Here is a 42,804-nt window from a genome sequence, read left to right as displayed (position 1 = left end):
GGGGGGGGGGGGGGGGGGGGGGGGGGGGGGGGGGGGGGGTGGGGGGGGGGGGGGGTGGGGGGGGTGGGGGGGGTTGGGGGGTCAGCGGGATCGGGAGGGTTCGAGAGGTCGGGAGGGTTCGGGGGGTGTGGGGGGTCAGGGGGGTGCGGGGGATATGGGGTGTCCGTCATGGGGTGCGCCGGGCGGTGCGGACGAGGAGGTCGCGGAGTTCGCGGGTGTGGCGGCGGCTGACCGGGAGTTCGGTGCCGCCTACGCGGACGGTGCAGCGGCCGGAGTCCAGGCGGAGTTCCTCGATGTGGCGGAGGGCGACCAGGTGGCTGCGGTGGATGCGGACGAAGCCGGCGGCCCGCCAGCGTTCCTCCAGGGTGGCCAGGGGGATGCGGACCAGGTGGCTGCCGGAGGCGGTGTGCAGGCGGGCGTAGTCGCCCTGGGCCTCCACGTAGCAGACGTCGGCGGCGGCGACGAAGCGGGTCACGCCGGACAGTTCTACGGGGACGGTGTCCGTGTCGTCCGGGGTGGTGGGGGTGGTGGGGTCGTCGGCGACCCGGCGGATCGCCTCGGCCAGGCGTTCGGGGCGGACGGGTTTCAGCAGGTAGTCGGCGGCCTTGATCTCGAACGCGTCGACGGCGTGGCCGTCGTAGGCGGTGACGTAGACGATCCGCGGGGGGCGGGCGAACTGCGCCAGCAGCCGGCCCAGCACCACGCCGTCCAGGCCGGGCATCCGGATGTCGAGGAACACCGCGTCGATCGGGCGGGCCTCACCCAGCGCCCGGTCGACATGGCGGAGCGCGGCGGCGCCGTCCCGGGCGGTCACGATGTCGCCGATCCGGGGGTCGGTGCGCAGCAGGTAGGTCAGGTCGTCGAGGGCGGGCGCCTCGTCGTCCGCCGCGAGCACGCGCAGCAGGCCCGTCATCAGCGCCCTCCCCAGTCGAACGGCCATGGTCTTACCCGGTAAATCAGTCTTTACAGGCTGATCAGCGGACCGGGGGAAGTCAATTACGAAGCGGTCACGCCTGGGCGGTACTTGGGCACCCGCAGCGTCACCTTCGTACCGGCTCCGGGGGCGGTCTCCACGGCCAGCCCGTACTCGTCGCCGTAGACCTGGCGCAGCCGCTCGTCCACGTTGGCCAGGCCGATCCCGGACTCGTCCCCGGGCTCCCCGGCGAAGGCCTGCCGGAGCCGCTCGGGGTCCATGCCGGCGCCGTCGTCCTCCACGCTGATCACGCAGTCGGCCCGGGCGTCCTCGGCCAGGATCGTGATCCGGCCGGGTTCGGGCCGGTCCTGCAACCCGTGCCGGACGGCGTTCTCCACCAGCGGCTGCAGGCACAGGAACGGGACCGCCACCGGCAGCACCTCGGGGGCCACCCGCAGCGTCACCTGCAGCCGGTCGTCGCCGAACCGGGCGCGCTGGAGCAGCAGGTAGCGGTCGACCGAGCGCAGTTCCTCGGCGAGGGTGGTGAAGTCGCCGTGCCGCCGGAAGGAGTACCGGGTGAAGTCGGCGAACTCCAGCAGCAGTTCCCGGGCCCGCTCGGGGTCGGTGCGGATGAACGAGGCGATGGTGGTGAGCGAGTTGTAGATGAAGTGCGGCGAGATCTGCGCGCGCAGCGCCCGGACCTCCGCCTCCATCAGCAGCGTCCGGGAGCGGTCGAGCTCGGCCAGTTCCAGTTGGGCGTCGACCCAGCGGCCGACCTCCTCGGCCGCCCTGATCAGGCCGGCCGAGACGTCGCCGCCGTAGGCCACCAGGGTGCCCACCACCCGGTCGTCGGTGGTCAGCGGCACCACGACGGCGTGCCGGATCGGGCAGTCGAGCCGGTCGCAGTCCACCACGTCCGCCCCCAGCACTTTGGTTCCGCCGCCGGCCAGGGTGCCGCGGGCGTGCTCGGGCACGGCCGCGGCGTGATGCTCACCGGTACCGTCCCAGGCCAGCAGCCGCTCCCCGGCGGTGAGCGCCACCGCCGCCGCGCCCAGCAGCCCCCGCAGGTGCCTGACCGCCTTCTGCGCGCCGGCCTCGGTGAGCCCGGCGCGCAGCGGCGGCGCGGCCAGCGAGGCGGTGTGCAGGGTGTGGAAGGTGGCCCGGTCGGCGGGGCTGCCCAGGTCGCGGCGGTTGCCCCGGACCCACCACGACACGGCGGCCGGGATGCTCGCGAACGCCAGCACGGCGAGCACGGTCAGGGTGACTTCCACGCCCCTCACCGTACGGGTGCCCGGTCACACCTTCCCGTCGACCAGCCTGATCGCGTCCAGCGCCAGCGACAGTTCCACCACGTCGCGCGGCCGGTGCAGCGACCGCGAGGTGAGCTGTTCGAGCCGGCGCAGCCGGTTGAAGACGGTGTTGCGGTGGCAGTAGAGGCGGCCGGCGGTCCGGGTCGCCGAGCCCTCGGAGTCCAGCCAGGTCGCCAGCGTCTCCAGCAGGATCTCCCGGTCGACCGCGTCGAGGTCGTCCAGCGGGCCCAGCACCTCCTCGCCGAGGTGGTGCGCGAGGTCCGGCTGGGCGACCACGAGGGCGGCGGGCAGCCGCCGGTCCAGCCGCACGACCTGGGCCTCGCCGGGTGGGCAGGTGCCCAATGCGACCTCGGCGAACCAGCGCGCCCGGCCGAGCGCGGCCAGCCCCTCCACCTCCGGGCTGATGCCGGCCGAACCGCGCAGCAGCGGCGTGACGATCCGCACCGCGTCATCGAGGTCCATCTCGCCCAGCGAGATCACCGCGACCTCGCTCTCCGCGCGCAGCCGCCAGGCGAACCGCAGCCCGCCCAGCTCCTGCGGGCGGACCAGCGCCGGGTCGCGGTGCGAGCCGCGCAGCACGAGGACGGCGTAGCGGCCCCGCTCGGGCAGGTCCAGCGCGGCGGCGGCCGCACCGGCCAGCCCGCCGTCGGCGCCGCGCCCCTCCAGCAGGGCGTCCAGCAGCGCCTGCACCCGCTCGGTGCTGCGGCGCAGCAGCTCGGACTCGGTGCGGCGGTAGGCCTCGGCAACCACGGTGGACTGCTGCTCGGTGGTGTGCCACACCGTGCTGGCGTAGCGGAGCAGGATGGGCAGCGCGTCGGGGTCGTCCTCGGTGACGACGTCGATCATCGCCTCCCAGAAGATCCGGCCGCCCAGCCGGTAGCAGCGCAGCAGCGACTCCAGCGGCAGCCCCTGCTCGGCGCGGCGCCGGCCGATGCGCTCGGCCAGCGACAGGTCGGGGCGCTCCTTGCGGGGCCGGCCCGTCATCTGGTCGATGGCGGCGGCCAGGCTGTCGTGGACGGACTGCCAGAACTCGTCTTTGGGGACGAAGCCCACATGGCTGGGGTCGTTGGCGAGAACGTCCGCGACCAGCTTGTCGGTGAGCTCCGGCACCTGGTCGCGCAGCCTGCCGGACAGCGCGCGCATCAGCGCTGCGGGCGCCTCGGGCGAGATGTCGATTCCGACGGGCATGGGTGGACCTCCCGGGTGATTTAGGCCACTCTGGCACAGCACGTCCGGGCTAACCAGCGGCGGTACCCGAATTCGACCGCCGACTGTGCTCGTGCACAGCCCGAATAAGGCTCGGTTGGATGTCTGCCACCACTTGACCGGGGGATCTGGACGCTGTTCGCCGGCCCATGCTGTGGTGCCTGCCACACGATATTGGGAGGCGCCCATGGCGAGCGCGATGCTCGCGATCCGTGACCTCACGGTCAACTACGGCAGATCCGTCCAGGCTCTGCGCGGGGTGTCCCTTGAGGTCGCGCCGGGAACGGTCACCGCCGTCCTCGGGGCCAACGGAGCAGGCAAGACGACGCTGCTCCGGGCGATTTCAGGCACCCTGGGCTTCCACCGCGGCACGGTGGACGGCGGCACAATCACCTACGGCGACCAGCAGCTGAGCGGCCTGCAGCCGCCGGCGGTGGTGGCCCGGGGCGTCGTCCAGGTGCCCGAGGGACGCCGGATCTTCGGCCGCCTCACCGTGGACGAGAACCTCCGTGCCGGCGGGCTGGGAGCGGCCAGCCGCTCCGGGGCCGCCGCGACCCGGGAACGGATCCTGGAGCTCTTCCCGGTCCTCGCGGAGCGGCACAAGCAGCGCGCGGGGCTGCTGTCCGGCGGCGAGCAGCAGATGCTGGCCATCGGCCGGGCCCTGATGGCCGCGCCGAAGGTCCTGCTGCTGGACGAGCCCACGCTCGGGCTCGCGCCGATGATGGCCGAGCGCATCGGCGAGACCATCGCCGCGATCAACGAGCAGGGCACGTCGGTGCTGCTGATCGAGCAGAACGCGGCGCTGGCGCTGCGCCTGGCCACCAACGCGTACGTCCTGGAGGTGGGCTCGGTCGCCCTGTCGGGCACGTCCGCCGAGCTGTCCGCCTCCGACGAGGTCAGGCGCCGCTACCTCGGCGTGGGCGAAACCGACGAGGGCGGCCCGCTGCACCGCGAGGACCGACCGAAACTGACGAGGTGGGCCGGATGAGCACCCCGCGGATCCCCGAGCTCGTGGTGTCCGACCTGACGGTCAAGTTCGCGGGCATCACCGCCCTCGACGCGGTCGGCTTCACCGTGGCGCCCGGCACCATCCACGCTGTGATCGGGCCCAACGGGGCCGGCAAATCGACCTGCTTCAACGTGCTGTCCGGGGTCTACCGGGCCACGTCGGGCAGCGTCCGGTTCGGCGAGCACGAGCTGACCAAGCTGCCCCCGCACAAGATCGCCCATCTCGGGATGGCCCGGACCTTCCAGAACATCGCGCTCTCGAAGCTGATGAGCGTCGAGAACAACATCATGATCGGGCGGCACCGGCTGACCAGGAGCGGGTTCCTCACCGCCGGGCTGCGGCTGCCGCTGAACCGGCGGGAAGAGCGGGACCACCGCGCCCGGGTCCGCGAGATCGCCGCGTTCGTCGGCGTGAGCGAGTACCTGGCGGCCCCCACCGGGATGCTGCCGTACGGCGTGCTGAAGCGGATCGAGCTGGCCCGGGCGCTGGCCATGGAGCCGATCCTGCTGATGCTCGACGAGCCGGTGGCCGGCATGAACGGCGGCGAGCGCCGCCGGATGGCCGAGGTGATCAAGGCCGTCCAGGAGGACCTGGGGATCTCCATCCTGCTGGTCGAGCACGACATGGGCATGGTCATGCAGCTCGCCGACCAGGTGACGGTCCTCGACTTCGGCAAGCGCATCGCCTCCGGCCCGCCGGCCGAAGTACAGCAAAACCCCGAGGTCATCCGCGCGTATCTCGGCGTCTCCGACGAGAACGCGACGGGTGTCTCCATGGACAAGGAGCGGGCTTGACTAAGTTCATCGAGCTGGTCGTCAACGGCCTGTCGGTCGGGTCGGTCTACGCGCTGATCGCCCTCGGCTTCGTCATCATCTTCAAGGCGACCGAGGTGGTGAACTTCGCCCACGCCTCGCTGCTGCTGGTGGGCGGCTACATCACCGCCGTGTTCCACGACGACATCGGCTTCCTGCCGGCGCTGGCCGCCGGCATGCTCACGGCCGCCGTGGTCGGGATGCTCGTGGAGTTCCTGGTGCTGCGGCGGGGCCGGACCAGCGACCACGGCGTGCTGGCGATCGTCACCATCGGCGTCGACATCCTGCTGACCACCGAACTGGTCCGGCGCATCGGCACCGACGTGCTCGACCTCGGCGACCCCTGGGGCAGCCAGAGCGTCACCTTCGCGGGGATCACCATCCCGCAGACCCGGATCGCGGCGCTGCTCGTGGCGACCGTGCTGATCACCGCGTTCCTGCTGGCCTTCCGCTACACCACCTGGGGGGTCGCGATGCGGGCCGCCGCGGAGGACTCCGAGACGGCCTCGCTGATGGGCATCAAGCTGTCGCGGGTCTCGCTGGGCGCATGGGCGGTGGCGGGCGCGCTGGCCGCGGTGGCCGCGCTGTTCCTGACGGTCTTCCCCACACCCGGACTCGACCGAAACACCTCGCTGGTGGCGCTGAAGGCGTTCCCGGCGGCCATCCTCGGCGGGCTCGACTCGACCACCGGCGCGCTGGTGGGCGGGCTGATCGTCGGGCTCACCGAGTCGCTGGCCACCGGCTACCAGGACCAGTTGCACTTCCTCGGCCACGGTCTCAGCGGGGTCGCCCCCTACGTGGTCATGGTGCTGATCCTGCTGGCCCGGCCGGCCGGTCTGTTCGGAACGAGGGAGCTGACCCGTGTTTGAGAGTCCTCGCTGGGTGCGGATCAGCGCCCTGGTCGCCGGCGTCGCGCTGATGCTGCTCGTCCCCTTCTACGCCGACACCTTCTGGATGCAGGCCGGGCTGTTCGCCATCGCCGCCGCGATCGGCGCCATCGGCCTGAACCTGCTGACCGGGGCCACCGGCCAGCTCTCCCTGGGCCACGCGTTCTTCCTCGCGGTCGGCGCCTACGGGTACGTCTACTTCGCCTCCGAGTCCGACAACCACTTCGTCGGGCTCGGCCTGCCCACCCCGGTGGCGGCGATCCTCGCGGTGCTGCTCGCCGGCCTGGTCGGCGGGATCTTCAGCCCGATCGCGGGACGGCTGAAGGGCACGTACCTGGGCATCGCCACCCTGGCGCTGATCTTCATCGGGCAGCACATCCTGTCCAATGCCGAATCCGTCACCGGCAGCCACAACGGGCGGCAGGTGCCACCGCTGGACCTGGGTTTCCTGGTCTTCGACGACTCCCCCGAGCTGGTGGTGGCCAACGTGCCGCTCGGGGCGTTCGAGCGGCTGTGGTTCCTCGCCCTGATCCTGCTGGTGATCTCCGCCTGGGTGGCGCGCGGCGTGCTGCGCGGCCGGCCGGGGCGGGCGCTCAACACCATCCGCGACCACGAGATCGCGGCAGGGGTGATGGGCGTGCCGGTGGCCCGCTACCGGGCCGCCGTGTTCGTCCTCTCCTCGATGTACGCGGGGCTGGCGGGAGTGATCCTCGCGCTGGTCTTCCGCCAGACGGTGCCGGACTACTTCGGGATCATCCTGGCCCTGGACTACCTCGCAATGATCGTCATCGGGGGTCTGGGCACGGTGGCCGGAGCCATGATCGGCGCCGTGTTCATCACGCTGTTGCCCCAGGTGCTGACCCGCTACAGCGATGGTCTGCCCCTGGTCGCCGCGCCTGGTTCCGGCGGTTTCTCCCCCGCCGAGGCCGCACGCATCATCTACGGCGCCGCAGTCGTCGCCGTGGTGCTCTTCCTGCCCGGTGGGCTCTTCGGCATGTGGACACGGATCCGTCTGGCCGTGGCCGCACGCCGTCACCGGGCCGTTTGACTCCTGCCCCGACACGAAATCAGAGGAGCACAATCCGCATGAAGCTCAATATCCGCATGAGCGCGGCGGTTCTGGCGGTGCTGCTGGCGGCCGCCACGGGCTGCAGCGACAAGGCCACCGGCGGGTCCGGCGGCACCGGCAAGGACGGCGTGAAGCACGGCCCCGGCGTCACCGACACGACGATCAAGCTCGGCGTCATCACCGACCTCACCGGCCCGTACGCGCCGCTGGGCAAGGGCCTCACCCAGGCCGAGCAGCTCTACGTCGAAGAGATCAACAAGGCCGGCGGCATCTGCGGCCGCAAGCTGGAGCTGGTCGTCCGCGACGCGGGCTACGACGTGCAGAAGTCGATGTCGGCCTACAGCGAGCTGCAGGGCAGCACGCTGGCGATCCCGCAGCTGATCGGCTCCCACGTGGCGTCCGCGCTGAAGACCCGGATCAACAGCGACAAGGTCCTGACCATCCCGATGGCGTGGTCGAACACGCTGCTCGGCAGCGAGTACCTCCAGATCACCGGCCCGACCTACGACGTCGACATGATCAACGGCATCGACTGGCTGGTCAAGACCGGGGCCGTCAAGAAGGGCGGCACGCTCGGCCACATCTACTTCGACAACGACTACGGCGCCAGCGCGCTGCTCGGCACCAAGTACGCCGCCGACAAGCACGGGCTCAAGGTCGTCGAGCAGAAGATCAAGCCGACCGACACCGACCTGACCAACCAGGCCGGCGCCCTGGCCAAGCAGAAGGTCGACGGCATCCTGCTGAGCGTCGGCCCGGCGCAGAGCGCCTCCGCGGCCGGTGTCGCCCGGGTCGCCGGGTTCAAGGGCCCGATCCTGGGCAGCAACTCGGCCTACGCCAAGCAGCTGCTGGCCACCAAGGCCAAGCCCGCGCTGCTCCAGGGCTTCTACATCGCCACGGCCGGCATCCCCATCCAGGAGGACCTGCCCGCGCTGAAGAAGATCCGCGACGGCTACGCGGCCAAGTTCCCGGGCCAGCCGCAGGACTCCGCGGTGGTCACCGGCTACAGCTCCGGCGAGATCATCGGCAACGCGATCAAGAAGGCCTGCGCGAGCAAGGACCTCACCCGGGAAGGCCTGATCAAGGCGCACCGGTCCACCAACGCCTTCGACAACGGCCAGGGCGGGACGCTGGACTTCACCTACTTCGACAAGCCCCCGACCCTGCAGACCTTCATCGTCCAGCCGGACGAGCAGGCCATCAGCGGCACCAAGATCGTCCAGAACCGCACCGAAAGCGAGCTGGTCAAGGGGTACAAGGTTCCCCTCGCCTGATCGCCCACTGACGCGGGAAGCCCTCCTCCCAGTCGGGGCAGGAGGGGGGCTTCCCGTGAACGACCCGGACCCGCGCGAGCGCGCCCTCCGCGGGTCATGACGGAGCCCCGGCCGCCCGGCCGGGGCTCCGCCCGTTCTCGGCCCGGTCAGTGACCCAGCCGGTGGCGGGCGGCGAAGAGGATGCGCGTGCCGCCGTCGAGCGTGCCCGGCTCCTCGCAGGCGGCGACCTCGGCGGCCAGGAACCTGGCCCAGCGGTCGGGGTCGGCCTCGATCTCGGCCAGGGACGCCGGGTCGCCCAGGGACGCCCAGTTGCTCGCGCTGGCGGCGATGATCCGGCCGCCCGCCGCGGGCACCAGGTCCTCGACGTCGCTCCACCGGAACAGCCGGCAGACATGGCACTGGCCGTCGACCGCCGCCAGCCGCAGGTCCCCGGTGCGCAGCGCCTCCTCGTTGGCGTCCTCCCCGACCAGCCGGGCCCGCGCGACGACCGCCGGGAGGGCCGCCCGCCACAGGCCCAGCAGGGACAGCACCGAAGCGACCACGGTGCCGCCCGGCCGGGTGACGCGCAGCAGCCCGCGCAGCGCCTCCTCGTACACGTCGAACGCGTACGACAGCGCGCCGCCGTAGGCCACGACCGCGCTGAACTCCCTGTCGTCGTAGCGGGTGGTGTCGCACACGTCCAGCAGCTCGCGGCGTTCCACCCGGTCCTCGGCGACGGTGCCGCGCAGGTGCTCCTCGTTCAGCCGCAGCTGCACCGGCGAAATGTCGGTGACCACGATCTTCGCCCCGAGTTCCGCCAGTTGCAGGGTGAACCGGCCGGGTCCCGCCCCCACTTCCAGCACCCGGTCCCCCGGGCGCACGAACCGCTGGACGAACCGCCGGTGCACTTCCATCCCCACCCGGTCGCGGGGCGTCTGCGTCAGCCGCGTCCACTCCTGGTCGCCGAGGTCGTCGAAGTACCGCCGGACACGCTCGCTCCAGTCAACGTTCCGCATGCCGTCCACTGTCCTTCCTGCGGGTCCGGCCCGAGCGTCTCTCCTGGTTACTGGTACCCCGCCTCATACAGTTCGGACATATAGGGACAATTTGGTCGAACATTGCCTTTATTTCCCAGAAGGCCACACCCGGCACGTAGGGCGCACCCGGACCGGCCGCCCGGGCACGCCCCCGGGCAGGTACCGTGGCGGCCATGCGGTGGCCTTGGAAAGCGGCCCGGTTGCCGGTCCGCGACGAACTCGACCTGGCCCGAGGGGAGCGGGTACTCGCCCACGCGCCCACCCGCGGCGGCTCCCACGTCGTCGCCACCACGACGGCGCTGCACCTGCCCACGGCAGAGGGCGGCTTCACCCGCCTCCCCTGGGAGGGGATCGACCACGCGCAGTGGGAGAACGGCCGGCTACACGTCCACGAACCCGACGGCGAACACCACGTCGGGCTGACCGACCCCGGCTCCGTGCCCGAGACCGTCCGCGAACGGATCACCGCCACGGTCGTGACCGACCACGAGGCGAAACTACCCGGCGGCGGCAGAGTACGCATCGCCGGCCGGCGGGCAATCGGCGGCGACCGGGTGCAATGGAACATGATCTTCGAGCCCGGCATGGACCCGTCCGACCCCGGACTACGCGCCCAGGCCGAACAAGTACTGGCAGACCTGCGGCGCCGCACCGGCCTGTGAACACACCACGGCCCCGCTCCCACCAGGGACGGGGCCGTCACGCGCGGCGCGGGCTCACATGGGAGTCCCAGTACCGCTCTCCTGCCGGGGCGGCACCGGCTCTCCGGTACCGGACGGCTGCGAGCGGTGCAGGCGGTTCCCGATCCGGCTGTCATGCAACCGGGTGTCCACCTTCTCCTTGGCGGAGCCGGCGATCTCGCCGGCACGGGTCTTCAACGCCTCCGTGGTCTCCTGGACGGTCGGGTTCCCGGCCATGCGCTGCGAAGCCTGCTTGATCTGCTCGTAGCGCTCACGCCCGGCCCGGGTGCCCAGCACATAGCCCACGGCGGCACCGATGACGAACGGCAGTCGACTCTTCATCTCTTCTCTCCCACCCCCGGGGATCTGGCTGACGGACGTCGCCCCTATACCCGGCAGGCAGCGATGCACTCGCACGGGTGCGCAAGCAGGCCCCGAAGTGCGCTAACCTAGTCCGGGCCGGAGCGCATCACGCACCTCCGGGCACACCGATCCCGCGTAGCTCAATTGGCAGAGCAGCCGGCTGTTAACCGGCAGGTTATTGGTTCGAGTCCAATCGCGGGAGCTCGAGGCGGCGTATCCTGCTCGGCGAGCTTTGCTCGCCTTCGCCGGGGCCCGTTGTGTTTGCCCGGGGGGCGACCCCCCGGAGCCCCCCGTGGGGGAGCTTCGCTCCCTGTGTTTGGCTGGGGCTTTTGGTTGGCTCAGGGGTTTCTTTCGGGGGCTTCTTGGAGCTTGCGGTGTTTGTGTATAGGTATGGGTCAGGGCCGTTCCCTTTGGTGGGGACGGCCCTGATGTTTGTGGTGAGTAACAAGGTGAGTAACACGGTGAGTAACACGGTGGGCTTGTTGAGGTTCGGGGAGATCAGGTTTATGGCCTGTGCCGACCGATAGTGCGATCTTGTCCAGTGGCGTCCCCTTGTCCGAGAGCGATGAGTAGCAGGCTGCTCGGTGGAGGGTTGGCTCGGTGGGGGTGGGGTTCGGCTTATAGGTGGAGTTGGGGCCAGGGCTTTGTGTCGCGTAGTAGTTGTCTGTCGTGGGTGGCTAGTACTACTGCGGCGCCTGTTGTGGTCAGGGCTTGGGTTAGGTCCTCTACCAAGGTCATTGATAGGTGGTTGGTTGGTTCGTCTAGTAGTACGACTTGTGGGCGGGCTGCCAGCAGAATGGCCAGGTCCAGGCGGCGTTGCTGGCCGATCGACAACTCGGTGACCGGGCGGTGGGCTGCTTCGGAAGGGAGCAGGCCCAGTTGGGTTAGGCCGATCGTGTCGGGCTCGGCCAGTTCCCCTGAGCTGACCAGTCGGCCTACGGTGGCTTCGTAGACCTCGAAGGCTCTGCGCTGTGAGGGTGGTGGGGACTCCTGGGTCAGCAGCCTGATGCGGGTGCCTCGTTTTCGCTGAACGGTTCCTTCGTCGGGGGGTAGCGTCCCGGCGAGTATGGAGAGCAGGCTCGACTTGCCCGAACCGTTGGGGCCCGTCACCACCAGGCGGTCGCCTGATCGCAGCAGCACCGAGCGGGGGGTGGTGAGCCTGCCGTGCGACGTCACGTCGTCGGCGCGCAGCAGGGTGGCTCCCGGTGGGGCGTCGAGTCTCGGTAGTTGGAACCGCAGCGGTGGCTTGGGTACGTCGACGACGTGTGCCTCCAACTCCTCCTGGCGCCGGTGTACCGCCCGCACCAGGGCCGGTGCACGGGTCGCGCGGGTGTGCTTGCCGGTTCCCTTCTCCGGTCGCCAGCCGGTGGACAGGCGGTTCTGGGCCGCGGAGAGGTCCTGGGCCAGGCGTTGCCGTTCGGTCTGCTGGTCCCGGTAGGCGGTCTCCCAGCGTTCCCGCTCGGCGTGCCGCCCCTCCAGGTAGCCCGCGTACCCGGCCCCGTAGGTACGGGGACGGCCGTCGCTGGTCGGGTCGAGGTCCAGTACCGCGGTGGCCACGTCGGACAGCAACGCCCGGTCGTGGCTGACCAGCACCAACCCGCCCGGATGCTCGCGGAGCCTGGCCGTCAGGTGGTCCAGGCCGTCGGCGTCGAGATGGTTGGTGGGCTCGTCCAGCAGCAGCAGGTCGTGCCCGGCGCCCAGCAGGCAGGCCAGCCGGATCCGGTAACGCTGCCCGACGGACAGGCCGGCCAGCGGCCGGGCCCGGTCGGTCACCGCGCTGAGGGCGGCCAGCGAGATGTCGACGCGGCGGTCGGCGTCCCACGCGTCGATGGACTCCGCCGCCGCGAGTGCGTCGGCGTAGGCGTGCTCGGCGCCGGGCCGTTCCTCGACCAGGGCGAGGGTGGCCGACTCGAACGCGCGGAGCACCGCGCGCACCTGGGCGAGTTCGACGTCGATCAGGTCACCGACCGTGCGGTCCTCGCCGATCGGCATCTCCTGGTCGGCGACGCCCAGCGTGCCGGCCCGGTGCACGGTGCCGGAGTCGGGAACCAGCGTCCCCGCGAGGACCTGCAGCAGCGTGGTCTTCCCACGGCCGTTCTCGCCCACCACCCCCAGCCGGTCACCGGGGGAAACGGTCAGGTCCACACCGGTCAGGACCGGTCGGCCGCCGCGGGCAAGGTACAGGTCGATGGCGTTGAGATGGGCCCGCGCACGAGCCGGCAAAGCAGTGATGGCGGACATGACTTCCTCTGAAGGCAGGCTCCCGCGCGCCGGCGCAGCGGCGTGGAGACGGGGAACCTGAAGGTGAGAGACGACGGCAGACGTGTTCGGCCGCACCCGGAACGGGGGGCCGAGCCGGTCGTCCTCAGAGGAAGTACAGATGCATGCGCCCACTGTACCGGACGGCTTCGCGGCGACCGCCGTGGCTCGCGCCGTCGCCTTCGAACCGGCGATCTCATCGCGGGCACGAACGGCCGGGGCCGGTGTACCGGCCCCGGCTGAACGAACGCTCAGATCACGCGGCCGGCCGAACAGCCTCCTCCGACGTTGTTGTTGTAGAGGGTGTAGATGAGGCATGCCCTGACTTCGACCCCGCCGTAATTCTTCACGTCCTGCACTTTGAACACGGCGGTCTTGAGCTTCCTGAGGTAGCCGTTGGAGGCGTAGGGCACCGAGGCGGGGCTGCCGACGTTGTTCCAGCCGATACCGTTGAAGGGGACGTTCGCCTGGAGCGTGATGGTCACACTCTTGTAGTACCTGGAGTCGTACTCACCCCATGACCAGACGTCGTCGGGCCCGAAGTCGGCGCAGGCGGTGAGCCTGGGGCCACCGAAGACCACGCAGGTGGGCGCCGGCGCCGCCTGGGCCGGTGCGGCCGAGACCAGCGGCAGCGCCGCGGCCACTCCGGCGGCCGCACGAGTTCTGTTCAGCAATTTCTTGCGCGACATTTCGACCTCTTCCTTTCCGGCTCCCGCAGGGCCGGACCCTGACCACCGGCGGGACACACCATGTCGGGTGACCCGAGTGGTGTTCCACACGCTAAGCAGGGCCGGTTGAGCCGAAGTTGAACGTTTCTGTCAACCGTTCTCCGCAAGGCCGCCGCCACTGGCCTGCAAGGAAACACCGGCCTATATCATGATCTTTCGGGCGAGCGGCAAGACCGGCAATCCGGGTGCCGGCCAAGGGGGAGGCGTCGTGGAGGCACGGCCGGAAATGCTCGGGGAGCCGACACCGTGACGGACGGCCCGGAGTCCTTCGGCGAGCTGGTGCGGGCCGGGCGGATCCGCATGCGGCTGACCCAGCGGCAGCTGGCGAGCCGGGCGGGGGTGAGCGTCCGCACGGTGCGCCACATCGAACAGGGACAGGTACGGCGGCCCCGGCCGGAATCCGTTCGGCGGCTCGCGGCGGTGCTCGGGCTCGACGGCGCCGACCCGCTCCCCGCCGCCGACGATCCCCCCACCGGGGGCGGGTCCGGGGCGGCCGGCCTGCTCGTCGCCGTGCTCGGGCCGCTGGCCGTGCACCGGGACGGCGTGCCGGTCGACGTCGGTCCGGCGAAGCAACGTGCCCTGCTCGGCCTGCTGGCGCTCCAGCCGGGGCACGTCGTCGGCCAGGCGGAGATCATCGACGTCCTCTGGGGTGACGACCCGCCGGATTCGTGCCGGAACCTGGTGCACACCTACATCACCCGGCTGCGCAAGGTCCTCGGTTCCCAGGCGATCGTCAGGGACCGGGCCGGGTACACGCTGGCGGGCGCCGCCGGGGATCGGCTCGACCTGGCGCGCTTCGACGGGCTGGTCGCCCGCGCCGACGCTGCCCGCCGGCAGGAGCCCGCGGTGGCGGCGGACCTCTACGGCGACGCCCTGGCCTACTGGCGGGGAGCGGTGCTCGCCGACCTCCCCGTCCGGCTGCACCAGCACCCGGCCGCGGTGGCGGTGGCCAGGCGGCGGGTCGCCGCGGCGCTGGCCCACGCCGATCTCGCCATCGAGCAGGGCGGGCACGACAGGGCCGTCGAGCAGTTGTGGCGGCTGCTGGAACAGGAGCCGCTGCACGAGGGGCTGCACGCGAAGCTCATGACGGCGCTGGCCGGAAGCGGGCAGCAGACGGCGGCCCTGCGCGTGTTCGAGGGGTTGCGCGTGCGGCTGTCCGACGAGCTCGGGGTGAGCCCCGGGGCAGAGGTCCAAGAAGCCCATCTGCGGGTGTTACAGGCTCGCGAGCCGGTGGCCGCGCAACCGCGGGCCCGGTCCGGGCGGCCGGTGCCCGCCCAGTTACCCGCCGACGTCCCGGCGTTCACCGGCCGCAGGTCCCCGCTGGAACGGCTGGACGCCGGTCTCGGGCAGGGCGGGACGGCGATCCTGCTGATCGTCGGCAGCGCGGGGGTGGGCAAGACCGCCCTGGCGGTGCACTGGGCGCATCGCGTCCGTGAACGCTTTCCCGACGGCCAGCTCTACGTCGATCTGCGCGGCTACGACTCCAGCCAGCCGCTGCGTCCCATCCGGGCGCTCACCCTCATCCTCCGTTCGCTGGGGGTGCCCGCGGCCCGCGTACCCACCGGGCTGGACGAGGCCGCCGGCCTCTACCGGTCGTTGCTGGCCGAGCGGCGGGTGCTCATCGTGCTGGACAACTGCAACGGCGTGGACCAGGTCCGTCCCCTGCTGCTCGGCGCCGCCGGCTGCGCGGTCGTGATCACCAGCCGCAACCGCCTCGGCGGGCTCGTCGCCAGGGAGGGCGCCCACCGGATCGTCCTGCACCCCCTTCCGCACGGCGAGGCGGTGGCTCTCCTGACCGCGGCGATGGGACGGAGACCGGTACAGTCGGGCGCCGTGGCGGAGCTCGCCAGGCTGTGCGCCTACCTGCCGCTGGCCATGCGCGTCTCGGCCGCCAACCTCGACAACGATCCGCACCGCAGCGTCGCCGACTACGTCGCTGAGCTCACTGAGGGCAACCGGCTCGCGGCCCTGCAGGTCGACGGTGACAGCCAGAGTTCGGTACGGGTCGCCTTCGACCTGTCCTATGAGGCACTGCCGGCGGAGATCCGCAGGTCGTTCCGGCTGCTCGGCCTGATACCCGGCCCGGACTTCACCGTCGAGACCGTCGCGGCGCTCGCCGCCGTCCCGGCGGCGCGGGCCGAGCGGGCGCTGGCGCACCTCGCCGCCGTGCACCTGCTCCAGCAGCACGCACCGGGACGTTACGCCTTCCACGACCTGCTCCGCCTCTACGCCGGGGAACGTGCCCGGACGGAGGACGGCCCCGAGGAACGGCGTGCGGCGGTGGATCGTCTCCACGGCTGGTACCTGGGCACCGCCGCGAGCGCCGCGGACCTCCTGGATTCGGACAGGCCGAGGTTCGTCCAGGCCGCGGCCGGCCTGCCGCGGGGTGGCCCCAGGCCGGCGACCGCCGCCGAGGCCGTGGCCTGGCTGGAGGCCGAACGCGCCAACCTCATCGCCGCCATCACGGCCTCGGCCGAACAGCGCAGGCACCTGCAGACCTGGCAGCTCGCCCTGGTCCTCGCGCAGTTCTTCTTCACCCGCGGATACGTCCACGACTGGATCGACACCCACGGCCTGGCGCTCGCGGCGGCACGGGAACTGGGCGACCGCCGGGTCGAAGCCGAGATCCTCAGGCAGCTGGGCCTCGCCTACTGGCGGTCCGGGCAGCTCCCCCAGGCGCTGGAGCACCACCGGCGGGCACTGGCCATGGACCGGGCCGGCGCCGACCTCCAGGGCGAGGCCAAGACGTTGAACCACCTCGGTTTCATCTTCGACCGCACCGGGCGAGCCGCCGAAGCCCTCGGCCACCAGCAACGATCCGCGGACCTCTACCGGCAGGTCGATGACCGCTGGGGGGAGGGCCGCGCCCTCATCGGGGTGGGCAACGCCCACCGCCAGCTCGGCAGTCCGCGCGAGAGCCTGCACCACTTCCAGGAAGCGCTCGCCGTCAACCGCGAAGTCCGCGACCGGTGGGGAGAGGGCATGGCACTCGCCGGCATCGGCTACGCCTGCATCCACCTGGACCGGCATCCGGAGGCGCTGACCAGGTTCGACGAGGCGACGGCGCTCACCCGGGAGGTCGGCGACCGGACGGGCGAGAGCCTGGCCCTGGCGGGGCGGGGGCTGGCCCATCTCGTCGCCGGCCGGCCCGCCCGGGCCATGGACGATTTCCAGCACGCGCTGACGCTGACCAGGGACACCGGCGACCGGTGGACCGAGAGCCTCGCGCTCACCGGCAAGGGCATGGCCCAGCTGGCGACGGGCGGGTACGCCGAGGCGATGAGCGACTTCGCGTACCTCCTGGCCCTGACCAGGGACACCGGCGACCGATGGTGCGAAAGCTTCGCGCTGGCCGGCCTCGGCCATGTCAACCGCCACTTCGGCCGGCACGACCAGGCGATCGCCCAGTACCGCAGGGCCCTGGAGTGCGCGCGCGAAGTCGGCAACCAGGGCGTCCAGGCGCAGATCCTGAGCGGTATCGCCGATGCCTACCGAGCCATGGGCGACCGTGACCAGGCCCTTCTCCATTCCCGGTACGCCCGTAGCGCGGCGCACCGGGCCGGCGACCGGCCTGAAACGCTCCGCTTCCAGGCCGGCGCCGACGATATCCGTGCGGACCCGTGACGGCGAAGGCTCTCCTCCTCGTTCACGGGCTCTCCTCGCTCAGGCGGTACGCGTGACCCGAGCCTCCTGGGCCGGGTGGGCTAGCACTGGCCGTCGGCCAGGATCCAGTGGTCGGGCCCGGTCTGCCGGAGCGCGTGGACCGTGAAGGTGTTCCACAGGCCCATGGCGTTGTTGGAGCCCCTGGCGTAGGTGTAGCCGCCGGACTGGTAGGCGCGGCCCTCGACGGTGTGGGCGTAGTTGCTCGCCCGCACGCAGGGGCCCGTTCCGGTGGGGGTGGGGGTGGGCGTAACGGTGGGGGTGGGCTGGGGGCCGGGCCCGCCGTCGAGGCCGAAGAAGCGGACGTCGTGATGGGCCGAGCAGATCGTGTCGAGGAAGTACGCCGCCGCGGTGCCGCACTGGTCGGCGCCGCCACCGGGGTCGATGGGCAGGCCATGGCCCATCCCGGCGATCTCGTAGAGGCGCACGTCGTCGTTACCGTACGTCGTCAGCGTGGTGCCGCCGGTGAGCGACTGCGTCGAAGTGGGGGTCTGCGCGACGCCCCGCACGTTCGTCCACTGGTCGCGCAGTTGCCGTCCGTTGGCGGGGACGACCGTGTAGTCGGACTGGCCCTGCCAGACGGCAACCCGCGGGTACGGCCCGGTGTGGCCGGGGTGGGCGTTGCGCACGAGGTCGCCCCACTGCTGCGGTGTCTTGGAGGTGGCGCCGTACTGGCAGCCGGACGCCTGGGTCAGGCTGGCGGCGCAGCGGTAGGCGAGCCCGGCGCCGATCGACCCGGCGGCGAAAACGTCGGGGTAGGTCGCCAGCATGACGGCGGTCATGGCCCCGCCCGCCGACAGGCCGGAGACGTAGACCCGTGCGGGGTCGGTGCCGTAGCTGGCGACCGCGTGGCCGACCATGGCGCGGATCGAGGCGGCCTCACCCTGCCCCCGGGTCGTGTCACCGGTCTGGAACCAGTTGAAGCAGTTGGAGGAGTTGTTGGCGCTGCCGGTCTGCGGCAGCACGAGGGTGAAGCCCTGCTGGTCGGCGTACTTGCGCCAGCCGGAGTTGGCGAAGTAGCCGCTCGCGTTCTGGGTGCAGCCGTGCAGCAGCACGACCAGGGGACGGCCGCTCGGCAGGCCGTCCGGCCGGTAGCTGTACATCGCCAGGTTGCCGGGGTTGCTGCCGAACGAGCCGACCTGCACCAGGGAGGCGGCCCGGGCGGGCGGTGCGGTGAGGGCCGCGCCCAGCAGGCCGGCCAGGGCAGTGAGCGCGGTCAGGGTGGTCAGGGCGGTCAGCAGCGCGAGGGCGGCGCGTGACCGCCGCGCGGGGTGGGAGACGACCATGGAGGCTCCTAGGGTGACCTGGATCACCGATCCTTTCCGCGCACGCTAGGTCGCTCCCGGTCGCCCTGATATGTCCACCGACCCCACTTTTCGCGGTCGTGGCATGGGGCCCTCGTCCCGGATGCCGATCGCGCCCGGCGTCAGGACGGCACGGGTTCGCAGGTGATCTCGTGGATGCGGGAGACGGCGGCCGCCCAGGTGCCGGGGTCGTGGTGCAGCGGGCCGGTGAGGCTGATCCGGCGGCAGACCGAGCCGTACCGGGCCACCAGCAGGTCGGGGATGTCGCCGGGCGGGCCCTGGACGGCGCAGGCGTCCAGCAGTTCGTCGTCGATCAGGCCCGGCAGTTCGGACCACCGGCCCTGCTCGGCCAGCGCCCGCAGTTCCTCCTGGAGCGCGGCCCTGCCGTGGGCCTTCAGCACCGGATGGTGGGCGAGGGCCACGCCGTGGGCGGCGATGGCGCGGCGCGCCCGGCGGGCGGACCGCTCGCGCTCCTCGGCGGTGTGGCCGGTGACGACGAGGCCGGGGGCGACCACCTCCAGGTCGTCCCAGCCGCGGCCGGAGCGGCGCAGGCCGCGTTCCAGTGCCGGCACCGTCATCTCCTGGAGGAACCGGGTGGTGGTGAAGCCCGGCAGGATCAGCCCGTCGGCGATCTCGCCGGCGAGTTCGGCCGTCCCCGGGCCCACCGCGGCCAGGAACACCTTCGGCCGGTCGCGGGTGTCGCGCCAGGCCGTGTGCAGTGCCGTCACGGCGCGGCGCGTCCGGGCCGGTGCCGACACCGTGCAGCCCGCCGGGCGGGGCGCGAGGGCGAGCACGAAACGGCCGCTGGTGTACTCCTGGAGGTCGCCGGCCCGGTGGGCGAGCGCGGTCGGGCTGCCGGGGACGGGCACCGAGGCGTGCAAGCCGATCCGCCAGGTGCGGTCGGCGGCGCGGGCCAGCCGGGCGAACGGGTCCGCGCCGGGTTCGGGCAGGCAGAGGGCGTCGAAGCCGAGGTCCTCGGCCAGCCGGGCGAGCGAGGAGAGGTACCGCACGTCGGGGCCCGCCACCGCGAGGTCGACCTTCATCCCGCCTCCTCGGTATACGACACCGGGATTACCGGAATTGTTACTGCACATTGCAGTTTTCGCGAGGCCCTGTTTTCGGGGTTTCCCGGCTCGCCGGCTCAGCGCGCGCGCCAGCCCCCCGCGGCCGGCGCGAAACCCGGGTCGAGGGCACGGTCGAGCAGCCAGCGGGCGATCTCCTCGCCCGCGGCGACGCCCGAACCGGCGGTGACGCTCACCTGCGGCGCCTGCCAGCCGGTGTCGGCGAGTTCGCCGTGGGCCGGCCGGATGCCCGCGTCGGCCACCATCAGCAGGTCCTGGTCGAGCAGCGAGTCGCCGGCGGCCAGCATCACCCGGGCACCCGTCCGCCGGGCCACCTCGGCGGCGGCCGCCGCCTTCGTCAGCGACCGGGGCAGGCAGTACACCTTGCGGCCCTGCAGGGACGTGCGCCAGCCACGCTCGGCGCACCAGCCGGTCAGCTCCTCGACCCAGCCCGCCGGCAGCGCCGCCCGGTCCACCACCGCGTAGGAAAACAGCCCGGCGGCCTGCCGCAGGGACGTCACGAACTCGCCCCGGACACCCGTGAGGTACGCGTGCACCTCGGCGAGTTCGGCGGAGCCGGCCAGCCCGGAGCGGACCGCGGCCGACCAGTCGGGGTCGGGCGCCCCGTCGCGCAGGATGTGCCCGCCGTTGGCGCAGATCGCGTACTCCGGCGGCTTGGCGGTCAGGTGCACCCGGGCGTACTGCTCGGGGGTGCGGGTGGTGACGGGCACCAGCGTGGCGGCGGCGGCCAGCGCCGCCACGTCCGCGGCGGCCGGTTCGGTCAGGTACGACAGCGGGCGGCCCTGGTACAGCTCCACGCACAGCAGCCGGGGCGCCGCGGCATCCGGGACGGTCAGCCCCAGCGCCGCCGCCGAGTAGATCAGCGTCCGGTCCAGGTCCGAGCAGACCAGCACGCTCATCGGCCGGCCCCCGGGCGGATCAGGCCGACGCACGCGTACGGCAGGCCGGCGGGATCGACGTCGACCACGGGGACACCGCGCTCGGCGGCCAGCAACCGGATGTGCTCCAGTTCGGCCCCGGCGTCGGCGCGCGCCAACACCTGCCAGGGCACCCGGCGCAGCAGCACCCGGGTGGTCTCCCCCACCCCGGGCTTGATCAGGTTGGGGTCGCCGACCCCGTACTCGGTCCCGATCCGGGTCACCGCGGCCCAGCCCGACCAGTCGGGGGTCCGGTCGGCCGCCAGGTGTCCCGGCAGGTCGGCGGCCACCCGGGCGGCGACGTCACCGAACCGGGCGCAGACGGTGTCCAGGAAGACCGCCGACACGTCGTCGGCGGCCAGGTCGGCGTAGAACTTGGCGCCGTGGAAGTCGCCGGGGCCGATCAGCTCCGCGTTCAGGACGGTCCGGCTGACCAGCCCGGAGACCGTGGAGTTCAGGCACGCCGACGGGATCAGGAAGTCCGCACGGGTGCCGTACACAGTGGTGCAGTGGCCCGGGTCGGCCAGTACCGCGAGGTCGGCGGAGAACCGCCGCCCGGTCGCCGCCGCGTGGGCGTCCAGCGCGGCGGACAGTTCCCGGCTGATGGCGCCCTTGCCGGTCCAGCCGTCCACGAACATCACCCGGGCGGGGTCGTGCCGGGCGGCCAGGTAGTGCAGCGCCGCCTCGTCGATGCCGCGCCCGCGCACGATGCTCACCGAGTAGTGCGGCAGGTCGAGCCCGTGCGCGTACGCCGCCCAGCGCCGGATCAGCACGCCCACCGGGGTGCCCGCCCGGGCCAGCGACACCAGCACCGGCTCTCCCCCGCGGGCGGCGAGGATCATCTCGGTGACCAGGCCCACCGCGTACGCCAGCCGCTCGGCCGACTCCGCCAGCGCCGTGTGGAACAGCCGCCGGTACTCCGGGCCCGGCTGGTACTCCACCGGCAGCGACTCGGCGTAGTGCGCCCGGCCCGACTGGATCGCCGCCTCGCGCTCCTCGACGGGTGCCTCCAGCGCCGCCGCCGACAGGTCCTTCAGCAGCCAGGCCACGTCGGCGGCCCGGTAGCTGCCGAACTCCGGCCCGCGCAGGGGCCTGCCCACGATCTCCGCCTGTCTCATCGAACCTCTCTTCGGCCGGGCCGGTACGCGGGGATGGTGACCAGCAGCACCGGGGCCTGACCGGCCAGCAGCGGCAGCAGACCGCCGGCCAGCGCCGGGGTGTCGGCGGGGCCGTCCACCACCAGGACGATCGCGTCGAAGGCGCGGGCCGGGTCGGCACCCGGCGCGACGTTGTAGGCGTACCGGGTGCCGGGGCCGTCGGCCGGGTCGTCGTGCGCGGGGAAGGCCAGCCGGGTGCGGATCGCGTAGCCGGGGTCGTCGACCGCCAGCACCGGGGAGCGGGTGGTGGTGGAGTACCGCACGGCCGCCCGGGGCAGGGCGTCGGCCAGCGCCTCGGCCAGCCGGAGCGGCACGTACATCAGTTCCTCGAAGCCCAGCACCAGCACCCGCCGCGCCGCCGCGGGCAGTTCGGCGGCCAGCCGGGCCGCCTGGGCGGGCAGTTCCTTCTCCAGTGCCGCCCGGTGCTCGGGGGTGAACCCGTGCCGGCCGCCGTCCGGCAGCCCGTCCGGCCAGCCGATCTCCACCCGGGTCACCCGGTTCCGGCCGGGCTCCGGTGGCCGGGCCGCGGGGTCGGTGAGCGATTCGGCGAGTGCACGGCCCGCCGCGAGGATCCCCGCGGGCAGCCCGACCCGGCCGGTGGCCAGCGCGACCGTGTCGATCCGGGCGTCCAGCCGGGTGGCGAGCGCCGCGAGCCGGTCCCGGTCGGCCGGGCCGCGCAGGTCGACCAGCGCGGCCACCACGTAGTGCCGGCGCGGGCGGGCCGCGTGCAGCGCCGCGAGGGTGTTGAGCACGGTGGTCCCGGTCGACAGTTCGTCGTCGACGAGCACCAGCGGGGCATCGGAGTGCAGCGGCCCGGCGGGGGCGGGCAGCAGCAGGTGGCTGGTGGCGTGGCTGTGCTCCTCCTCGAACGCCCCGTAGGGGCGGATTCCCCAGGCGGGACGGCGGGTGGAGTGCAGGTACCAGGCCGCGCCGAGCGCGTCGGCGACCGAGTGCCCGAGCGCGGTGGCGGTCTCGGCGTACCCGATCACCAGGGCGTCCACCGGCGGGCGCGGGCCGCGCGACCGGTCGCGCAGCGCGGCGGCCGAACCGGGGCGGCCGGCCAGCGCCGAGCCGAGCGGGTGATCGCGCCGGGCGGGCCGGCCAGTGAGCGTGGCGTGGACGAGCTCGCCGAGCAGCAGGCCCGCGCCGTACACCAGCCGCGGGTCGGTCGGTACGTGCTTGCCGAGCACCGCCGACACCAGTAGGTGCGCGCGGCGCGGGTTGCGGCGCACCGCCAGCCCGACCAGGTCCGCCAGGCCCGTCCCGGACGCGCGGTCACCGCCGTGGCCGTCGTGGCCGCCGTCGTGCAGCGTGACGCCGAGCCGGGCGGACACCCACTCCCCCGGCCATGTCCGTTCGGTCATCCGCCGGCCGCCGCCTCGAGCAGTTCCACGAACGTGACGTCGGGCGCGGCCACCCCGAACACGTGGGCCCGGCGTAGCAGCCGCTCGGCCCAGGCGCGGTGTGGTCCGGCCTCGTTCATCTTGTTGGCGTAGCTGCTGGCCATCGCGCCGCCGCCGCGCACGCCCAGGATGTCGGCGGCGTCGCAGTACTCCTCGTGGGTGACGACCGACAGGGCGTGCACCGCCGGGACATGGCTGGGATGGATCACCGTCTTGCCGATCAGGCCGTTCGCCTTGTCGAGGTGCACCTCGCGGATCAGCCCGTCCAGGTCCGAGGTGATCAGGCGCTGCCGGAGGGTGGTGGCGTCCTGCCGTTCGAACGGCGCCTGCCGCAACTGCGGTTTGAACATCCGCTCACCGGCCGAGAAGTACTCCCAGACCGGGCCGGTGATGACGAACCCGGTCGGGTCGGCCCGGCCCAGCACGTTCATCACATCGCCGATCACGCTGGCCACGGGGTGGACGTCGTAAATGGTCAGGTCGGGCGGGCGGCGCAGCCCGTACGCGGCGCACATGTCGGTGGCGCCGAGCCGTACGGCCAGCACCCGGTCCTGGTGCTTGGCCAGCAGCCGGGCCACGTCGTGCAGCATCTCGGTCCGGGTCTCGCGGTAGACCGCCTCCCGGCTCTCGATCACCGGCATGGCCAGCAGCCGCTGCCCCGCGCTCGCCCCGGCGTCCGCGAGGGCGTCGAGGAACGGGGCGCTCGCACCGGTGAACTTGGGCAGGACGAACCCGGTGAGCAGCCCGGCCGCGGGGCCGAGCCGGCGGATCAGGTCGGGGATCTGCTCGGGTGTGCGCACCCGGACGAACAGCAGCGGCGCATCGGTGCCCGCCGCGTGGACCTCGCGCAGTTGGCGGACCGCGTTCGCCTCCGCCGCGGACACCTCCGAGTCGGGGATGGCGTCCTCCAGGCAGACCACCAGGCTGCGCACCCCGCGGGCGGTGGCCTTGGTGATGTCGGCGGCCAGCGTGGTTCGGGTGGCGGGGCAGTAGAGGGTGGCGCCGAGCGCGATCGCCAGCACCTCGGGGTCGTCGTGCCGCTCGAAACCGCGCGGCTGGCGGTGGAAAAGGTGTTTGCGCCGTTCAGGGGAAATGTGGTCAAAGTGGCGCATTCGCGCAAGCCCTTCCGGGCGGGGGGTGGAACGCCGGCGGGCACGGACGGCCCGCCGGCGTTCCGCCAGGGTTGTTACAAGTGCGGCGTGACCGCCGGGAGCAGGTGCTGGAACGTACGACCGGACGCGGTGGCCCCGATCGCCTTCATCGCCCAGCCCCCGCCGTCCCGGGAGACCTTCGCCATGATCTGCGCCGTGTGCTGGCCCGCTCCGCTCAGGTCGTACCGGGCGATCTCCTGTCCGGTGGTCTCGTCGACCAGCCGGCAGAAGGCGTTCGCGATCTGCGAGAAGTTCTGCCCGGTGAAGGAGTTGACGGTGAACACCAGCTGGGTGATGTTGCCCGGCACCCGGGCCAGGTCGACCTGGACGGACTCGTCGTCGCCCTCACCCTCCCCGGTCAGGTTGTCGCCGGTGTGCACCACCGAGCCGTCCTTGCTGCGCAGCTGCCGGAACCACACCGCGTCGGCGAGGTTGCCGCCGGCGTCGAACAGCAGGCAGGAGGCATCGAGGTCGATGGTCTGCGGCCGGCCCTTGCCGAACAGGCCTTTCTTGACGACCGCATCCCAGCCGAGCCCCATGCGCACCCGCGACAGCGTGCCTCCCCCGGGCTTGACCAGGGAGACCTGCTGCCCCTTCTGCAGCGAGATCGACATCGTCATCGTCCCTTCGTCCGTGCTTACGGGACCATCACACCTGCGTGGTGTGCAGGGGCTTGTCCTCGCTGCCGGCCTCCTCGGCCGCCCCCTCGCGGCGGTTACGGAGCACCGACGTGACGAACGCAGCGATGATCAGACCCGCACCGAGCCCACCGGTGATCCACTCGTTGACGTGGGAGCCGATGCTGATCAGCATGCAGGTCGCCAGCGCACCGATCGCCCAGTGCGCCCCGTGCTCAAGGTAGACGTACTCGTGCAGCGTCCCCTTGCGCACCAGGAAGACCGTCAGCGACCGGATGTACATGGCGCCGATGCCCAGGCCCAGCAGGATGACCACCGGGTCGGTACTGATCGCGAAGGCGCCGATGACACCGTCGAAGGAGAACGAGGCGTCGAGCACCTCCAGGTAGAGGAACAGGAAGAAGGCGGCCTTGCCGGTGGCCACGGCCAGCTCGCTGGGACCCGAGCTCTTCTCCCCCTCCTCCTCGAGTTCGTCCTCACCGGCCTCGGCGAACAGTTCGCCCAGCCCGTTGACCAGGATGTAGGTCACCATGCCGAGGACACCGGCGATCATCACCTCGCCGGGGTTGTCGGCGAAGTAGCCGCTGATCGCGGCCAGGGCGACGCCGGCGATCACGACCGAGAGCTGGTCGAGCTTGCCGATCCGGGCCAGCGGGCGTTCCAGCCAGGGCAGCCACTTCTCCGAGCGTTCCTCGAAGACGAAGTCGAGGAACAGCATCAGCAGGAACATCCCACCGAACGCGGCGATCATCGGATAGGCGTCGTGCATCTGGTCCGCGTAGGCCTTCTCGTCCGTGAAGGCCAGCTCGATCGCCTCGATCGGGCTGAGTTGCGCGGTGATGCTGACGATCGCCAGCGGGAAGACCAGCCGCATACCGAAGACGGCGATCGCGATGCCGATGGTGAGGAAGATCTTCTGCCAGAACGCGCTCATCCGTTCCAGGATTTTGGCGTTGACGACGGCGTTGTCGAAGGACAGCGAGATCTCGAGAACAGCGAGGATCGCCACCAGCACGAACCCCGAGACGCCGCCGTACAGGAAGGCGGCGATCAGGCCGAGGCCGGTGATGGTGAACGACCACCCGAAGGTGCGAAGAATCATGCGAATATTTCTGCTAGGCGGGGAGCGGAAACGTCGTTATCCGACGTTGACGCCGAAGTCCATGGCGATACCGGCCAGACCTGAGGCGTAACCCTGACCGACCGCACGGAACTTCCATTCCGTGTTGTAGCGGTAGAGCTCGCCGAAGACCATGGCCGTCTCCGTGGAGGCGTCCTCGGTGAGGTCGAAGCGGGCCAGTTCGTTGTTGTCGGCCCGGTTCACGATGCGGATGAACGCGTTGCGGACCTGGCCGAAGCTCTGGCCGCGGTTGTCGGCGTCGTAGATCGAGACCGGGAAGACGATGCGCTCGCACTCCGCAGGGACGCCGGCGAGGTTGACGTTGACGACCTCGTCGTCGCCTTCGCCCTCACCGGTGAGGTTGTCACCGGTGTGCTCGACCGAGCCGTCGGGGCTGCGCAGGTTGTTGAAGAACACGAAGTGCTGGTCGGACATGACCTTGCCGCTGCTGTTGAGCAGCAGGGCCGACGCGTCGAGGTCGAAGTCGGCGCCGGTCGTGGCCCGGATGTCCCAGCCCAGCCCGACGGCGACCGCGGTCAGGCCAGGGGCGGCCTTGGACAGCGAGACGTTACCGCCCTTGGCGAGGGAAACTCCCATGGTCGAACTACTCCCTGTGATCCGAGTGGTCAGATGTTGACGCCGAAGTCCATGGCGATGCCGGCCAGCCCCGACGCGTAACCCTGGCCGACGGCACGGAACTTCCATTCGTCGTTGTTGCGGTAAAGCTCTCCGAAGACCATGGCCGTCTCGGTGGAGGCGTCCTCCGAGAGGTCGTAGCGAGCCATTTCCGAGTTGTCGCCCTGGTTCACCACGCGGATGAACGCGTTGCGGACCTGGCCGAAGTTCTGGCTGCGGGTGTCGGCGTCGTAGATCGAGACCGCGAAGGAGATCCGGGTGGCCTCGGCCGGAACCGAGGCGAAGTTCACCTTGATCTGCTCGTCGTCGCCCTCGCCCTCACCGGTGGTGTTGTCACCGGTGTGCTCGACACTGCCCTCGGGGCTGCGGAGATTGTTGAAGAACACGAAGTGCTGGTCAGAGAGGATCTTGCCCTGGGCGTCCAGCACGAGGGCCGAAGCGTCCAGGTCGAAGTCCACCCCCGTCGTGGTGCGGACATCCCAGCCGAGCCCCACGGTGACCGCGGTCAGCCCAGGAGCCTGCTTGGTGAGGGAGACGTTTCCGCCCTTGCTGAGACTGACACCCACAGTGGCCTCCGAGTCGCTTTCGTGTCGTCGTTGACAGACATCTACCTTCTAATGACGTCGCAAGGGAGCCTATCCGTTCCCTTGCCGGGCATCGGTCCGCCTCAAGCGGAAAAGCACCGGGCCGAGCGGTGAACAGATCGCCGGGTGTGCGCGAAACTGGGGAGACGGGCAGGAGGCGAGGAGAGCAGCGTGCGAGAACCCGGCGAACCACGCCGCCGCGGCCGGCGGGGGGCCGACTCCGCCCGGGCGGCCGCCGCCGCCCACGACGCCCGGGACGCCGCCTCGGACGCGTTCGTCCAACTCGAGCAGGCGCTGCGCTTCATCGGCGGGCGGGTCACCGTGTTCGCCGACCTCGACGCCGCCGCGGCGGCCGGCGCGCAACGGGAGTTCGCCGCCCTGAAGGAGGCCGCCGACGGCGCCTCCGCCGCGTACATCGCGGTGCTGGACGGCCACGACCTCTCCGGCGACGACCGCACCCCGGCCGAGTACGACGCCGCCCGGCGCGCCTTCGCCGCCGTCACCGAGCGGCTCGTCCGGCGCTCCGCCGACCTCGACGGCTTCGCCGAACGGCTGGCGCCCCGGATCCGGCGGCTGGAGGGAGCGCTCGACATGCTGCCGCCCCGCCTCACCGCCGCCCGGGAGGCCGTCACCGCGGCCGGTGCCGCCGTCGCCGCCGCCCGGGCGGCGGGGCTGGATGTCGCCCAGCCCGAGGAGACGCTGGCCCAGGCCCGGACCGGGCTGGAGGTGCTGGGCTCACGCGGCCTGGGCGGGCTCGGCCTGTCGGGCGCACTGGACCGGGCCGACGAGGTGCGGCGGCTGGCCGAGGACGCGGCCCGGGAGGCCGCCGAACTGCCAAAGCGGGTCGAGAACATCCGCAACTCGGTGACCGCCGTGCGGACCCGGGCGCAGGCGGTGGCCGGCCGGCTGGAGCCGGTGGAGGCCGCCATGCGGCGCCTGCTGCGCGGTTACGCGCAGGCCTGCTGGCAGGACCTGCGCGGCGCGCCCGCCGCGATCGAGGAGGGGCTGGCCCGGGCCCGCGAGCGGATCGCCGAGGCCGAGCGGCTGGTGTCCCGGGGCGAGTGGCCGGCGGCGGAGCGGGCGCTCACCGCGGCCCGTACCGAACTGTCGGCGGCCGACCGGCGGGCGGCGCAGGTCACCGGCCGGGTGGCCGAGCTCGACGCCGCCTCGGCCGACCCGGCCGCGCCGGCCGAGGCCGTCAGGTTCGCCGTGCGCGACGCGCAGCGGCTGGCCGTCTCGCTGCCGGGCGGTGCCCCGCCCGAGCATGCCCGAGCTCTGGACGCGCTGGTCGAGCGGCTCGACGGCGCCCGCGACCGGTTGCGGGGAGCGCACCCGGACTACTGGGCCTACCTGCGCGAACTCGACGCGATCAGGACGGCGGCCGGTGACGTCGTCGCCCGCATCCGCGCCGAACGCGCCGCCGGCGCCTCCTGAAAAGAGAGCCGGTCAGCCCCGGCGGTCGCCCTGCCAGCCCATGGTGAGGTTGCGGGCGATCATCGGGGGGCCGCCGGCCTGGGGCTCGTAGGGAGGCGGCTGGTGGGGCTCGTGCCGGGGCATCTCGTGCGGCTGGGTGCCGGTGCCCTGCTGGGGCTCGGCCCAGACGGCGGTGCCGTAGGCGCACACCTCGTGCGCACCGCCGGCCACGAACGCGTTGTCGAAGGCCATGCCGATGACGGCGTTGGCGCCCTTGCGCCGCGCCTCCTCGGCCAGCCGGTGGAGGGCCTCGCGGCGGGCCTGGGCCAGGCCCACGCCGAACTCCCCGCTGGATCGGTAGGCGCCGCCCGGGGCGGCGGGCCTGGCCTGATCGTTTTGAACGGCCACCCCGAGCACCTCGCCGTGCACCGCCTTGATGTCGTAGCCCGGCAGCGCGTCAGTCGTCACGATCAGCATGCCCCCACCGTAATCCACTCAGGTGACAAAGTCGTGATGAATAAGGCGTAACGCGCGGAACCGTCGCCGGTCCGGCGAAGGTGCGGCCATGACCTCGATCCCGGGCGCGCGACCCCGTTCCGGCGGCGGGGCCGCGTGCCCGGGACCAGTTCAGTCCAGGTACTCGCGCAGGATCTGTGCCCGGGAGGGATGGCGCAGCTTGGCGAGCGTCTTGGACTCGATCTGCCGGATCCGCTCGCGGGTCACACCGAACTCCCGGCCCACCTCTTCGAGGGTGCGCGGGTGCCCGTCGGCCAGCCCGAAGCGGAGCTGGATGATGCGCTGTTCGCGATCGGACAGGGTGGCGAGGATGTCCTCCAGCTGGTCCTGGAGCAAAAGGAACGCCGCCGCCTCGATCGGCACGACAGCGTCCGCGTCCTCGATGAAGTCGCCGAGGTCGGAGTCCTCCTCCCCGATGGGCGACTGGAGCGACACGGGTTCCTGGGCGATCCGCTGGATCTCGACGACGCGCTCGGGGGACAGCCCCATCTCCGCGCCGATCTCCTCGGGGACCGGTTCCCGGCCCAGGTCCTGGTGCAACTGCCGCTGCACCCGGACCAGCTTGTTGATGGTCTCCACCATGTGGACCGGGATCCGGATCGTCCGGGCCTGGTCGGCGATCGCCCTGGTGATCGCCTGGCGGATCCACCAGGTGGCGTAGGTCGAGAACTTGTATCCCTTGGTGTAGTCGAATTTCTCGACCGCACGGATCAGCCCGAGATTGCCCTCCTGGATCAGGTCGAGGAACAGCATGCCCCGGCCGACGTAGCGCTTGGCGATGGACACCACCAGGCGCAGGTTGGCCTCGATCAGGCGTTGTTTCGCCCGCATCCCCTCGCGGGCGAGCAGTTCGAGGTCGAGCCGTTCCATCCGGGACATGATGGTGGCGCGCACCATCTTTTCCTCGGCGAACAGTCCCGCCTCTATCGATTTGGCTAGTTCGACTTCGTCTTCTGCCGTGAGCAGCGGTACGCGACCGATCTCCCGCAGGTAAATACGGACCAGGTCGCTCGTCGGCGCCCGCTTGTTGAGGTCTCCCTCGTCCGCTCGCGTGAGTTCCTCGGTCTCCTGCTGAGACTCGAGAACCTCTACCCCCTGCTCTGCGAGCATCCGGACGACCCGCTCAAGCGAGTCGGCCGGCAAGTCGGAGCGATCGAGTGCGGCAGCGACATCGTCGACGGTCACACCGCCGCGTTCTCTGCCACGTGCGACGAGGTCCGCCACCTGGTCAATCGATGGCGCCTCGCTGGGCAGCACCGTAGGGCCCACAGTGACAGTGTGCGTCAAGAAGGGCCTAGATCACAGGGCCCATTTTTCCGACCATCCGGTCACAGGCCGCCCAGCCCGCGCTCCCGCAGCATGCGTCTCTGCTGTTCGAGGGCGATCAGATCGCCGAACAGCCGGTGGTAGTCCTCAGGAAGATCGACCGGATTCAGCCGACCGAGTTTGGACTTCAGCTCGGTGATCTGCCGGGTGAGCTGGCGCTCCTGAATTCTGGCCAATAGTTCTGCTGCATATCGGTCGACCGAATTTTCGCCGAACCTCGGCGGCTCCACCCCGAGCTCCGTGATCACCGCTCTGACCTCGTCGTTCGGCGCCGCCTCGCGCAGCCGCACCGCCCAGTCGCCCCCGGTGGCCGAACCGACCCCACCGGCCTCGGCGATCACCCGGCGCACCGCCTGGTGCGGCGGCACGGTGAACACCTCGGCCGGCAGCGCGTCGAACCCCGGGCCCAGCACGCCCGGATGCTGCACCGCCAGCTTCAGCGTCTCGCGCTCCACCTGGACGGCCGGGTCGGCCGGATCGTGGGCGGGACGCCGCTCCTCGGGCCGGGCCGCCCGGCGGGGGCCCGCGGCCCGGGCCGCGTGCTCACGCACCCGGCGGAGCACGAACTCCTCGTCCATGATGCCCAACCAGCGATCGAGGTTGACCGCGTACATCTGCCGCAGCGCCCGGTCCTTGATCGCGGCGACCACCGGTGCCGCCGCGTCGAGCGCGGCCAGCCTGCCCTCGGCGGTGTCGAGGTCGTGGCGCTCGACCGCGTCCCGGACGGCGAACTCGAACAGCGGCACCCGGGAGGCGACCAGGTCGCGGATCGCGGCGTCCCCCTGCGTGATGCGCAGATCGCAGGGGTCGAGCCCGTCGGGCTGGACGGTCACGAAGGTCTGGGTGACGAACTTCTGCTCGCCCTCGAACGCGCGCAGCGCCGCCTTCTGCCCGGCCGAGTCGCCATCGAAGGTGAAGATCACCTCACCGCGGAACTCGTCCTGGTCCATCAGCAGCCGGCGCAGGATCTTGATGTGCTCGTCGCCGAACGACGTGCCGCAGGTGGCGATCGCGGTGGGCACCCCGGCCAGGTGGCAGGCCATCACGTCGGTGTAGCCCTCGACCACCACGGCCTGCCGGCGCCGGGCGATCTCCTTCTTGGCGAGGTCCACGCCGTACAGGACGGTGCTCTTCTTGTAGATCGGCGACTCGGGGGTGTTGAGGTACTTGGGCCCGTCGTCGGCGTCGTACAGCTTGCGCGCGCCGAAGCCGATCACATCGCCGGACAGGTCGCGGATCGGCCAGATCAGCCGCCCCCGGAACCGGTCGATCGGCCCGCGCCGCCCCTCCTTGGCCAGCCCGCCGGCGACCAGCTCGCGGTCGGTGAAGCCGCACCCGCGCAGGTGCCGGACCAGGGCCTCCCACTCCCGGGGCGCGTAGCCGACCCCGAACCGCTCGGCGTCGGCCGCCTCGAAGCCGCGCTCGGCCAGGAACCGGCGGCCGATCTCGGCCTCGGGGGAGCCCAGCCGGTCGGTGTAGAACTCGGCGGCGGCGCGGTGCGCCTCGACCAGCCGGGCACGCTGCCCCTGGTCGCGCTGGGGGGTGTAGCCGCCCTCGGCGTAGCGCAGCCGCACCCCGGCCCGGGCGGCCAGCCGCTCGACCGCCTCGGCGAACGACAGGTGCTCCATCTCCATGATGAAGGAGATGGCGTCGCCGCCCGCCTGGCAGCCGAAGCAGTGGTACAGCCCCCGGCTCGGGGTGACGTTGAAGGACGGCGACTTCTCGTCATGGAACGGGCACAGCCCCTTGAGGTTCCCGCCGCCGGCGTTGCGCAGCTGGAGGTACTCCCCCACCACGTCCGCGATCGGTGAACGCTCCCGTACGAGCGCGATGTCCTCATCGCGAATCCGGCCTGCCACGACGGCGAGTCTAGTCCCGTGCGGGGAGCCCGGCGGCGCGCGGCCGCCGGGCTCCGGTGCGGGCTACCTCTTCTTGCCGGAGTAGACGGCGACGACCTCCACTTCGACCAGCCAGCCGGCGACCGGCAGGTTCTCGACCTCCAGGGCCGCCCGGGACGGGCGGGCCGCGTTGACGTACATCGGCGGCGCGGGGGCCGCGCTGCCCAGCGGCACCGGGACGGGCTGGCGGGTGACCAGGTCGACGTTGGCGAAGAACTGCCGGTAGGCGCGGTTCCAGCCGTTGAAGTCGGCCACGTCGGCCCCGGGCGGGTTGCTCAGGTAGGCGCGCATCGAGATGACGTCGCGCGGGGTGAGCCCGACCGCCTCCAGGTTGGCCTTGATCTGCTTGAGCGCGTTGATCGCCTGGGCCTCGGTGATCGTGACGCCCGGCGGTAGCGTGCCGCCGGGGAAGTCGATGTAACGCTCGGGGGTGCCGGCCGGAGCGGCGGTGTTGGCCCCCGCCGGGCCCAGCCCACTGGAGGCGTAGGTGGTCGCCGCGGGGCCGATGGCCACCCCGTTGGCGATCAGCGGGTTGGACTGGCCCTCCGGCAGGATCGGCTTGACCTCGTCGTGCTTGGGCGGCCGGAACCACGGGCCGGCCGAGGCGGTGCCCATCGTGCCGACGAGGACGGCGGCGCACACTGCGCCCGCGATGGTGGTCCTGCGCACGGTCATCCCTCGGTCATCCCTTCAGTACGCGCTGGTGGAGTTCGGTGACGACCTTGCGTGCGGACTCGAACGAGCCGTGCTGCCAGGCGATCTCGTAGCTGAGCCAGTCACCCGAGTAGTAGACGTTGCCCTGCGGCTGGTTGAGGAGCTTGTACTCCGCGCCCCGGGACGGCCAGCCGATCCAGCCGCCCTCGATGTGCTCCTGCCGGCTCCAGGAGATCGAGGCGGACGCGGTGATCCCGGTCTTGTACCGCGGTCCGTGGATCTTGGCGCCCTGGTCGAGCGCGCGTGCGAGGCGTTCGGGATGGGTGAGCGCGGCGTACGCGTTGGCCGCGGCGCCGAAGTTGTAGTACCCCACGACCAGCCCGCGCCGGGTGCCGTAGCCGTGCGAGGGGTACCAGATGGTGGACAGGTCCAGGTCGGTGTTGGTGATCCCGCCGTAGATGTCCTCGTCGGTCTCCCACCAGCGGCTGCCGTACTCCAGACCGATCTTGCCGGTGGAGGCGGGAACCGGGGTGGCCAGCGCCGCCTGCACGCTCGCGCCGAGGTTGTGCGGGATCTTGGCGAGGATCTGCGGCGGCAGTGTGGCGATGCAGTAGTCGGCCTCGACCACCCGGGTCCTGCCGTGCTGGACGTACTCGACCTTCACCCCGGACGCCAGGTTGGTGATCTTGGTGACCTTGGCACCGGTGCGGATCTTGTGCTTGCCGAGCGCGTCGGCGAGCGCCCGCGGGATGGCATCCATGCCGCCCACCGGCTGGAACATCAGCATGGCCTGGCTGTAGCCGAACTCGAACGAGAACGAGCGGCCGACCCCGCTGGCGAACACCTCCGACAGGGAGGGCGGCGGGCCGAGCACGGTGCCCACCTGGTCGCCGGCGCCCGGATCGACGGTGTAGCCCCGCCGCTCCGTGCCGGTGTAGGCGTAGCCGGCGGCCTTGTTCCCGATCGCCCCGAAGCCCGACAGGAACGACAGCAGCCGCTCCTTGTCGGTGCTGGTCAGCCGCTGGTCCAGGGCGCCCTGGTCCGTGGCCTTGGCGAGCAGTTCGGAGATGTAGCCGAAAACGTCGGCCTTGGCCGTGCGCCAGCGCACCGGGGCGGTCATCCCGGCCGACTCGTTGTAGATGTAGGCCGAGGCGTTGCTGTTGGTGAAGACCTCCAGCGGGACGCCCAGCTCCCGGCAGTAGTCCATGGTCGTCATCCACTGCGCGATCCGGGCCGGACCGGCGTTGAGATAGACGTCCTTGCTGAACCCGATCCGCTGGGTGGCGCCGCCGATCTCCTCGAGCCGGTCGCCGCCGCGCAGCGTCCGGTTGCGCCCGCCCACCCGGTCCTGGGCCTCCAGGATCGTGCAGTCGTAGCCGGCCTTGCCCAGCTCGTAGGCGGCGGCCAGGCCGGCCACCCCCGCTCCCAGCACCAGCACCTTGGCCGCGCCGCGGCCGCGCAGCCGGAAGTCCGACTGCTGCGGGGGCTGGAAGGGAACCTTTGTGTGGGCCTCCGCGCTGGGCGCCAGTCCCAGCGCGCCCATGGTGGCGAACATCGCCCCCGCGCCACCGGTCGCGCCGACCCGGGTCAGGAAGCCGCGCCTGCTGTACCCCTGTGGTTCTGCCGTCTTCGGCAAGGAACACCTCCAAGAATGAGACGGCAAGGAGTCTTGGAGCGATCTATTACGTACGGAGCACTTTGGGGTAATACGGACATTTCGCGCGACACCCGTAGATGATCAACATGTTTCGACAAGATCACTGCGGGCAGAAGCTGCCAAAATTCAGGCACGCCCGAGCCTCGGGCGGGCGCCCCGCGAAAGCGCCCGCCCGACTCTAGTGCCCTCCCGGCCCGCACCGTGCCGGAAGGAGCCGTACGGATCACTTTTGCTGACTGGCATTGTCAACACGTTTCGGCCCGGGTACGGCCACGTCACGTCCCCGCCGGTGATCCGCCGCGCCACCCTGCCCATGTGAAATCACAGTTAAATCCGCAATACAGGCGTTCCTGGAAGGTGGCCCGGGAAAGTAGCGTCAGGAGCCGTGCTGATCACTCCACACGAGCAAGAACGCCTGCTCATCCACGTGGCCGCCTCGGTCGCCGAGCAGCGGCGGGGGCGCGGGCTCCGGCTGAACTACCCCGAGGCCACCGCGATCATCGCCGTGCACGTCCTGGAAGGGGCGCGCGACGGCCGCAGCGTGGCCGAGCTGATGGAGTCGGGGCGCACCGTGCTCACCCGTGACGACGTGATGGAAGGTGTGCCGGAGATGCTCGACTCCGTGCAGATCGAGGCGACCTTCCCCGACGGCACCAAGCTCGTCACCGTCCACCGGCCGATCCCGTGAGCGGCCCCGCCCCCGGGGCACCCGGGGAGGTCATCCCGGGCGCGGAACCGGTGGAACTCAACCCCGGCCGGCCCCGGATCGCCGTCACCGTGGTCAACACCGGCGACCGGCCGGTGCAGGTCGGCTCGCACTACCACTTCGCCGCCGCCAACCCGGCGCTGGAGTTCGACCGGGCGGCCGCCCGCGGCCACCGGCTCGACGTGCCCGCCGGCACCGCGGTCCGGTTCGAACCTGGCATCACCCGCGAGGTCTCCCTCGTACCGCTGGCCGGGCGCCGGGTCGTCCCGGGCCTCCGCCTCGAAGGCGCCCTCGAAGGCACCCCCGACGACACCGGAGACCTCGATGGCTGAGCTGTCCCGCGCCCGCTACGCGGCCCTGTACGGGCCGACCGCCGGAGACCGGATCCGGCTGGCCGACACGGACCTGTTCATCGAGGTGACCGAGGACCGCAGCCGCGGCCCGGGCGCCGGCGACGAGGCGGTGTTCGGCGGCGGCAAGGTGATCCGCGAGTCGATGGGCCAGTCCCGCGCCACCCGGGCCGAGGGCGCCCCCGACCTGGTGATCACCGGGGTGGTGGTGCTCGACCACTGGGGGATCGTCAAGGCCGACGTGGGCGTGCGCGACGGCCGGATCACCGCGCTCGGCAAGGCCGGCAACCCCGACATCATGGACGGCGTCCACCCCGACCTGGTGATCGGCCCGTCCACCGAGGTGATCGCGGGCAACGGCAGGATCCTGACCGCGGGGGCCGTCGACTCGCACGTCCACCTGATCTGCCCGCAGCAGATCGACGAGGCGCTGGGCGCCGGGGTGACCACGATCATCGGGGGCGGTACCGGCCCGGCCGAGGGCACCAAGGCCACCACGGTCACCCCCGGCTCCTGGTACACCGCGCGCATGCTGGAGGCGCTGGACGGCGTGCCGCTCAACGTGGCGCTGCTCGGCAAGGGCAACACGGTCTCCGCAGCAGGGATGTGGGAGCAGCTGCGCGGCGGGGTGTCCGGGTTCAAGCTGCACGAGGACTGGGGCTCCACGCCCGCCGCGATCGACGCGTGCCTGCGGGTCTGCGACGCGGCCGGGGTGCAGGCGGCGCTGCACACCGACACCCTGAACGAGGCCGGCTACGTCGATTCGACGCTGGCCGCGATCGGCGGCCGGTCGATCCACGCCTACCACACCGAGGGGGCCGGCGGCGGGCACGCACCCGACATCATCACCGTCGCCGCGCACCCGAACGTGCTGCCGTCCTCGACCAACCCGACCCGGCCGCACACCGTGAACACCCTCGACGAGCACCTCGACATGCTCATGGTCTGCCACCACCTGTCGCCCGCGATCCCCGAGGACCTGGCGTTCGCCGAGTCGCGGATCCGGCCGACCACCATGGCCGCCGAGGACGTGCTGCACGACCTGGGCGCGATCTCGATGATCGGTTCGGACTCGCAGGCGATGGGCCGGATCGGCGAGACGGTGCTGCGCACCTGGCAGACCGCGCACGTGATGAAGGCCCGCCGCGGCGCGCTGGAAGGGCCGGCCGACAACCTGCGCGCCCGCCGCTACGTCGCCAAGTACACGATCTGCCCGGCCGTCGCGCACGGCCTGGACGCCGAGGTGGGCTCGGTCGAGCCGGGCAAGCTCGCCGACCTGGTGCTGTGGGACCCGGCGTTCTTCGGGGTCCGGCCGCATGCCGTGCTGAAGGGCGGTGTGATCGCCTGGGCCGCGATGGGCGACGCCAACGCCTCCATCCCGACCCCGCAGCCGGTGCTCCCCCGGCCGATGTTCGGCGCCGCACCGGCGGTGGCGGCGGCCACGTCGGTGCACTTCGTGGCGCCGGCCGCGATCGAGGACGGGCTGGCCGACCGGCTGGCGGTCCGCCGGGCGCTGACGCCGGTCCGCGACACCCGGCGGGTCGGCAAGCTCGACATGCCCCTCAACGACGCGCTCCCCCGCATCGAGGTCGACCCCGACACCTTCACCGTGACGATCGACGGCGACGAGGTGGAGCCCGCCCCGGCGACCGAACTGCCGATGGCCCAGCGGTACTTCCTGTTCTGATGGGCCGCTGACATGGACACCGCGCTGCTGCTGCTCGCCGACTCCCGGCTGCCCGCCGGGGGGCACGCCCACTCGGGCGGGCTGGAACCCGCCGCGGCGGCCGGGGCGGTGACCGGCGTGGCCGACCTGGCGGGCTTCCTGCGCGGCCGGCTGGCCACCTGCGGGCTGGTCGCGGCGGCGCTGGCGGCGGCGGCCTGCGCGCACGCCCGGGAGCACGGCGCGCGATGGGACCTGCTGGACGCCGAGGCGGACGCCCGCACCCCCTCCCCGGCCCAGCGCCGGGCGTCCCGGGCCCAGGGCCGGGCCCTGCTGCGGGTGGTGCGCGGCGCCTGGCCGCATCCGGCGCTGGCCGCGCTGGGCGGCGACCCGCACCATCCGGTGGTGCTGGGCGTGGCCGTCGCCGCGGCCGGCGGCGGGCCGGACCGGGCCGCCGCGATCACCGCCTACGGGTCGGTGACGGGCCCGGCGTCGGCGGCCGTGCGGCTGCTCGGGCTGGACCCGCTGGCGGTGCACCGGGCGCTGGCCGACCTCGCCGCCGAGGTGGACGAGGTGGCCGCGCGGGCGACCACCGCCGCGGCCGGCGGCTGGGCGGAGCTGCCCGCGGCGAGCGCGCCGATGCTCGACCTGTTCGCCGAGTTCCATCTGCAGGCGGACCTGCGCCTGTTCGAATCCTGACCGAGTTCTGAGGGGGACGGCCTTGGGTGCCAACCACGATCACGATCCGCATCCGGCGGCACCGGCGGCGGGCCGGGCCCTGCGGCTGGGCATCGGCGGGCCGGTGGGCAGCGGCAAGACCGCGCTGACCGCCGCGCTGTGCCGGGCGCTGTGCGACGAACTGTCGCTGGCGGTGGTGACCAACGACATCTACACCACCGAGGACGCCGACTTCCTGCGGCGCAACGCGGTGCTGCCCGACGAGCGGATCCGGGCGGTCCGCACGGGCTGCTGCCCGCACACCGCGATCCGCGACGACATCTCCGCCAACCTCGACGCGGTCGAGGCGCTGGAGACCGAGCACGCCCCGCTGGACCTGGTGATCGTGGAGAGCGGCGGCGACAACCTGACCGCCACCTTCAGCCGGGGCCTGGTGGACCGGCAGATCTTCGTCCTGGACGTGTCCGGCGGCGACAAGGTGCCGCGCAAGGGCGGGCCCGGCGTCACCACCGCCGACCTGCTGGTCATCAACAAGGTGGATCTGGCGCCGCTGGTCGGCGCCGACCTCGGCGTGATGGCCCGGGACGCCGAGCGGGTCCGCGGTGACCGCCCGGTGCTGTTCACCTCGCTGCGCGCCGAACCCGGTGCCGCGTCCGTCATCGACTGGGTGCGGGAGATCCGGCACACCGCGGCGGTGGCGTGAGCCCGCCCGCGGCGGGCGGCACGGGTTACCGGGCGCGGGCGGCGGTGACCGCCGAGCGGGACGCGACCGGGCGGACCCGGCTGACCGGGCTGCGCTCGGACGGGCCGCTGGCGCTGCGGGAGACACCGGAGGGGGTCTACCTGGTCGGCGCCGCGGCGGGCCCGCTGGGCGGCGACGACCTGGCTCTCGACCTGACCGTGGGGGCGGGCGCCCGGCTGGCCGTCCGGTCCGCCGCCGCCATGATCGCCCTGCCGGGCCGGGGCGGCGGGTCACGGTTCGCCGTCCGGGCGGCGGTGGGGGCGGACGGGCGGCTCGACTTCGCCCCCGAGCCGACGGTGGCGGCGGCCGGCTGCGACCACCGGTCGGTCGCCGAGATCTCGCTGGCCCGGGGGGCGGTGCTGCGCTGGCGGGAGGAACTGGTGCTGGGCCGGCACGGGGAGGTGGCCGGCCGGCACGTCGCCCGGCTGGACGTGACGGTCGAGGACCGGCCGCTGCTCCGGCACGAGCTGCGGCTGGACGACCCGGCGATCCACGGCGGCCGGGCGGTCCTGGGCGGCGCCACGGCGGTGGGTGGTGTGCTGCTGGCCGGGCCGGGGCTGCATACCGAGCCGTTCGCCGGGGCGGGGCTGGCGGTGTTGCCGCTGGCCGGGCCCGGTGTCCTGGTCACCGCCCTGGCCGCGACCGCCGACGAGCTGCGGCGAAAACTGAGTTACGGCGAATCCCTCGCATCCGGGTAATCTTGATTACAACCCCGAACCGAACTGCGAGGAATCCATGCGCGTTGGCATCCAGGTCCCCAGTTTCAGCTACCCCGGCGGGCCCGAGCAGATCGCCCCGACCTTCGCCCGGATCGCCCAGGACGCCGACCAGGGCGGCCTGGACAGCTTCTGGGTGATGGACCACTTCTTCCAGATCATGGGCGTCGGCGCGGCCGAGGAGCCGATGCTGGAGGGCTACGCGGCGCTGGCGTACGCCGCCGCGCTGACCGAGCGGATCACACTCGGCACCATGGTGACCGGCACCGTCTACCGGCATCCGGGCATCCTGATCAAGACGGTCACCACGATCGACGTGCTGTCGGGCGGGCGGGCCTGGCTGGGCATTGGCGCCGCCTGGAACGAGGAGGAGGCGCGCGGGCTGGGCATCCCCTTCCCGCCGCTCGCCGAGCGGTTCGAGCGGCTGGAGGAGGCGCTGCTGATCGCCCGGCGGATGTGGGCCGGTGACGAGAGCCCGTTCGAGGGCGTCCACCACCGGTTGGAGCGTCCGCTGAACTCCCCGCCGGCGTTGCGCCGCCCGCACCCGCCGATCCTGATCGGCGGCGGGGGCGAGCAGAAGACGCTGCGGTTCGTCGCCGAGTACGCCGACGCCTGCAACCTGTTCGACGCGCCCGAACTGCCGCACAAGCTCGACGTGCTGCGCGAGCACTGCGAGCGCGCGGGCCGCGACTACGCCGACGTGGAGAAGACCGTCCTGTCGATGGCGCCCGCGGGCCTGTCCGCCGAGCAGGCCGTCGAGACCTGCGGCCGGCTGGCCGAGCAGGGCGTCGACCACGTGATCTTCTCCTGTGGCCCCGACGCGCCCGGGGCGGTCGGCACGCTCGCCGAAGCCGCCCCGCAGATCGCGAAGATCGTTCCAGCGGGACGCTGACGCGGGGATCAGCCGGAGAGCAGCGCGTTCATCCGGCCGATCTCGGCGTTCTGGCTGCTGAGAACGTCCTTGGCCAGCGTCTGCACGGTCTGGTCGCCCGGTGTGGCGGCCAGCAGCTCGCGGGCCATCTTCAGCGCCCCCTGGTGATGGGTGATCATCAGGGTCAGGAAGAGCCGGTCGAACTCGGCTCCCCTGGCCGCGCGGAGCTGGGCGAGCTGGGCCTCGGTCGCCATCCCCGGCATGTTCGCGTGCGGGTTCGCCGTGGCCCCGCCGCCGCCGTGCCCGGCGTGGCCGCCGTGCCCGCCCTGGGTGGGGCCGGGGGCCCGGCGCTTCAGCCACGCCTGCATTGCGGAGATCTCCACGGTCTGCGTCTTGTCGATCCGGTCGGCCAGCGACTTGATCTTCGCGTCGGCGGCCTGGCCGGGGGCCAGCGCGGACATCGTCAGGGCCTGCTCGTGGTGCGGGATCATCATCTGGACGAACCGCACGTCCGCCGCGGTGGGCGGAGCCTCCGAGCTCGGGCCGCGCAGGACCGTCTGGTTGGGCTCGCCCGGCTTGCCGGGGGCGATCATCGTCGCCTTGGGCGCTGCCGGCGTGTCGTCCCCACCCCCGCCACTGCACCCGCTACCTGCGGCGATAACCGCAATGACCAGGGCGGACCATCCGACCAGCCGAAATCCCATCAATGCTCCCCGCCCTCGTGTCGTGCCACTCCAAGGACGGGACGCTACCCATTTCGGCCAGCGGACAAAAGGGGCTTATGTATCAAGAGGCTTACAAATCAATGCAGACCTGGCACCCCACCCCGTAACCAGCGATACTCCCGGTGATCACTGTCCCATCACGGGACACCAGCACAAAAGGAGTCGGTGTGGCGCCAGCCTCCAACCCCAAAACGAGACGCAGAACGCTTCTCGGAATCCTCGCCGGCCTCGCCGTGGCACTCACCACGGTCGTCGCGGCCCCCGCGGCCTCGGCGGACGTCCCGCCGGTCGACGGCCAGGTGAGCAGCAACAACATGACCCTGCTGGCCAACGTGCCCAAGCAGGGTGGATTCGCCTCGACCGGAGCGTACAACTCCGACCTGGCGTTCCAGGGCAAGTACGCCTTCGCCGGCAACTACGAGGGCTTCGTCATCTACGACATCAGCAAGCCCGCGAAGCCGACGATCGTCAGCCAGGTGCTCTGCCCCGGCTCGCAGAACGACATCTCGGTCTCAGGGAACCTGTTGTTCCTGTCCACCGACTCCTCCCGCAGCGACACCTCCTGCCAGAGCACGGCGGCGTCCGCCACGCTCAAGGAGTCGTGGGAGGGCATCAAGATCTTCGACATCAGCGACGTCAGCAACCCCAAGTACGTCAAGGCCGTCGAGACCAAGTGCGGCTCGCACACCCACACCCTGGTGCCGGGCAAGGGCGTGGACCGCAACTCGGTGTACGTGTACGTCTCGTCGTACTCGCCGAACGCCACCTTCCCCGACTGCCAGCCGCCGCACGACCAGATCACGGTCATCAAGGTGCCGGTGAAGAACGCCGCGGGCGCCGCGGTGGTGGCCGAGCCGGTGCTGTTCCCGGACGGCGGCAACCCCGGTGAGGACCTGCCCTACCCGGACCGCACCAGCGCCACCACCGGCTGCCACGACCTGACGGTCTACCCCGACGAGGACCTGATGGCGGGCGCCTGCATGGGTGACGGCGCGCTGTTCGACATCTCCAACCCGGTCAAGCCGAAGACGATCGCCACCGTCCGGGACGACAAGAACTTCGCGTTCTGGCACTCGGCCACGTTCAACAGCAAGGCCAACAAGATCGTGTTCACCGACGAGCTCGGCGGCGGCGGCACGGCCACCTGCAACACCACCATCGGGAAGAAGAAGGGCGCCGACGCGATCTACGACATCGTGGGTCACGGCAACAAGCGCCGGCTGGAGTTCCGCAGCTACTACAAGATCTCGCGGGCCAACGCCGACACCGAGAACTGCGTGGCGCACAACGGATCGCTGATCCCGGTCAAGGGCAAGGACATCATGGTCCAGGCCTGGTACCAGGGCGGCATCTCCGTGTGGGACTTCACCAACTCCCGCAAGCCCAAGGAGATCGGCTTCTTCGAGCGCGGGCCGCTCTCCAACACCGAGCTCATCCTGGGTGGCTCGTGGTCGGCGTACTACTACAACGGCTACATCTACTCCAACGACATCCAGAAGGGTCTCGACGTCCTGCAGATCCGCGACAAGCGGACCGACCCGGCCCTCTGGATCAAGCTCAAGGAGCTGAACGTCCAGACCCAGCCGAACTACTTCGGCTGACGAGCTAGCCGGATCGGTCGCATCTCAGGAGCCCCGGACCACCTGGTGGTCCGGGGCTCCGCCTTTTCCCAGGTCAGGGACGAATACCCACGTCAAAGGCCGCCTATACC

39 protein-coding genes and 1 tRNA gene are annotated in these 42,804 nt (G+C 71.8%); 17 read left to right on the top strand and 23 right to left on the bottom strand.

All coding sequences use genetic code 11. The features are described 5' to 3' along the window. Positions 1–166 precede the first annotated feature (166 nt). The 3 genes from DPM19_RS27720 to DPM19_RS27710 form a co-directional block, all read right to left on the bottom strand. Positions 167–913, bottom strand: a complete 747-nt coding sequence (locus DPM19_RS27720; RefSeq protein WP_199485318.1) for a LytR/AlgR family response regulator transcription factor — start codon at positions 911–913, stop codon at positions 167–169. An 83-nt stretch (positions 914–996) separates the two neighbouring features. After that, positions 997–2,184 (bottom strand): sensor histidine kinase, encoded by a 1,188-nt coding sequence (locus DPM19_RS27715; RefSeq protein ID WP_111870984.1) that lies wholly within the window; start codon positions 2,182–2,184, stop codon positions 997–999. 24 nt (positions 2,185–2,208) lie between these two features. Continuing rightward, positions 2,209–3,411: a PucR family transcriptional regulator gene (locus DPM19_RS27710; RefSeq protein ID WP_111870983.1), complete on the bottom strand. Its 1,203-nt coding sequence runs from the start codon at positions 3,409–3,411 to the stop codon at positions 2,209–2,211. Positions 3,412–3,616: 205 nt separating this feature from the next. Between DPM19_RS27710 and DPM19_RS27705 the strand changes: the two genes are divergently transcribed. From DPM19_RS27705 to DPM19_RS27685, 5 genes are read left to right on the top strand one after another with little or no spacing between them, the layout of a single operon-like run. Then, positions 3,617–4,417 carry an ABC transporter ATP-binding protein gene (locus DPM19_RS27705; RefSeq protein ID WP_111870982.1) on the top strand — a complete coding sequence of 267 codons (801 nt, stop codon included), beginning with the start codon at positions 3,617–3,619 and terminating at the stop codon, positions 4,415–4,417. Next, the gene (locus DPM19_RS27700; RefSeq protein ID WP_111871005.1) at positions 4,414–5,232 is read left to right on the top strand and encodes an ABC transporter ATP-binding protein; all 819 of its coding nucleotides are present in this window, start codon (positions 4,414–4,416) and stop codon (positions 5,230–5,232) included. The genes DPM19_RS27705 and DPM19_RS27700 overlap by 4 nt, the downstream gene beginning before the upstream one ends. After that, the gene (locus DPM19_RS27695; RefSeq protein WP_111870981.1) at positions 5,229–6,119 is read left to right on the top strand and encodes a branched-chain amino acid ABC transporter permease; all 891 of its coding nucleotides are present in this window, start codon (positions 5,229–5,231) and stop codon (positions 6,117–6,119) included. Before DPM19_RS27700 ends, DPM19_RS27695 begins: the two co-directional genes overlap by 4 nt. Further along, on the top strand, positions 6,112–7,185 hold the full coding sequence (locus DPM19_RS27690; protein WP_233510797.1) for a branched-chain amino acid ABC transporter permease: 1,074 nt from the start codon (positions 6,112–6,114) through the stop codon (positions 7,183–7,185). Before DPM19_RS27695 ends, DPM19_RS27690 begins: the two co-directional genes overlap by 8 nt. A gap of 56 nt (positions 7,186–7,241) precedes the next feature. Next, positions 7,242–8,480: an ABC transporter substrate-binding protein gene (locus DPM19_RS27685; protein ID WP_233510796.1), complete on the top strand. Its 1,239-nt coding sequence runs from the start codon at positions 7,242–7,244 to the stop codon at positions 8,478–8,480. Between the two features lie 146 nt (positions 8,481–8,626). On the opposite strand, the gene DPM19_RS27680 is transcribed toward DPM19_RS27685, so the two are convergent. Further along, complete coding sequence (locus DPM19_RS27680) at positions 8,627–9,475, bottom strand: class I SAM-dependent methyltransferase (protein WP_111871003.1); 849 nt, start codon at positions 9,473–9,475, stop codon at positions 8,627–8,629. Positions 9,476–9,669: 194 nt separating this feature from the next. On the opposite strand from DPM19_RS27680, the gene DPM19_RS27675 reads away from it, so the two are divergent. Then, complete coding sequence (locus DPM19_RS27675; RefSeq protein WP_111870979.1) at positions 9,670–10,158, top strand: hypothetical protein; 489 nt, start codon at positions 9,670–9,672, stop codon at positions 10,156–10,158. Between the two features lie 54 nt (positions 10,159–10,212). Here the strand turns inward: DPM19_RS27675 and DPM19_RS27670 are convergent, their stop codons facing one another. Beyond that, positions 10,213–10,518 carry a YtxH domain-containing protein gene (locus DPM19_RS27670; protein WP_111870978.1) on the bottom strand — a complete coding sequence of 102 codons (306 nt, stop codon included), beginning with the start codon at positions 10,516–10,518 and terminating at the stop codon, positions 10,213–10,215. Positions 10,519–10,668: 150 nt separating this feature from the next. Between DPM19_RS27670 and DPM19_RS27665 the strand changes: the two genes are divergently transcribed. Beyond that, a tRNA-Asn gene (locus tag DPM19_RS27665) sits at positions 10,669–10,741 on the top strand. Positions 10,742–11,157: 416 nt separating this feature from the next. Here the strand turns inward: DPM19_RS27665 and DPM19_RS27655 are convergent. Both DPM19_RS27655 and DPM19_RS27650 read right to left on the bottom strand, forming a co-directional pair. Further along, the gene (locus DPM19_RS27655) at positions 11,158–12,780 is read right to left on the bottom strand and encodes an ABC-F family ATP-binding cassette domain-containing protein (RefSeq protein ID WP_111870976.1); all 1,623 of its coding nucleotides are present in this window, start codon (positions 12,778–12,780) and stop codon (positions 11,158–11,160) included. A gap of 269 nt (positions 12,781–13,049) precedes the next feature. Continuing rightward, entirely contained in the window at positions 13,050–13,487 is a 438-nt protein-coding gene (locus DPM19_RS27650; RefSeq protein WP_146779012.1) for a hypothetical protein, read from the bottom strand. A 285-nt stretch (positions 13,488–13,772) separates the two neighbouring features. Between DPM19_RS27650 and DPM19_RS27645 the strand changes: the two genes are divergently transcribed. After that, the gene (locus tag DPM19_RS27645) at positions 13,773–17,150 is read left to right on the top strand and encodes a tetratricopeptide repeat protein (protein WP_111870974.1); all 3,378 of its coding nucleotides are present in this window, start codon (positions 13,773–13,775) and stop codon (positions 17,148–17,150) included. An 80-nt stretch (positions 17,151–17,230) separates the two neighbouring features. Here DPM19_RS27645 and DPM19_RS27640 read toward each other — a convergent pair whose 3' ends face one another. The 10 genes from DPM19_RS27640 to DPM19_RS27600 form a co-directional block, all read right to left on the bottom strand. Next, on the bottom strand, positions 17,231–18,472 hold the full coding sequence (locus DPM19_RS27640; RefSeq protein ID WP_111870973.1) for an extracellular catalytic domain type 1 short-chain-length polyhydroxyalkanoate depolymerase: 1,242 nt from the start codon (positions 18,470–18,472) through the stop codon (positions 17,231–17,233). Positions 18,473–18,612: 140 nt separating this feature from the next. Further along, positions 18,613–19,533, bottom strand: coding sequence for an LLM class flavin-dependent oxidoreductase (locus DPM19_RS27635; RefSeq protein ID WP_158566916.1), 921 nt, complete (start codon positions 19,531–19,533; stop codon positions 18,613–18,615). Positions 19,534–19,631: 98 nt separating this feature from the next. Then, on the bottom strand, positions 19,632–20,471 hold the full coding sequence (locus DPM19_RS35470) for an HAD family hydrolase (RefSeq protein ID WP_158566915.1): 840 nt from the start codon (positions 20,469–20,471) through the stop codon (positions 19,632–19,634). Beyond that, positions 20,468–21,607, bottom strand: coding sequence for a cysteine protease StiP family protein (locus tag DPM19_RS35880; protein WP_199485313.1), 1,140 nt, complete (start codon positions 21,605–21,607; stop codon positions 20,468–20,470). Before DPM19_RS35880 ends, DPM19_RS35470 begins: the two co-directional genes overlap by 4 nt. Further along, entirely contained in the window at positions 21,604–23,010 is a 1,407-nt protein-coding gene (locus DPM19_RS35875; protein WP_199485312.1) for a phosphoribosyltransferase family protein, read from the bottom strand. The genes DPM19_RS35880 and DPM19_RS35875 overlap by 4 nt, the downstream gene beginning before the upstream one ends. Further along, positions 23,007–24,161, bottom strand: coding sequence for an HpcH/HpaI aldolase/citrate lyase family protein (locus tag DPM19_RS27620; protein ID WP_111870971.1), 1,155 nt, complete (start codon positions 24,159–24,161; stop codon positions 23,007–23,009). Before DPM19_RS27620 ends, DPM19_RS35875 begins: the two co-directional genes overlap by 4 nt. A gap of 74 nt (positions 24,162–24,235) precedes the next feature. Beyond that, complete coding sequence (locus DPM19_RS27615) at positions 24,236–24,814, bottom strand: TerD family protein (RefSeq protein WP_111871002.1); 579 nt, start codon at positions 24,812–24,814, stop codon at positions 24,236–24,238. 34 nt (positions 24,815–24,848) lie between these two features. Next, positions 24,849–25,940, bottom strand: coding sequence for a DUF475 domain-containing protein (locus DPM19_RS27610; protein WP_111870970.1), 1,092 nt, complete (start codon positions 25,938–25,940; stop codon positions 24,849–24,851). 36 nt (positions 25,941–25,976) lie between these two features. Continuing rightward, positions 25,977–26,555 (bottom strand): TerD family protein, encoded by a 579-nt coding sequence (locus DPM19_RS27605; protein ID WP_111870969.1) that lies wholly within the window; start codon positions 26,553–26,555, stop codon positions 25,977–25,979. 29 nt (positions 26,556–26,584) lie between these two features. After that, positions 26,585–27,160, bottom strand: coding sequence for a TerD family protein (locus DPM19_RS27600; RefSeq protein ID WP_111870968.1), 576 nt, complete (start codon positions 27,158–27,160; stop codon positions 26,585–26,587). 189 nt (positions 27,161–27,349) lie between these two features. On the opposite strand from DPM19_RS27600, the gene DPM19_RS35465 reads away from it, so the two are divergent. Next, positions 27,350–28,612 (top strand): molecular chaperone DnaJ, encoded by a 1,263-nt coding sequence (locus DPM19_RS35465; protein ID WP_158566914.1) that lies wholly within the window; start codon positions 27,350–27,352, stop codon positions 28,610–28,612. 12 nt (positions 28,613–28,624) lie between these two features. Here DPM19_RS35465 and DPM19_RS27590 read toward each other — a convergent pair whose 3' ends face one another. From DPM19_RS27590 to DPM19_RS27570, 5 genes are all read right to left on the bottom strand, one after another. Further along, positions 28,625–29,068, bottom strand: a complete 444-nt coding sequence (locus DPM19_RS27590; RefSeq protein WP_111870967.1) for a YbjQ family protein — start codon at positions 29,066–29,068, stop codon at positions 28,625–28,627. 150 nt (positions 29,069–29,218) lie between these two features. Next, positions 29,219–30,364 carry an RNA polymerase sigma factor RpoD gene (rpoD, locus tag DPM19_RS27585; RefSeq protein WP_111870966.1) on the bottom strand — a complete coding sequence of 382 codons (1,146 nt, stop codon included), beginning with the start codon at positions 30,362–30,364 and terminating at the stop codon, positions 29,219–29,221. Between the two features lie 71 nt (positions 30,365–30,435). Continuing rightward, the gene (dnaG, locus tag DPM19_RS27580; RefSeq protein ID WP_111870965.1) at positions 30,436–32,292 is read right to left on the bottom strand and encodes a DNA primase; all 1,857 of its coding nucleotides are present in this window, start codon (positions 32,290–32,292) and stop codon (positions 30,436–30,438) included. Between the two features lie 63 nt (positions 32,293–32,355). Continuing rightward, positions 32,356–33,006 (bottom strand): Rid family hydrolase, encoded by a 651-nt coding sequence (locus tag DPM19_RS27575; protein ID WP_111870964.1) that lies wholly within the window; start codon positions 33,004–33,006, stop codon positions 32,356–32,358. Positions 33,007–33,013: 7 nt separating this feature from the next. Then, complete coding sequence (locus DPM19_RS27570; protein WP_111870963.1) at positions 33,014–34,621, bottom strand: flavin monoamine oxidase family protein; 1,608 nt, start codon at positions 34,619–34,621, stop codon at positions 33,014–33,016. A gap of 406 nt (positions 34,622–35,027) precedes the next feature. Between DPM19_RS27570 and DPM19_RS27565 the strand changes: the two genes are divergently transcribed. The 7 genes from DPM19_RS27565 to DPM19_RS27535 are packed head-to-tail and all read left to right on the top strand — an operon-like array spanning position 35,028 to position 40,389. After that, complete coding sequence (locus tag DPM19_RS27565; protein WP_111870962.1) at positions 35,028–35,330, top strand: urease subunit gamma; 303 nt, start codon at positions 35,028–35,030, stop codon at positions 35,328–35,330. Next, positions 35,327–35,680, top strand: coding sequence for an urease subunit beta (locus tag DPM19_RS27560; protein WP_111870961.1), 354 nt, complete (start codon positions 35,327–35,329; stop codon positions 35,678–35,680). Before DPM19_RS27565 ends, DPM19_RS27560 begins: the two co-directional genes overlap by 4 nt. Beyond that, positions 35,673–37,385, top strand: coding sequence for an urease subunit alpha (locus DPM19_RS27555; RefSeq protein ID WP_111870960.1), 1,713 nt, complete (start codon positions 35,673–35,675; stop codon positions 37,383–37,385). Before DPM19_RS27560 ends, DPM19_RS27555 begins: the two co-directional genes overlap by 8 nt. A gap of 12 nt (positions 37,386–37,397) precedes the next feature. Beyond that, on the top strand, positions 37,398–38,060 hold the full coding sequence (locus tag DPM19_RS27550; RefSeq protein WP_111870959.1) for an urease accessory protein UreF: 663 nt from the start codon (positions 37,398–37,400) through the stop codon (positions 38,058–38,060). Positions 38,061–38,082: 22 nt separating this feature from the next. Continuing rightward, positions 38,083–38,742 carry an urease accessory protein UreG gene (ureG, locus tag DPM19_RS27545; protein WP_111870958.1) on the top strand — a complete coding sequence of 220 codons (660 nt, stop codon included), beginning with the start codon at positions 38,083–38,085 and terminating at the stop codon, positions 38,740–38,742. Then, positions 38,739–39,479 carry an urease accessory protein UreD gene (locus tag DPM19_RS27540; RefSeq protein ID WP_111870957.1) on the top strand — a complete coding sequence of 247 codons (741 nt, stop codon included), beginning with the start codon at positions 38,739–38,741 and terminating at the stop codon, positions 39,477–39,479. Before ureG ends, DPM19_RS27540 begins: the two co-directional genes overlap by 4 nt. Positions 39,480–39,516: 37 nt before the next feature. Continuing rightward, positions 39,517–40,389 (top strand): LLM class F420-dependent oxidoreductase, encoded by an 873-nt coding sequence (locus DPM19_RS27535; protein WP_111870956.1) that lies wholly within the window; start codon positions 39,517–39,519, stop codon positions 40,387–40,389. A gap of 8 nt (positions 40,390–40,397) precedes the next feature. Here the strand turns inward: DPM19_RS27535 and DPM19_RS27530 are convergent, their stop codons facing one another. Next, positions 40,398–40,961: a DUF305 domain-containing protein gene (locus DPM19_RS27530; RefSeq protein ID WP_199485311.1), complete on the bottom strand. Its 564-nt coding sequence runs from the start codon at positions 40,959–40,961 to the stop codon at positions 40,398–40,400. 365 nt (positions 40,962–41,326) lie between these two features. Here DPM19_RS27530 and DPM19_RS27525 point away from each other — a divergent pair, with 365 nt between their 5' ends. Next, on the top strand, positions 41,327–42,694 hold the full coding sequence (locus DPM19_RS27525) for an LVIVD repeat-containing protein (protein WP_233510794.1): 1,368 nt from the start codon (positions 41,327–41,329) through the stop codon (positions 42,692–42,694). Positions 42,695–42,804: the final 110 nt, after the last annotated feature.

Source organism: Actinomadura craniellae (assembly GCF_003289645.1).
GTDB lineage: Bacteria > Actinomycetota > Actinomycetes > Streptosporangiales > Streptosporangiaceae > Actinomadura_D > Actinomadura_D craniellae.
This window is presented reverse-complemented; position numbering and strand designations above follow the sequence as displayed.

Coding starts and splice junctions, on each gene's coding strand:
- DPM19_RS27590 (WP_111870967.1), bottom strand. CDS start 29,068: ATGCTGATCGTGACGACTGACGCGCTGCCGGGCTACGACATCAAGGCG.
- DPM19_RS27615 (WP_111871002.1), bottom strand. CDS start 24,814: ATGTCGATCTCGCTGCAGAAGGGGCAGCAGGTCTCCCTGGTCAAGCCC.
- DPM19_RS27640 (WP_111870973.1), bottom strand. CDS start 18,472: ATGGTCGTCTCCCACCCCGCGCGGCGGTCACGCGCCGCCCTCGCGCTG.
- DPM19_RS35880 (WP_199485313.1), bottom strand. CDS start 21,607: ATGAGACAGGCGGAGATCGTGGGCAGGCCCCTGCGCGGGCCGGAGTTC.
- DPM19_RS27635 (WP_158566916.1), bottom strand. CDS start 19,533: ATGAAGGTCGACCTCGCGGTGGCGGGCCCCGACGTGCGGTACCTCTCC.
- DPM19_RS27555 (WP_111870960.1), top strand. CDS start 35,673: ATGGCTGAGCTGTCCCGCGCCCGCTACGCGGCCCTGTACGGGCCGACC.
- DPM19_RS27670 (WP_111870978.1), bottom strand. CDS start 10,518: ATGAAGAGTCGACTGCCGTTCGTCATCGGTGCCGCCGTGGGCTATGTG.
- DPM19_RS27655 (WP_111870976.1), bottom strand. CDS start 12,780: ATGTCCGCCATCACTGCTTTGCCGGCTCGTGCGCGGGCCCATCTCAAC.
- DPM19_RS27575 (WP_111870964.1), bottom strand. CDS start 33,006: ATGACCGTGCGCAGGACCACCATCGCGGGCGCAGTGTGCGCCGCCGTC.
- DPM19_RS27535 (WP_111870956.1), top strand. CDS start 39,517: ATGCGCGTTGGCATCCAGGTCCCCAGTTTCAGCTACCCCGGCGGGCCC.
- DPM19_RS27685 (WP_233510796.1), top strand. CDS start 7,242: ATGAGCGCGGCGGTTCTGGCGGTGCTGCTGGCGGCCGCCACGGGCTGC.
- DPM19_RS27610 (WP_111870970.1), bottom strand. CDS start 25,940: ATGATTCTTCGCACCTTCGGGTGGTCGTTCACCATCACCGGCCTCGGC.
- DPM19_RS27550 (WP_111870959.1), top strand. CDS start 37,398: ATGGACACCGCGCTGCTGCTGCTCGCCGACTCCCGGCTGCCCGCCGGG.
- DPM19_RS27650 (WP_146779012.1), bottom strand. CDS start 13,487: ATGTCGCGCAAGAAATTGCTGAACAGAACTCGTGCGGCCGCCGGAGTG.
- DPM19_RS27605 (WP_111870969.1), bottom strand. CDS start 26,555: ATGGGAGTTTCCCTCGCCAAGGGCGGTAACGTCTCGCTGTCCAAGGCC.
- DPM19_RS27720 (WP_199485318.1), bottom strand. CDS start 913: ATGACGGGCCTGCTGCGCGTGCTCGCGGCGGACGACGAGGCGCCCGCC.
- DPM19_RS35875 (WP_199485312.1), bottom strand. CDS start 23,010: ATGACCGAACGGACATGGCCGGGGGAGTGGGTGTCCGCCCGGCTCGGC.
- DPM19_RS27700 (WP_111871005.1), top strand. CDS start 4,414: ATGAGCACCCCGCGGATCCCCGAGCTCGTGGTGTCCGACCTGACGGTC.
- DPM19_RS27710 (WP_111870983.1), bottom strand. CDS start 3,411: ATGCCCGTCGGAATCGACATCTCGCCCGAGGCGCCCGCAGCGCTGATG.
- DPM19_RS27675 (WP_111870979.1), top strand. CDS start 9,670: ATGCGGTGGCCTTGGAAAGCGGCCCGGTTGCCGGTCCGCGACGAACTC.
- DPM19_RS35470 (WP_158566915.1), bottom strand. CDS start 20,471: ATGAGCGTGCTGGTCTGCTCGGACCTGGACCGGACGCTGATCTACTCG.
- DPM19_RS27530 (WP_199485311.1), bottom strand. CDS start 40,961: ATGATCGCCCCCGGCAAGCCGGGCGAGCCCAACCAGACGGTCCTGCGC.
- DPM19_RS27620 (WP_111870971.1), bottom strand. CDS start 24,161: ATGCGCCACTTTGACCACATTTCCCCTGAACGGCGCAAACACCTTTTC.
- DPM19_RS27680 (WP_111871003.1), bottom strand. CDS start 9,475: ATGCGGAACGTTGACTGGAGCGAGCGTGTCCGGCGGTACTTCGACGAC.
- DPM19_RS27705 (WP_111870982.1), top strand. CDS start 3,617: ATGGCGAGCGCGATGCTCGCGATCCGTGACCTCACGGTCAACTACGGC.